Source organism: Mesorhizobium sp. M0815, assembly GCF_040319995.1.
GTDB lineage: Bacteria > Pseudomonadota > Alphaproteobacteria > Rhizobiales > Rhizobiaceae > Mesorhizobium.
The window spans coordinates 1-55,033 of sequence record NZ_JAMYOU010000022.1; the positions used below are offsets into that span (position 1 = coordinate 1).

Annotated in this window: 61 protein-coding genes; 29 read left to right on the top strand and 32 right to left on the bottom strand. The window is 61.4% G+C overall.

The features are described 5' to 3' along the window. Positions 1-257 precede the first annotated feature (257 nt). The 6 genes from NKI01_RS22210 to NKI01_RS22235 are packed head-to-tail and all read right to left on the bottom strand — an operon-like array spanning position 258 to position 4,369. The gene (locus tag NKI01_RS22210) at positions 258-731 is read right to left on the bottom strand and encodes a DUF2269 family protein (protein ID WP_352493899.1); all 474 of its coding nucleotides are present in this window, start codon (positions 729-731) and stop codon (positions 258-260) included. Further along, the gene (locus NKI01_RS22215) at positions 731-2,017 is read right to left on the bottom strand and encodes an SDR family oxidoreductase (RefSeq protein ID WP_352964617.1); all 1,287 of its coding nucleotides are present in this window, start codon (positions 2,015-2,017) and stop codon (positions 731-733) included. Before NKI01_RS22215 ends, NKI01_RS22210 begins: the two co-directional genes overlap by 1 nt. Before the next feature lie 36 nt (positions 2,018-2,053). After that, complete coding sequence (locus tag NKI01_RS22220) at positions 2,054-2,392, bottom strand: hypothetical protein (protein WP_352493897.1); 339 nt, start codon at positions 2,390-2,392, stop codon at positions 2,054-2,056. Next, on the bottom strand, positions 2,392-2,754 hold the full coding sequence (locus NKI01_RS22225) for a hypothetical protein (RefSeq protein WP_023716576.1): 363 nt from the start codon (positions 2,752-2,754) through the stop codon (positions 2,392-2,394). The genes NKI01_RS22220 and NKI01_RS22225 overlap by 1 nt, the downstream gene beginning before the upstream one ends. Further along, a complete protein-coding gene (locus NKI01_RS22230) occupies positions 2,754-3,974 on the bottom strand; it encodes an NRAMP family divalent metal transporter (RefSeq protein WP_352482851.1) in 1,221 nt (406 codons plus the stop codon). Before NKI01_RS22230 ends, NKI01_RS22225 begins: the two co-directional genes overlap by 1 nt. Beyond that, positions 3,971-4,369, bottom strand: coding sequence for a hypothetical protein (locus NKI01_RS22235; RefSeq protein ID WP_352482853.1), 399 nt, complete (start codon positions 4,367-4,369; stop codon positions 3,971-3,973). The genes NKI01_RS22230 and NKI01_RS22235 overlap by 4 nt, the downstream gene beginning before the upstream one ends. A 218-nt stretch (positions 4,370-4,587) precedes the next feature. Between NKI01_RS22235 and NKI01_RS22240 the strand changes: the two genes are divergently transcribed. From NKI01_RS22240 to NKI01_RS22250, 3 genes are read left to right on the top strand one after another with little or no spacing between them, the layout of a single operon-like run. Further along, positions 4,588-4,800, top strand: a complete 213-nt coding sequence (locus NKI01_RS22240) for a DUF2934 domain-containing protein (RefSeq protein ID WP_352590413.1) — start codon at positions 4,588-4,590, stop codon at positions 4,798-4,800. Between the two features lie 6 nt (positions 4,801-4,806). Next, complete coding sequence (locus NKI01_RS22245; protein ID WP_280940403.1) at positions 4,807-4,935, top strand: hypothetical protein; 129 nt, start codon at positions 4,807-4,809, stop codon at positions 4,933-4,935. Positions 4,936-4,943: 8 nt separating this feature from the next. Continuing rightward, positions 4,944-5,132, top strand: coding sequence for a hypothetical protein (locus tag NKI01_RS22250; protein ID WP_352590415.1), 189 nt, complete (start codon positions 4,944-4,946; stop codon positions 5,130-5,132). Between the two features lie 17 nt (positions 5,133-5,149). On the opposite strand, the gene NKI01_RS22255 is transcribed toward NKI01_RS22250, so the two are convergent. The 6 genes from NKI01_RS22255 to NKI01_RS22280 all read right to left on the bottom strand — a co-directional run bounded on the left by NKI01_RS22255 (position 5,150) and on the right by NKI01_RS22280 (position 10,919). Beyond that, entirely contained in the window at positions 5,150-5,935 is a 786-nt protein-coding gene (locus NKI01_RS22255) for a GntR family transcriptional regulator (RefSeq protein WP_352964619.1), read from the bottom strand. Positions 5,936-6,005: 70 nt separating this feature from the next. Then, on the bottom strand, positions 6,006-6,788 hold the full coding sequence (locus tag NKI01_RS22260; RefSeq protein WP_352493892.1) for an SDR family NAD(P)-dependent oxidoreductase: 783 nt from the start codon (positions 6,786-6,788) through the stop codon (positions 6,006-6,008). 98 nt (positions 6,789-6,886) lie between these two features. Then, complete coding sequence (locus tag NKI01_RS22265) at positions 6,887-7,801, bottom strand: PfkB family carbohydrate kinase (RefSeq protein WP_352493891.1); 915 nt, start codon at positions 7,799-7,801, stop codon at positions 6,887-6,889. Continuing rightward, entirely contained in the window at positions 7,798-8,997 is a 1,200-nt protein-coding gene (uxuA, locus tag NKI01_RS22270) for a mannonate dehydratase (protein WP_352515646.1), read from the bottom strand. Before uxuA ends, NKI01_RS22265 begins: the two co-directional genes overlap by 4 nt. Positions 8,998-9,150: 153 nt before the next feature. Then, positions 9,151-9,810 carry a ThuA domain-containing protein gene (locus NKI01_RS22275; protein WP_352493889.1) on the bottom strand — a complete coding sequence of 220 codons (660 nt, stop codon included), beginning with the start codon at positions 9,808-9,810 and terminating at the stop codon, positions 9,151-9,153. A gap of 11 nt (positions 9,811-9,821) precedes the next feature. Continuing rightward, the gene (locus tag NKI01_RS22280) at positions 9,822-10,919 is read right to left on the bottom strand and encodes a Gfo/Idh/MocA family protein (RefSeq protein ID WP_352493888.1); all 1,098 of its coding nucleotides are present in this window, start codon (positions 10,917-10,919) and stop codon (positions 9,822-9,824) included. A 265-nt stretch (positions 10,920-11,184) separates the two neighbouring features. On the opposite strand from NKI01_RS22280, the gene NKI01_RS22285 reads away from it, so the two are divergent. Next, positions 11,185-12,093 (top strand): dihydrodipicolinate synthase family protein, encoded by a 909-nt coding sequence (locus NKI01_RS22285; RefSeq protein ID WP_352845768.1) that lies wholly within the window; start codon positions 11,185-11,187, stop codon positions 12,091-12,093. Here the strand turns inward: NKI01_RS22285 and NKI01_RS22290 are convergent, their stop codons facing one another. The 6 genes from NKI01_RS22290 to NKI01_RS22315 all read right to left on the bottom strand — a co-directional run bounded on the left by NKI01_RS22290 (position 12,094) and on the right by NKI01_RS22315 (position 14,574). Continuing rightward, a complete protein-coding gene (locus NKI01_RS22290) occupies positions 12,094-12,492 on the bottom strand; it encodes a DUF1801 domain-containing protein (protein ID WP_352846017.1) in 399 nt (132 codons plus the stop codon). A gap of 92 nt (positions 12,493-12,584) precedes the next feature. Then, entirely contained in the window at positions 12,585-13,055 is a 471-nt protein-coding gene (locus NKI01_RS22295; protein WP_352845767.1) for a DUF1801 domain-containing protein, read from the bottom strand. A 4-nt stretch (positions 13,056-13,059) separates the two neighbouring features. Beyond that, entirely contained in the window at positions 13,060-13,290 is a 231-nt protein-coding gene (locus tag NKI01_RS22300) for a hypothetical protein (RefSeq protein WP_023716563.1), read from the bottom strand. Between the two features lie 86 nt (positions 13,291-13,376). Further along, positions 13,377-13,769: a VOC family protein gene (locus tag NKI01_RS22305; protein WP_352845765.1), complete on the bottom strand. Its 393-nt coding sequence runs from the start codon at positions 13,767-13,769 to the stop codon at positions 13,377-13,379. A gap of 74 nt (positions 13,770-13,843) precedes the next feature. Further along, positions 13,844-14,254, bottom strand: coding sequence for an SRPBCC family protein (locus NKI01_RS22310; protein ID WP_352590440.1), 411 nt, complete (start codon positions 14,252-14,254; stop codon positions 13,844-13,846). Next, positions 14,251-14,574, bottom strand: coding sequence for an ArsR/SmtB family transcription factor (locus tag NKI01_RS22315; protein ID WP_023716560.1), 324 nt, complete (start codon positions 14,572-14,574; stop codon positions 14,251-14,253). The genes NKI01_RS22310 and NKI01_RS22315 overlap by 4 nt, the downstream gene beginning before the upstream one ends. A 324-nt stretch (positions 14,575-14,898) precedes the next feature. Here NKI01_RS22315 and NKI01_RS22320 point away from each other — a divergent pair, with 324 nt between their 5' ends. The 4 genes from NKI01_RS22320 (at position 14,899) to NKI01_RS22335 (ending at position 16,293) form a co-directional block, all read left to right on the top strand. Next, positions 14,899-15,141 (top strand): type II toxin-antitoxin system Phd/YefM family antitoxin, encoded by a 243-nt coding sequence (locus NKI01_RS22320; RefSeq protein WP_352845763.1) that lies wholly within the window; start codon positions 14,899-14,901, stop codon positions 15,139-15,141. Further along, positions 15,141-15,566: a type II toxin-antitoxin system VapC family toxin gene (locus NKI01_RS22325; RefSeq protein WP_352846016.1), complete on the top strand. Its 426-nt coding sequence runs from the start codon at positions 15,141-15,143 to the stop codon at positions 15,564-15,566. The genes NKI01_RS22320 and NKI01_RS22325 overlap by 1 nt, the downstream gene beginning before the upstream one ends. Before the next feature lie 99 nt (positions 15,567-15,665). Continuing rightward, entirely contained in the window at positions 15,666-15,896 is a 231-nt protein-coding gene (locus NKI01_RS22330) for an AbrB/MazE/SpoVT family DNA-binding domain-containing protein (protein ID WP_023676182.1), read from the top strand. Beyond that, entirely contained in the window at positions 15,886-16,293 is a 408-nt protein-coding gene (locus NKI01_RS22335; protein WP_352482870.1) for a PIN domain-containing protein, read from the top strand. Before NKI01_RS22330 ends, NKI01_RS22335 begins: the two co-directional genes overlap by 11 nt. 64 nt (positions 16,294-16,357) lie before the next feature. Here NKI01_RS22335 and NKI01_RS22340 read toward each other — a convergent pair whose 3' ends face one another. From NKI01_RS22340 to NKI01_RS22380, 9 genes are all read right to left on the bottom strand, one after another. Further along, complete coding sequence (locus tag NKI01_RS22340; protein ID WP_352845761.1) at positions 16,358-17,614, bottom strand: RNA polymerase sigma factor; 1,257 nt, start codon at positions 17,612-17,614, stop codon at positions 16,358-16,360. A 118-nt stretch (positions 17,615-17,732) separates the two neighbouring features. After that, positions 17,733-18,101, bottom strand: coding sequence for a YciI family protein (locus NKI01_RS22345; RefSeq protein WP_352482873.1), 369 nt, complete (start codon positions 18,099-18,101; stop codon positions 17,733-17,735). A gap of 399 nt (positions 18,102-18,500) precedes the next feature. Next, entirely contained in the window at positions 18,501-19,283 is a 783-nt protein-coding gene (locus NKI01_RS22350) for an ABC transporter ATP-binding protein (protein ID WP_352964623.1), read from the bottom strand. A gap of 10 nt (positions 19,284-19,293) precedes the next feature. Then, positions 19,294-20,091 (bottom strand): ABC transporter permease, encoded by a 798-nt coding sequence (locus NKI01_RS22355; protein ID WP_245278504.1) that lies wholly within the window; start codon positions 20,089-20,091, stop codon positions 19,294-19,296. 97 nt (positions 20,092-20,188) lie between these two features. Next, positions 20,189-21,190, bottom strand: a complete 1,002-nt coding sequence (locus tag NKI01_RS22360) for an ABC transporter substrate-binding protein (protein WP_352547393.1) — start codon at positions 21,188-21,190, stop codon at positions 20,189-20,191. Between the two features lie 215 nt (positions 21,191-21,405). Further along, a complete protein-coding gene (hutC, locus tag NKI01_RS22365; RefSeq protein ID WP_023716549.1) occupies positions 21,406-22,137 on the bottom strand; it encodes a histidine utilization transcriptional repressor HutC in 732 nt (243 codons plus the stop codon). 31 nt (positions 22,138-22,168) lie between these two features. After that, entirely contained in the window at positions 22,169-23,191 is a 1,023-nt protein-coding gene (locus NKI01_RS22370) for a zinc-dependent alcohol dehydrogenase (protein WP_023716548.1), read from the bottom strand. Between the two features lie 15 nt (positions 23,192-23,206). Beyond that, on the bottom strand, positions 23,207-24,529 hold the full coding sequence (gene hisD / locus NKI01_RS22375) for a histidinol dehydrogenase (RefSeq protein WP_352482878.1): 1,323 nt from the start codon (positions 24,527-24,529) through the stop codon (positions 23,207-23,209). An 80-nt stretch (positions 24,530-24,609) separates the two neighbouring features. Continuing rightward, on the bottom strand, positions 24,610-25,383 hold the full coding sequence (locus NKI01_RS22380) for an SDR family NAD(P)-dependent oxidoreductase (protein WP_023716546.1): 774 nt from the start codon (positions 25,381-25,383) through the stop codon (positions 24,610-24,612). A 197-nt stretch (positions 25,384-25,580) separates the two neighbouring features. Between NKI01_RS22380 and NKI01_RS22385 the strand changes: the two genes are divergently transcribed. Continuing rightward, positions 25,581-27,641: a N,N-dimethylformamidase beta subunit family domain-containing protein gene (locus tag NKI01_RS22385; protein WP_352590449.1), complete on the top strand. Its 2,061-nt coding sequence runs from the start codon at positions 25,581-25,583 to the stop codon at positions 27,639-27,641. A 55-nt stretch (positions 27,642-27,696) separates the two neighbouring features. Here NKI01_RS22385 and NKI01_RS22390 read toward each other — a convergent pair whose 3' ends face one another. Next, complete coding sequence (locus tag NKI01_RS22390; RefSeq protein WP_352964624.1) at positions 27,697-28,551, bottom strand: SDR family oxidoreductase; 855 nt, start codon at positions 28,549-28,551, stop codon at positions 27,697-27,699. Between the two features lie 194 nt (positions 28,552-28,745). Here NKI01_RS22390 and NKI01_RS22395 point away from each other — a divergent pair, with 194 nt between their 5' ends. The 8 genes from NKI01_RS22395 (at position 28,746) to NKI01_RS22430 (ending at position 35,150) form a co-directional block, all read left to right on the top strand. Next, positions 28,746-29,033 carry a winged helix-turn-helix transcriptional regulator gene (locus NKI01_RS22395; RefSeq protein WP_352964626.1) on the top strand — a complete coding sequence of 96 codons (288 nt, stop codon included), beginning with the start codon at positions 28,746-28,748 and terminating at the stop codon, positions 29,031-29,033. Positions 29,034-29,313: 280 nt separating this feature from the next. Beyond that, positions 29,314-29,667 carry a hypothetical protein gene (locus tag NKI01_RS22400; protein ID WP_023716542.1) on the top strand — a complete coding sequence of 118 codons (354 nt, stop codon included), beginning with the start codon at positions 29,314-29,316 and terminating at the stop codon, positions 29,665-29,667. Between the two features lie 103 nt (positions 29,668-29,770). Beyond that, the gene (locus NKI01_RS22405) at positions 29,771-30,133 is read left to right on the top strand and encodes an ArsR/SmtB family transcription factor (protein ID WP_352715972.1); all 363 of its coding nucleotides are present in this window, start codon (positions 29,771-29,773) and stop codon (positions 30,131-30,133) included. Beyond that, on the top strand, positions 30,114-30,632 hold the full coding sequence (locus NKI01_RS22410; RefSeq protein ID WP_352715975.1) for an SRPBCC domain-containing protein: 519 nt from the start codon (positions 30,114-30,116) through the stop codon (positions 30,630-30,632). The genes NKI01_RS22405 and NKI01_RS22410 overlap by 20 nt, the downstream gene beginning before the upstream one ends. A gap of 344 nt (positions 30,633-30,976) precedes the next feature. Beyond that, entirely contained in the window at positions 30,977-31,393 is a 417-nt protein-coding gene (locus tag NKI01_RS22415) for a hypothetical protein (RefSeq protein ID WP_352493877.1), read from the top strand. 103 nt (positions 31,394-31,496) lie between these two features. Further along, complete coding sequence (locus NKI01_RS22420; protein WP_023716538.1) at positions 31,497-32,711, top strand: glycosyltransferase family protein; 1,215 nt, start codon at positions 31,497-31,499, stop codon at positions 32,709-32,711. A 1-nt stretch (position 32,712) separates the two neighbouring features. After that, complete coding sequence (locus tag NKI01_RS22425) at positions 32,713-33,957, top strand: glycosyltransferase (RefSeq protein ID WP_352482310.1); 1,245 nt, start codon at positions 32,713-32,715, stop codon at positions 33,955-33,957. After that, entirely contained in the window at positions 33,954-35,150 is a 1,197-nt protein-coding gene (locus tag NKI01_RS22430) for a glycosyltransferase family protein (protein WP_352964627.1), read from the top strand. Before NKI01_RS22425 ends, NKI01_RS22430 begins: the two co-directional genes overlap by 4 nt. A gap of 129 nt (positions 35,151-35,279) precedes the next feature. Here the strand turns inward: NKI01_RS22430 and NKI01_RS22435 are convergent, their stop codons facing one another. Beyond that, positions 35,280-35,951, bottom strand: a complete 672-nt coding sequence (locus NKI01_RS22435) for a class I SAM-dependent methyltransferase (protein ID WP_031193291.1) — start codon at positions 35,949-35,951, stop codon at positions 35,280-35,282. Here NKI01_RS22435 and NKI01_RS22440 point away from each other — a divergent pair. The 4 genes from NKI01_RS22440 to NKI01_RS22455 all read left to right on the top strand — a co-directional run bounded on the left by NKI01_RS22440 (position 35,937) and on the right by NKI01_RS22455 (position 40,717). Beyond that, positions 35,937-36,401 carry a hypothetical protein gene (locus NKI01_RS22440; RefSeq protein ID WP_352482312.1) on the top strand — a complete coding sequence of 155 codons (465 nt, stop codon included), beginning with the start codon at positions 35,937-35,939 and terminating at the stop codon, positions 36,399-36,401. The two genes, NKI01_RS22435 and NKI01_RS22440, sit on opposite strands and share 15 nt — an antisense overlap. Before the next feature lie 17 nt (positions 36,402-36,418). After that, on the top strand, positions 36,419-39,133 hold the full coding sequence (locus NKI01_RS22445; protein WP_352638886.1) for an ABC transporter transmembrane domain-containing protein: 2,715 nt from the start codon (positions 36,419-36,421) through the stop codon (positions 39,131-39,133). A gap of 157 nt (positions 39,134-39,290) precedes the next feature. Then, a complete protein-coding gene (locus NKI01_RS22450) occupies positions 39,291-39,740 on the top strand; it encodes a cyclic nucleotide-binding domain-containing protein (protein ID WP_254023581.1) in 450 nt (149 codons plus the stop codon). Between the two features lie 122 nt (positions 39,741-39,862). Then, on the top strand, positions 39,863-40,717 hold the full coding sequence (locus NKI01_RS22455; RefSeq protein ID WP_352715985.1) for an MBL fold metallo-hydrolase: 855 nt from the start codon (positions 39,863-39,865) through the stop codon (positions 40,715-40,717). A 90-nt stretch (positions 40,718-40,807) separates the two neighbouring features. On the opposite strand, the gene NKI01_RS22460 is transcribed toward NKI01_RS22455, so the two are convergent. Further along, positions 40,808-41,584, bottom strand: a complete 777-nt coding sequence (locus tag NKI01_RS22460; protein ID WP_352482316.1) for a polysaccharide deacetylase family protein — start codon at positions 41,582-41,584, stop codon at positions 40,808-40,810. Next, complete coding sequence (locus NKI01_RS22465; RefSeq protein WP_023716529.1) at positions 41,581-42,669, bottom strand: glycosyltransferase family 4 protein; 1,089 nt, start codon at positions 42,667-42,669, stop codon at positions 41,581-41,583. Before NKI01_RS22465 ends, NKI01_RS22460 begins: the two co-directional genes overlap by 4 nt. Positions 42,670-42,761: 92 nt before the next feature. Between NKI01_RS22465 and NKI01_RS22470 the strand changes: the two genes are divergently transcribed. The 8 genes from NKI01_RS22470 (at position 42,762) to NKI01_RS22505 (ending at position 53,580) form a co-directional block, all read left to right on the top strand. Further along, the gene (locus NKI01_RS22470; protein ID WP_352791329.1) at positions 42,762-43,922 is read left to right on the top strand and encodes a DUF3095 domain-containing protein; all 1,161 of its coding nucleotides are present in this window, start codon (positions 42,762-42,764) and stop codon (positions 43,920-43,922) included. A 106-nt stretch (positions 43,923-44,028) separates the two neighbouring features. After that, positions 44,029-45,372: a nucleotide sugar dehydrogenase gene (locus NKI01_RS22475; RefSeq protein WP_352964628.1), complete on the top strand. Its 1,344-nt coding sequence runs from the start codon at positions 44,029-44,031 to the stop codon at positions 45,370-45,372. 51 nt (positions 45,373-45,423) lie between these two features. Continuing rightward, the gene (locus tag NKI01_RS22480) at positions 45,424-46,764 is read left to right on the top strand and encodes an adenylate/guanylate cyclase domain-containing protein (RefSeq protein ID WP_023716526.1); all 1,341 of its coding nucleotides are present in this window, start codon (positions 45,424-45,426) and stop codon (positions 46,762-46,764) included. 164 nt (positions 46,765-46,928) lie between these two features. Next, entirely contained in the window at positions 46,929-48,824 is a 1,896-nt protein-coding gene (locus NKI01_RS22485; RefSeq protein WP_352547383.1) for an ABC transporter ATP-binding protein, read from the top strand. Continuing rightward, positions 48,821-50,719 (top strand): ABC transporter substrate-binding protein, encoded by a 1,899-nt coding sequence (locus NKI01_RS22490; RefSeq protein ID WP_352964630.1) that lies wholly within the window; start codon positions 48,821-48,823, stop codon positions 50,717-50,719. Before NKI01_RS22485 ends, NKI01_RS22490 begins: the two co-directional genes overlap by 4 nt. A 2-nt stretch (positions 50,720-50,721) precedes the next feature. Beyond that, a complete protein-coding gene (locus NKI01_RS22495; RefSeq protein WP_023716523.1) occupies positions 50,722-51,720 on the top strand; it encodes an ABC transporter permease in 999 nt (332 codons plus the stop codon). Next, positions 51,717-52,898: an ABC transporter permease gene (locus NKI01_RS22500; protein ID WP_352482321.1), complete on the top strand. Its 1,182-nt coding sequence runs from the start codon at positions 51,717-51,719 to the stop codon at positions 52,896-52,898. Before NKI01_RS22495 ends, NKI01_RS22500 begins: the two co-directional genes overlap by 4 nt. Positions 52,899-53,100: 202 nt before the next feature. Then, complete coding sequence (locus NKI01_RS22505; protein WP_352482322.1) at positions 53,101-53,580, top strand: class I SAM-dependent methyltransferase; 480 nt, start codon at positions 53,101-53,103, stop codon at positions 53,578-53,580. Between the two features lie 37 nt (positions 53,581-53,617). Here the strand turns inward: NKI01_RS22505 and NKI01_RS22510 are convergent, their stop codons facing one another. Next, positions 53,618-55,033, bottom strand: a complete 1,416-nt coding sequence (locus NKI01_RS22510; RefSeq protein ID WP_352482323.1) for an adenylate/guanylate cyclase domain-containing protein — start codon at positions 55,031-55,033, stop codon at positions 53,618-53,620.

Here is a 55,033-nt window from a genome sequence, read left to right on the forward strand (position 1 = left end):
TCACCACCGTGCCATGGCCGCTCGCCCTTCAGAGCAAGCGCCGTTCTCTCTCCAAAACTTTTTGCAGAACCTTCAGGACACTATCTTGTCCTGTGCCGATGGCGGTGAGCGCGGTTGGAAATGATACGAGACCGGAGTCCGGCGCGACTTACAGGTCGAGACGCAGGTCCGTTCCGGCAGATATTCGCGCTGCATGGGCCGGGAATTTTTCCGCAGTGCTTTGACTGGGCATTATCGCAGTGGGACCTGCCTGCGACCTACCACTCAATCGCAGGCCGCGCGATCATCAGCCAGAAAATTCCGAGTACGGCAGCGAAGGCGGGGAAGCCGAAGGCGAACCACAGCCAGAAGAGCCGATGATACCGTGGCGGCAACGGCGCGCCTGCAGCGGCGGCTTGCGAGGCCAGCTTGCGCATCTCCATCTGCATCCAGACGACCGGGAGCCAGAACATTCCGGTGAAGATATAGAGCGTGATCGAAAGCACGATCCAACCTTCCGACAGCGAGTAGCCTGCCTGCCAGGCGAGCGCGGCGCCCGTCAGCGGCTGCGCGACGACGGCCGTCGCTGTGAAAAGAAAGTCGGCTACGACGACCATGCGCGCCACCGCCGCAACCGTTGACGTATTGCCCGTCCTGTGGGCGAGCAGCATGAAGAAAGCGATGCCGGCGCCGGTGCCAAGCAGCACGGCTGCGCCGATGACATGCAGAAATTTCAGCAGGAAATAGAGCATCAACGCTCCTCCAGCACTGCCAACGCCACAAAGTGCAGCACCAGAATCGGCAACACTTTGAGGAACGGCCCAAGCGGTTCGTTCCACAGCTCCGGGCGCAGGAAACTTCCGACGGCCAAGTAGAGGAGCGAGAGCGCGATGCCGCCATAGAGGCCTTTTCGCGTCGTCGACCGCCAAGCTATGAGCGCGCCGATGGCGATGTCGGCCAGAGCGCCGACGATCACGGTAGGTGCCGACAAGATGCCAGCCCCAGTGCTTTGCATCAGATCGATGCCACCGTTATAGCCGGTGGTCAGCGACACAACACCCGTCACGATCCAGAAGAAGGGCAGGACGACGAAGATCGCAGGCTTGATGAAATACAGGCGGGCAAACCATTTTTCCTGCACCGTTGCCGGATTGAGCGCGAGGAAACCCGCCAGGGTTTGCGGCCGTATGCCGGTCAAGGCGGTCCAGTTGGAGGGATCTCCAACCGCCCCTCGGGCGATCTCCCTGGCCGCGTTGGTACGCATTGGTGGGCGCCAGCCGAACATCGCGGCAAGATCGCCGAGGCGGTAGAGAAGCCTTGCAACAGCCGCCGGCAAGACAAAGCTAACTGCCGGAGCCCAGCCGAGCCATCGGCGATAGCTGCCGACGACCTCGTCCATGCTCAGCGGTTCGGGACCGACAAGTTCCAGCACGACGCGAGACGGACTGGCGGGAGCGAGAAGGAAGACGACGGTTGAGACCACGTCGTCGAGTTGTACCACCTGGAGCCGGCCGGTGTCGGGCATGGACGGCAGCACCGGCAGCGAGGCGAGACCCCGAAACAATGCGCTGGCTCCAAACACCGGCCGCCCGAGCACCACGGACGGGCGCAGGATCAACCAGTCCAGATCAAGCGCCATAAGCGCTTGGTCGCCGGCCAGTTTCGTCGCCGAGAACGTCGAAGGCTGCGTCCGATCGACGCCTATCGCCGAGAAGTGGATCACCCGGGCAACCCCTGCCCGCGCACAGGCGAGGAAGAGTGCTGCCGCCGCATCGCGATGGACTTCCCGCGTCTTTTCACGGGGGCTGTCCTGCAGAACGCCGGCACAATTGACGACGGCGTCGATGCCCGTGAGATGCGGCAACCAGTCTTCGGGCTGCAGCGCGACCGCCATGTCCAGCACCAGCAACTGATAATTGCCGGCCCGGTTTGCGCCGGAGCTGCGGACCAAGCCGATCACCTCATGCCCTTCGGAAAGAAGGCGTGCGACGACCGAGGCACCGATCAGGCCGGTGGCGCCGGCAACCAGAACTTTCACACTGGACCCCATTCTCCGACGGCGGGGAAGTATCGTTCATTCCCGCTTATCGCCCTCGATACTCCCCTTCATAGCGGAAAGTTCTTCCTTCGTGCATAACAACCGCGGCCGCGCCGGGTCGGAGATGTCGAGCTTGTCCCAGGGAATGCGGTACATGCTGTCGCGACTGCGCATTCGAAAGACGTCGAGGACCGCTGTGCCGATGGCAGAAGCGGACAGGCGCTCGAATGCTGCGTAGATGCCGACATGGTACTCGGTAACCACGAGGTCATCGCCATCCGGTTCGGCGCGTATCTCCTCGATATGGCCGATGCTTTTGCCGCGCTGCGAAAGCACATTCCTGCCAGCCAATTGCTCAAGATTGACAGTGGCCATCATCCAGCTCCCGGGATACGCCCAATGACATGATCGCGCAGCCAGTCCTGCCAGTCGAAAATCGCCGTTTCGCGGACGTCGATATCGAACTCGATGTCGACGCCGATGTCGCGCACCTTGTTCCATGCGATGCGGTGCGGCTCGGCATGGCGCCTGCCGCCGAGCCTTGCCGCAAGCCGCGCCATCCAGCGCCCGGGCCGCTCGCCAAGCCGGCGCGCCAGCGTGATCGAACCGAGCTCGACCGCAATAATTTTTGGCGGCTTGCCTGGCCTGAGTTCGGCCACCAGCCCGTCCACCTTGCCGATCTTGACCTGCTCGCGGTCGACCACTTGCTTGTCCAGGATGTCGCGCAGCAAATCCATCAAGTGCCTCCGAATATCTGCAAAGGAATAGTCACGACTGCGAGCACGAAACCGAGCGCTATGATGAAGATGACCGCGGCATTCGCGATCAGGCCATTGCGGTGCTCGCCGACATAACGCTCGTCGTTCAGCAGGAAGAGGAACGGAACCACGGTCAGCGGCAGGCTGGCGGCCGTCAGAGCCATGGAAAAGATGGTGAGCTTCAGCGGATCGAGACCCAATGCGATCGGAATGGCGGCGAGAAACAACGAGATCGTATAGACGGTGCTGAAGCCGGGATCGTCGCGCGGTTTCAGGTCCTCGCCCCAGGTCCAGCCGAAACCCTGCGCCACAAGGTACGCTTGCTGCAGCCCGATTTCGAGCGCGGCACCGAAGCAAGCTATGCCTAGTGAAGCAACGAACAGGACGAACCCCCAGAAACCGAAGATCGGAATCAGCATCAGCGGCAGTTGGTGGTAGTCATCGATCTGCTCAATGCCGTGCGCTGCCAGCACCAGCGCTGCCACGATCAACACACCGATAGCGATTGTGCCGCCAAAACACATGCCCAAGCCGGCAATGGCCCGATTGGCTCCGAGATAGCTCTTGTCCCATTGGTCCTCGATCGCTCCCGACGAATAGAACATGAACAAATAGGGCGAGATCGACGCGCCAAGAATGCTGACCGCCATGAACCAGTAATTGGCCGCGTCGTGCTCGGGCAGAGTGGGCACGGCACCGGCCGCAACCTGCCCCCAATCGGGCTTCAGCATGACGGCGCCAACCACGAAGCACAGCGTGACCAGCCCGAGGACCGCGACGCCTTTTTCGATGAATCCGAACGTGCCTTTCCAAAGGAACAGCCATGCCAGAAAAGCGACCGGCAGCGCCCACCACTGAAAGCCGATGCCGGTGGCGAGCTCGAGCGCAATGGCAACACCGCCGATTTCGGCTGCCATGACCAGGAAGTTGACCAGCAAAGTCGCAAGCAACGGCCACAGAAAGGCGTTGAAGCCAAACCGTTCCCGGATCCCGTCGGCTATGGTGTGATGACTTACGGCGGCGAAGCGGCCGGCCATCTCGACCAGGAAGATGATGCAGATCACGCCCAGAACGACGGCCCAGATCAGCTGGAATTTGAACGCCGCGCCGGCCTGAGCGGCGGTCGCCATCGATCCGACCTCGAGAAAGCCGCCAACGCTGGTGACGACGCCAAGCGATATTTCGAGCAGCTTCTTCATGGTTTCGGCGCGAAATATCTGGCGTAGGACGCGCTCAGATCGGCGGCGGCGGCCCGAAGGTCTTGCTGCGCGTGTTCCACGTCCGAGCGGTTGCCGTCCTGCACTGCGGTCGCTGCGCGTGTCACCGCCGCCGAAAGCCGTCCGACCGCCGTCGTCAGACCGGCTTGCTCGCTGGGCTCAGGCGACTTGGCGGACTGGATTTGCGCACCGGCATCGGCGAGCGCCTTGCCGACCGATTGCAACGTGCGCGACGTGTATTTCGAAGGGGCTGCCCCAGCGACCCAAGCCTCCAGGACCAGCGATGCGGTCTGTGTGGCGGAAGCCGCGATTTTCGACTGCTGCTCGACCTGGTCGGAAGGCGTGCATGCCGTCAGTACAGATATTATCAGCAGCAAGCACAGGCGGTCTGGTCGAAGACCGACGGCTGTAACGGCATTTACAATACGTGCTTGTAGCGTTGCTGCCACACGATTGTTCTCCCCGCACCAAGCGACTTCGGCGTGAAGTTTGATCTAGAGCGCCCGGTAATCACGTCAACTGAACCGGATGAACGGCGCTGGCAGCGCGGAACAAACCAGCGATCGCCGGATTAGGTGACGAGGAGGCAAAGGCCATGGACAGGGAAGAGCGTATCAGGCAGCGAGCCCATGAGATCTGGGAGCGCGAAGGCCGTCCGCAAGGACGCGAGCGCGAGCATTGGGATCAGGCCGTGCAGGAGATCGAAGCTGAGGGTTCCGAGGCCGAACGCGGTCCGGTCGTGCCCGATCCAACGGTCGGGGCCGGCTCCAATCCAGAGGCGCGCGGCAGCAAGCGGCGGGGGAAGTGAGGTCCAATGCCTCGTCTCGTCGCCTGGATCGTGGTCGTACTGGTCGTGCTGTTCGCCGCCTGGCTGATGATCGGACGCGACAGAACCAGTGGCGGAGCTCAGCCCACGCCGCATGCAATAGATCAGAATGGATAGGAGCTGACATGGCGGGAACCGATACTCATCCTGAACAGGACCCTGCCGAAGGATCGCGATCGACAGTGGAAAAGCAGCTCCGCAAGGAGGAAGGCGGCGAGGGTCAAAATCGCAAAGCCGAGCCAGCTTCCGACAAATCCGGCAGCAAGACCAAGACGCCTTCGGAAGCGCGCAAGAAAGGCTCAGGCTTGGATTGAGCCGGCTGACAGCGGGCTCACACCGCTGGTTGACGTTCGACCGAACTGCCGCCATCTGCTTCGGTCCTCTTTCCCGCAGGGCCGTTTGCCTCGAAATAATGGGGATAGCGCTCCTGGACGATTTCGAGGACCTCGAAGATACGGCGAAGATGCGTTCGCATTGCTTCTTCTGCCGCAAGCGCGTCGGCCTGCTCGAGCGCATCGACAATCCGCCGATGCTGGCCGAGGACCACCGACATGCTGTCGAGGCGCGGAAAAGACAGGAAGCGGAACCGGTCCATGTGCAGCTTCGCCGCGCTGATGTCGGCCCAGATTCCGGGAAACCCGGCATGACTGGCGATATGCTGGTGGAACAGCTCGTCCGACTTGAAGAAGCGCCTGTCGTCCGCGATGGAGGCGAACGTCTCCTGGACCGCCAGTTCGCCTTTGAGCATGGCAAGCAGGTCGGCACGGTGCGGGCTCTCGACGGCGCGCTTGATCAGGCCGACTTCGAGCGATTCGCGCAGGAACTGCGACTTCTCGAGATTGGCAATACGGAGCGGCGCCACCATGCTGCCGCGCTGCGGATAGATGTCGATCAGGCCAAGACCGGCCAGCCGGGCGAGCGCCTCCCTGACCGGCGTGCGGCTCACCCCAAGGGCTTCCGACATCGCCTTTTCCGAGATCCCTTCATGCGGCTTCAGGCGGAAGGTCAGGATCTGGTCGAGCAGAACCTCGAACGTCCTCGCCGCGACCGACGCGCCGGGGCCGGATTCGCCCAACCGCCCCTCGGTGATGGTCCGCATTCCCAAAAGCCCTGCCATCGGCAATCCCCTTAAAGGCTCTGCAGTTTCAAGCCGTTCATGAAATGCCTGCGCAAGCAGCAGCCCGGCGTTACTCCGTGCGCGGAGAACCGCCGATGCGCGCCAGCAGCCCGCCATCGACGCGCACGACCTCGCCAGTGACGAAGGAGGCATCGTCGGACAGCAGGAAGGCAACGACTGCGGCAATCTCTTGCGGCTGGGCGGTACGGCCGAGCGGATGCATGTTGTCGAGGATGCGCAGTATCTCGTCGGGGTTGTCGTTGAGCTTGACCGCATCCCGCAGCATCGGCGTGTCGACGGCGCCCGGAGCGACGGCATTGACGCGCACGCCGAGGGGCGCGTAGTCGACGGCCATCGATTTGACGAGGCCGATCAGACCGTGCTTGGCCGTGCTGTAGGCCAGAACCCCTTCCTGGCTGGCCAGGCCCTGCACCGAGCTCATATGGACGATGGCACCGCGGCTTTGGCGCAGCAGCGGCATCGCCGCACGCGACAACAGGTAGGCAGCCTTGAGGTTGACGTTCATCACCTCGTCCCAAAGCGCCTCGTCCGTAGTCTCCACTGTTCCGTAACGCTGGATGCCGGCATTGTGGGAGAGCATGTCGAGCCCGCCGAACACGGACCGGGCAAGCTCGACGGCGCGGCCGCAGGCTTCTGTGTCGGCGGTTGAGCCAAGCACGGTGCGCACGGTCACGCCGCGCGCCGAAAGCTGCGCCGCGACCTCATCCAGCTGATCGCCCGCCCGGTCGAACAGGATAAGGTCGACGCCTTGCTCGGCCAGCCTTTCGGCGACAGCACGGCCGATGCCCATGGCTGCCCCGGTGACCAGTGCGCGTTTTCTGAATTCAGCCATTTATCCTCCAAGAACAGTTGCCGATCGATTACCATGGTAGTCGATCGGCGCAATTTGACGCGCTCTTTTCCGCGGAGCCGGCCCAAGCGTGTCCGGCATCATGCCGATCCTTGCATGAAAGCCAGCGTTTCCGCGCGCGTCGGTGCGCCAACACGTCCGCCAAAGCGCAGGCATTTCAGGGCGGCGGCGGCGCTGGCCACTGCTATGGCCCGCTCTTCGTCCCAACCTTCAGCCAGACCGAGGGCGAAGGTGCCGTGAAACACGTCGCCTGCCGCCAGGGTGTCGACGGCTTCGACCCGCGGCGACGGCAGGTGACGGACATCATTGCCACCCGGGTGCTGGAACGCGGTGCCGTTCGCCCCATCGGTGACGGCCACGAAGGCGCCGGTCCATTCGCCGAGGATAGCAACGGCAGAACCGGCGGATATCTCCGGACCGCAAAGGATGCGTGCCGCCGGCAGCGAAGCAACGACATGCGAGGCGATCGGCAGCAGCCGGTCGAGCACCGGTCGCGACGCGACATCTGCGTCAAGGACCGCCGGAATGCCGTATTCACGAGCTTTCGCCAGCGCCAGGGCGGCGGCTCCGGGCCAGCGGACATCGACCAGCACGGCGTCGAACTGGGAAAAATCCGCGGGTGGAAGGCGGTCCGGATCGGCTTGCGTGACGGCATCGTAGAAGGGCACGATCATACGTTCGCCGGCGGCGTCGACCAGGATCGTAGCAATGGCCGAGCGGCCGCCCTCGACCCTGCGCACCAGCGAACAGTCGACCCGCTCCGCCTCCATCTGGCCAATGACATCGCGGCCGACGGCATCGTCGCCGACGCTTGCCCATAGCCAGACCTGTCCGCCCTGGCGGCTGGCCGACGCGGCGGCGCTGGCCGCCATGCCGGCCGCGATCTGCACGGCCTCGCTTGGCAGGAACTTGCCGGCGCCGGAGGGCAGGACATCGAGGCGCAAGATCGTGTCGTAGGTGAGCGCGCCGACACAAAGCAGGCGGGGCGCCGTCATTGCAGCCGGTAGCCGCGCTGATGGGCAATCGCCGTCATCACGCCTCTCAGTTCGGCAAGGCCGCGAAGACGGCCGATCACGGGGTAGCCGGGATGGGTGTGCCGCGCGGCGTCATCGATCAGCTCGTGGCCATGATCCGGGCGAAACGGCAGCAGCGCCGCCGGTTCGCCGGCGTCGCGGCGGCGTTGCTGCTCGTCGAGCAAGATCGAGACCACCGAGACCATGTCGACATCGCCGCTCAGATGCTCCGATTCCATGAACGAGCCGTCCGGGTCCTTGCTGACATTGCGCAGATGCACGAACTTGACCCTATGCGCAAAGCGCCTGGCGATGGCAGGCAGGTCATTGGCCGGATTGGCGCCCAGCGACCCTGTGCACAAAGTAAGGCCGCTATGGGCCGATGGCACGGCATCCAGGATAAAGGCAATGTCGTCGGCGTTCTTGACGATCCGGCACAGGCCGACGAGATCGCGCGGCGGGTCGTCCGGGTGGATCGCCAGCGTGACGCCCGCCTCTTCGGCGGCCGGCAACACGTTTTCGAGAAAACGGACGAGGTTCTCGCGCAGCCGGTCGTGCGACAGGCTCGACTGCTCGGCAACCACTTCGCGCAATTCCGCTATGTCGTAGCGCTTGAAGGCGCCCGGCAGGCCGGCCATGATGTTGGCGAGCAGACGCTCTTTTGCCGTGTCCGGCGTCGTCTCGAACCATTCGCTTGCCCGCTGGAGAACATCGGACGCATAGTCGCGCTCCGATCCCTTGCGCTGCAGCATGTAGCAATCGAATGCGGCAAGCTCGTGCATGTTCATGCGGAGCGCCCGTCCGCCGCCCGGCAGCGGCGCAGCCAGGTCTGTGCGGGTCCAGTCGAGGATCAGCATGAAGTTGTAGCAGACCGTGCGCACGCCGCAGGCGCCGAGATTGCGCAAGGTCTGCCTGAAATTGTCGTAGAGCCGGTCGAGATCGCCGCGGCCGAGCTTGATGTCCTCGTGCACGGGGACGCTCTCGACGACGCTCCATTTGAGCCCCATCGCCGGATCCGCCTCTATCAGCGCCTGGCGCTGCCTGATGGCGTCGATCGGCCAGACTTCGCCGTAAGGGATGTCGTGCAGTGCCGTCACGATGCCGGTCGCGCCGGCCTGCCTGGCATGGGCAAGCGTTGCCGCGTCGCTCGGACCAAACCATCGCCACGTCTGCTCCATTCGACCTCCAACTGCGGAATTCCACGATCAGACCACAGGTGGTATTGAATACTACCATGGCAGTCAATTGCCTGCAGTCCTGTGCCTGGGTCGGCGTTTCGGGCGGCCGCCCTTTGAAAAATTACAACGATACGTGGCGTTCAGATTGAACGGCTACGCAAGGTCCGAGTTTCGGCTGGCCCAAATCGCGCCGCGTTCGAACATCGTGCGCATTTGCGGCACGGCGAACTCATCGGCGGTGTGGCCGAGCGCGCTATAGAAGACGCGGCCCTTGCCGTAGCGGCGCTTCCAGACGACCGGCATGACGACGCCGGCGATGAAGTCGAGATGCTCGCCGGTAAACGTCGTTGTCGCCAGCACCGCGTTGGTCGGATCGACATGCATGTAATACTGCTCAGAACGGTAGGCGAAACTATCGATGCCTTGCACAATCGGATCGTCTGGCCTGGTGATATCGACGTGATAGTCGATGATGTTGCCGGGATGGGCGACCCACTGGCCGCCGGTCATGAACTGGTATTCCGGCTCGTTGCGGAAGCTGTCGCACATCGTGCCGTGAAAGCCCGCAAGGCCGGTGCCGGCCCCGACGGCGCTGGTCAGGTTTTGCAGCTCCGGCTTTTCGATCGTCGACATGGTGATCACCGGGACAATGAGATCGAGCTTGCCCAGTTGCGGATCGGCGAGTGCCGAGGTCCCCTGCTCCAGCCGCACGTCGAAGCCGTTGCCGGTCAGCATCTCCTTGACGATTTCGGCGCTTCGGGCCGGGGTGTGACCTTCCCAGCCGCCCCAGAAAATCAGTGCCGTCTTGCTCATCGCATTATTCCCTATTCCAGAATTCCGAAAGGCAGATCGGCGTGCATCGGCGCCGGCCGGGCGCAGCCATATCTCAGGTCGATACGCTGGCCTATCTCTGCTGAAGAGATGATCGATTCCATGATTTCCAGGACATGGAGGGAAAGATCGAGGCTGGCGCGCTGTTGCCTGCCGGAGACGATCGCCTGCGCCATGTCGGCGAGGCCGAGGCCCCGGTAATTGCCGTCGCCATAGGAATGGATCTGATCGGCCACCGTCCAGTCGCCCTTGCGCTGGCTCGTCCTGACGTCGCCCTGGAACTGGTTGGGGTCGGAGACGATCATCGAGCCGGTGGTGCCGTAGAGCTCAATGTGATTGTGATCGTGCTTCCAGACGTCGAAGCTGGTGGTGATCGACACCGCCGCGCCATTCTCGAATGCGAGCAGACCGGAAATATGGGTCGGCACCTCGACCTGGATGGTTTCGCCCTGGCGCGGTCCAGAACCGATGGTACGAGTGGCATAGGATGACTTCGCCTGCCCGGTCACCGACTTTACCGGGCCTAGGAGATTGACCAGGCAGGTCAGATAGTAAGGTCCCATGTCGAGCATCGGCCCACCGCCGGGCTGATAGTAGAAATCTGGATTGGGATGCCAGAGCTCGTGGCCGGGCACCTGCATGAAGGCAGAGCCGGCGACAATGCTTCCAACGGTGTCCTCATCGACCAGCCGCCGCGCCGTCTGGTGGGAGCCGCCAAGAAAGGTGTCGGGGGCGCAGCCGATACGCACGCCCTTTTCGCGTGCGGCCGCGACGAGCCGCTCCGCGTCGCTGAGCGTCGTTGCTAGCGGCTTCTCGGAGTAGACGTGCTTGCCTTGCCCGACAGCCTGCAAACCGACCGGCACGTGATGCTGCGGCGTGGTCAGGTTGAGCACGATCTCGACGCGGGGATCGGCTAACAGCGCCTCGATCGGCATGGCAGCCAGGCCGTAGGCCGCTGCCTTGGCCTCAGCTGCCGTCCGGTTGATGTCGGTGACGCCGACAATGTCGAGCACCGGGAATTGTGGCGACGCCTTCAGATAGGCGTCTGAAATGTTGCCGCAGCCAATGATGCCGACACCGATCCTCCGCATGGGCTTCTCCTCAAAAGGCGGCATTGATGAAACAGCAGAACTCGTTTGTCACCCCCTTTTCGGCCAGGCGATGTTGTCCCGTGAAAAGGATTTACCTCGAGAGCCTCAGAACCGCGGCCCGATCACAATCGCGCGCCTATGCGCGAGCCGCTTGCTTTCGAGGTCGAACGCCCGGTACTCAGCAACACTGCTTCATGTAGCTTGCTCGACATTCTTGATGCCGGCGTTGAGCACTGCACCGATTTTCACCGGTAGAAGGACGCACATGATCCGCCCACAAGGAACCATCGCACCGATCCTGACGCCGTTCGAAAACGACGGCCGCATTGCCCGCGACCTCTGGATATCACACGCCAAGTGGGTGCTGGATCAGGGAGCGCATTTCCTGTCGCCGTTCGGTACCACGGGCGAGGCGTTGTCCGTCTCGTTGCGCGAGCGCATGCAAGCGCTGGAGTGGCTGGTCGAGGCCGGCATTTCGCCAAGCCATCTGATGCCCGGCACCGGTGTCACAGCACTTGCCGAAACCGTCGAGCTGACGGCGCATGCGGTCGGTCTCGGCTGTGCCGGGGTGATGGTATTGCCGTCGTTCTTCTATACGGCTGCCGGCGACAACGGCCAGGCCCGCTACTACGGCGAGCTGATCGAACGGGTGGCGAACCCGGCGATGAGGATGATCCTCTACCACATCCCGCAGAATTCCGGCGTACCGGTGAGCCCGGCGCTGACCGCCCGGTTGAGCGAAGCGTTTCCCGATGTCGTGGTGGCTTACAAGGACAGTGCCGGTGACTGGAACAACACCGCGGCGGTCATCGCGGCGGCGCCAAGGGTCGCGGTGTTCCCAAGTTCGGAAGCACAGCTGACCAAAGGCCTTGCCAATGGTGCTGCCGGCTGCATCTCGGCGACGGTCAATTTGAATGCCGGGGCGATCCGGGCCCTCTATGACGCAGCGCTGGCGGGAGAGGACACTACCGACGCGGAGGCCGGCATCAAGGCGTTCCGCAAAATCATCCAGGATGCCGGCCTCATCGCTGCGATGAAGGCGGTCCTGTCAGTACGATCGGGCGACAGGCGCTGGCTGAACCTGCGCGCGCCGCACGAGAATGCAACGCAGACCAGCGGCGAAGCTTTGCTCGCCGCTCTCGGCCCGCTAGCCGACCATATCGGCCGGAGCTGACTATCGGGCAGCGTTCAGGGCGGCAGCAGCGCGTATCAGCGCCTTGAACGCATTCTCATCTATAGCCTCGCCCTCACGGATATCGATGGCGCGCCTGGTGTTGCCTTCGAGGCTGGAGTTGAACAGGCCTGAAGGGTCCTGCAGCGAGGCGCCCTTGGCGAAGGTCACTTTCACGACGTTCTTGTAGGTCTCGCCAGTGCAGATTATCCCGGCGTGCGACCACACCGGAACGCCTCGCCACTTCCACTCCTCGACCACTTCCGGGTCGGCCTGCTTGACGAGAGCGCGGACATGCGAAAGCGTCTGGCCTCGCCAATCGCCCAGCGCGCTGATCCTCGCATCTATCAGCTGAGAGGGAGAGTTGCCTGCATTTCCTTCCATCGAGCCACTCTTCATCATCATTGTCGCTTTCCCTAGGGTTGTTGCCGCTCGCCCGTCACATGAATACCGCTAGTCGGCACCTGGTTTGCGGGGATGACTGGCATTCCCACTCACATTCGCTCGCCCGGCAATTGGCTGGCTTGCTTCACCCAGGCGGCCAGTTGAGTTTCGTCCAGCTGGTCGTCCTGGCGGATATGGAGGTAGCGCACGTCCTTGTGCTTGGACTCGCCTGGAGGGACAGGATGCAGCGACGCGCCGCGGAAGAAAGCCAGCTTGATGTACTTTGTGAAGCAATGGAAGTTGAGGAACCAGCCTTGACCCTCTACGCCATAGAAGGGCGAGTTCCATTTGACGGCCTTGTGCACGTTGGGCACGCTGCGCACGATGAGCGCGTCGAGGCGGCGCCCGACGTCGCGTTTCCAGCCCGGCATGGCCGCGATGTAGGCTTGCACAGGGGCGTCGCCATCGGCCTTCGCTATCTGCGGGTTGCCGCCTGCGAGGAGGACCGGCTTGGCAGCGGCAGGGTTGGCGGCGGGCTTCTTCGCGACCGCCAATGACCTGATGGACGTCTTGTTGGCCATGCGTTCACTCCAATGCGCCGGTGCCCCCTGCGTTGCGCCACTTGGGAGCGTAAGGCAGCACGAACATGTACAGACCGGTAAGCAGGAGCAAGCCGAGCGGAAACAGCGGCAAAAGGTATACCCAGTAGGCGGGTTCCTTGCCTGCTCCCAGGCTGATGAAGATAGCGGCGACGACCGCCGCAAAGATAATCGACAGCCAGCGGTGGATCTGCCGAACCCATTTGTTCCAATCCATTGAGACCTCCTCTGAAGACGAACCGAAGCGGATCGGCGGCCCGTTTGGCGACTCCCGCCGGGCAGCCACGCCACTGAACGCGTGCCTTACCAGCGCGCCAGCTGGGTGATTTGAACGACATTACCGCAGCCGTCGTTCAGCTGGGCGATGGTCGAGCCGGTTACTTCGGTCGGCGGCATGGTGAATTCGGCGCCGCGCGCTTTGATACGCTCGTAGTCGCCCTTGATGTTGTCGCTGAAGAACATGACCGCGGGCTGGCCCTGCTGGAACATGGCTTTCTGGTAGGTCTTTGCGGCCGGGTTGTCATTGAGCGCGAGTTGCAGCTCGGCACCGTCCGGCTCGTCGGGTGATGCGACGGTCAGCCAGCGAAACGGCCCATTGCTGAAATCGGCCTTCTTCGTAAAGCCGAGCGTTTCGGTGTAAAAGCCCAGAGCCTTTTCCTGGTCATCCACGTATACTTTGGTCAACTTGATCTTCATTGGCTTGCCTCCATTATCGCCCCGCCATCTGCCGCTCTGTAACAGAGCCCGTGCTTGAATAGCGCCCGCGGACCTCAGTCCGTCCGCGCCAGAACCTGCTCCAGATCGTCAAAGAACCTCGGCCAGCCGACCTTGGCACCCCGGAAGTAAGGCTGCTGATCCGGCCGGAAGCCCGACTGCTCCATGCGCAAGCGGACCCCGGTACTCGTGGGGGTGAGGGTCCAGGAGACGACACTCTTGAGATCCTTGGTATCCCACGTGTAAGTCAGCGTTCTGTTCGGCTCGACCGTCTGGACCTGACATTCGACGGAGCCCCAGGCTGCGTGAAGATTAAAACGGTGGTCCGCGACAGGCTTGAAGTCGTTTTTCATGAGCCACTCCTCGATCAAGTGTGGTTGCGTGAGCGCGCGCCAGATCTTCTCGGGCGGATAAGCGATCTCCCGTTCGACAACGACGGAGAGTGTTTCGGTCGACGTTCGGTTCACTGGTCCATCCTTTTGAGCAGGTCTTCGAGGTCGTCGAACCGGCTCTGCCAGAACCCGGTCATCTGGCTTGTCCAGTCGATCAGGGGGGCAAGCGCAGCAAGCTGCGCGCTATAGTGGGTCTGTCGTCCTGCATGGCGGTCGCGCACCAGCCCCGCCTGCCTCAAAACCCCGAGATGCTTCGACACGGCCGGTTGCGAGATCCCGGCCTGAGCCGTCAGAGCCCCGACCGTCTGCTCTCCTTCGCGACACAGTCGCTCAAAAATAGCGCGCCGAGTCGGATCGGCAAGCGTTCTGAAGAGTACATCGTGAGCGTTTGGCATTGGGATCGATAACCCTTCGGCTATTGATCGATGTATAACCACCGGGATATGTATGAGTCAAGCGGAAAGCGGCATAATTCTCGTTGCAGGAGCGATCACCTGCTTCGCTCACGCAGCCAGTTGCTCATTCGCCTTCGCACGTTAGTGCAAGGATGCCGAGCGACACGATCAGGAAGGCGATCGCCCGTTTCAAGAAGTGGAATGAGAAAATGGTCGCGCCGCGACAGTCGCAGACCTGAGGGTCGGCCTTGTGCCAAAGTACTCTGCGCTGGAATTGTCAAGCGTGATGCGCTATATGACCATCTACATAGTCAGGAGCGTGACATGGACGCGGTCAATCTGGCGGACGCCAAGGCACATCTGAGCGAACTCGTTGACCGTGTCGAGGCTGGAGATTCGATCGACATCACCCGGCGTGGCAAGCCGGTCGCCCGACTCACAGCCGTGGCCCGCCCCCGCAGGCGGATCGACGCCGTCCTGCTCCAATCCCTGACCGCAACCATGCCTCTGCAGGCTCAGGCGGCCGCCGATCTGGTGCGATCGATGCGAGATGGCGATCGCTATTGATGCTCTATCTCGACACCTCGCTGATCGTAGCAGCGCTATCCAACGAAGCCATGACCGCGCGCGTTCAAGGCTGGCTGGCGGAGCAGGACCCAGCGCAACTTGTGATCAGCGACTGGACCATCACCGAGATGTCCTCCGCCATGGCGATCAAGCTTCGGACCGGACAGATGGACCTGGAGCAGCGCGCAGCAGCGCTCGCGATGTTCAACAAGCTGGTCGCCGAGAGCTTCACCGTGCTGCCGGTGACGGGCGGGCATTTTCGGGTCGCCGTGAAATTCGCCGATCAGCATACGCTCGGGCTTCGTGCTGGCGACGCCCTGCACCTCGCGACGGCATCCGAGCATGGCGCCACGGTGCGAACCCTCGACCAGCGGCTCGCCGAGGCAGGACCGATACTCGGCGTGCCGACGCAGTTGCTGGCATAATCAAGGCTCCTTCTTCAAATGCATATGTCCCGAGTTGCCTTGATCTCGACCACTTCTGGATATACATTTCTCTAGCGTATATCTAGGAGAGGAAGTGGCATGCAGGTCGCCAAATGGGGAAACAGTCTTGCGGTCCGCCTTCCCGCCGCTGTGGTCGAAGCGCTTGAACTCAGGGAAGGCGATGAGATCGAAATCCATGTCGCTGACGCCCGCCAGCTTGGCGTCGCGCGGAAGCCCGGGCGCGAGGAGTTGCTGAAGCGTCTCCGCGCCTTCCGTGGTCGGCTCCCCGCTGACTTCAAATTCGATCGGGACGAGGCGAATGCCCGTTAGTTTTTTTGATACCAATGTCCTTCTTTATATCGCGTCAAGCGATACGGCGAAGGCTGATCGGGCCGAGGCGGCCATCGCTGCTGGCGGGGCGATCAGCGTGCAGGTTCTCAACGAACTCGCCAACGTCGCGCGTCGGAAGATGCAAATGTCATGGACCGACACGCATGCGCTGCTGACCACGCTGCGCGGCCTGTTGACGGTTCATCCGCTCACGCTCGAGACCCACGAAACAGGATTGAGGCTCGCCGAGCGGTACAGCCTTTCTACCTATGACGCGATGATCGCGTCCGCGGCGATTCACGCTGGCTGCGATACACTTTTGTCAGAGGATATGCAGCACGGAATGGCGCTCGGCGATGGCTTGCGCATCGTTAATCCCTTTCGCGTTGCGGGTTGATCTCGCTCATTGAAGGCGGCTTTCGGCCTTGCCGAGCGGCGTTTCAGGCACCGAGGGCGATGCTTCAACCACAAGCGTCGGCGCGGGCGAGGAGAAAGGCCGCTTCCCGCGCGTTGCGGGTGAGCTTGGCCGCCGCCTCGAATTCGGCGCGGGCCTCGGCCAGCCGGCCGGCCCGAAACAGAAAGTCGCCCCTCGCTGCCGGCAATGGCGCATAGTTGCGCAGGGCGGCGGCGCCGGCAATCTCGTCTACCAGCCGCAGGCCCGCCTCAGGCCCGAAGGCCATGCTGTGGGCGACCGCTCGATTGAGATCGACCACCGGCGAGGGCATCACTGCTCGCAGCCGGTCGTAGAGCGCTGCGATGCGGGGCCAATCGGTATCGGCCGGACTGCGCGCCCGCGCATGGCAGGCTGCAAGCGCGGCTTGTAACGCATAGGGGCCATCGCCCCCGAGAGCTTCGGCGCGGGCCAGCGCGTCAAGGCCTCGGCGGATCAGCAGTTGGTCCCAGCGTGCGCGGTTTTGCTCGGTCAGGGTCAAGAGGGCGCCGTCCGGCCCGATGCGTGCGGGCAGGCGCGATGCCTGGATTTCCATCAGAGCCAGCAGGCCGAACACTTCGGCATCCTCGGGCATCAGCCCGGCCAGCATACGGCCCAGCCGTTGTGCCTCCAGGCACAGGCCCGGCCGGACAAGGTCGTCGCCGGCCGTGGCAGCATAGCCTTCATTGAAGATGAGATAGATGACCTCCAGCACCGAGGACAGACGCGCCGCACGCTCGGCACCGCGCGGCACCTCAAAGCTGAGCCCGGCCTTTCCGATCGTCTTCTTTGCGCGGACGATGCGCTGGGCGATGGTCACCTCGCTCGACAGGAAAGCACGGGCGATCTCGTCCGTCGTCAGACCGCCGATGACACGCAGCGTGAGCGCCGCGCGGGCGTCGGCCGAAAGTACAGGGTGGCAGGCTGTGAAGATGAGGCCCAGCAGCTCGTCGCCAAGATCGTCGTTGATAGCCATTTCGATCACCTCGGCCGCGCCGTTGCACTCGCCGTCAAGCTCCCGCGCGATCTCCTCATGCTTGCGCCCGCGCATCTTGTCGCGACGGATCGCGTCGATGGCGCGGCGTTTGGCGGCCGTCATCAGCCAAGCGCCGGGATTGGCCGGCACGCCGGCCTTGGACCATTCGGACAGGGCTATGACCAGGGCGTCTTGCACCAGTTCCTCTGCAAGGTCGACATTGCGCACGAGGCGGACCAGACCCGCGATGAGTCGGGCCCGTTCAATGCGAAAAATCGCTTCGATCGCCTGGTGCGTCTCGCCTGCAGTCATGCTGCCTTGTCGGCCAAAGCCATAACGGAGGCAAGCAGATTGCGGCCGACAGTCTCGGTTGCCGCTGAGCTTCTCGCGCGTTCGGTCATGGATTTCCGTGACCTCCGGCATCAGATTTTCATTGCCAATCAGCCATCTCGTACAGCGGCCGGATTTCGATCTCGCTCGGTCCCGGCATGGGATTGGGGCAGCGCTTCACCCAGGCGACCGCCTCGTCCATATCCTTGACTTCCCAAAGCCAAAAGCCGGCGACCAGCTCGCGGGTCTCGGCGAAAGGCCCGTCGATGACGGTGCGGCGGGAACCATCAAACGCAACGCGCTTGCCCTGCGAGGAGGGCTTGAGGCCGTCGGCGTCGAGCAAGATGCCGGCATTGCGCAGCTCATCATTAAATCTGCCCATCGCCTCCATCGCCTCCTTAGCCTCGGGCGTGGGGAGAAAGCCCTTTTCGCTGTCCTCGGTAGCCTTCACGAGCACCATCACACGCATCGTCTGTCTCCTTGTTTGAGCCGGCCTCATAGGCCGGCATCGGAACGACGAACGGAGTTTAGGAAATCGACATTGTCCTGCAAATTTTTTTCGACGGTTGAGGCGCGGGACGCCAATGGCCGCTTCCGGGTCAGGAATCGCGACGGTGCGATATTGAGATTGGGCGCTTGACGGGCGCCCGAGTCACAAGCTCGAACACGAGTTTCATGAACGCCTTGATCGGGCGAAGCTCCTGCTACCCTTCAGACGGCCGCGAATGAACCTGTGAACCGGCTTGTGATCGGCAATCCGTAGCGGCATCAGGCGTCATCCGGCTGAAACTCCGTCTTCCGAGACGATCCCCGCGCCCAGCCGCGTTCGTTGCGCTGCTCTTGGACCTGACACGCATGAGTGACCCGCCTAAACCATTTCGGGACGTTTTGAAGCCTCGCGGATCGCCTTGTGCACGCTGCGCTGCAAATCCATGAAAGCCGGGGTTTCCATGACCTCTTCCCGGCGCGGGCGCTCGATGTCGACATTGAAGGTCTGCATGATGCGTCCCGGGCCGATCCCCATCACAACGATGCGGTCCGACAGGTAGACCGCCTCTTCCACATCATGGGTGACGAAGAGCACGGTGAGCCTGTGCTCCTCCCAGATCTGCATCAGGAGTTCCTGCATCTGATGCCTGGTCAAGGCATCGAGCGCGCCAAAGGGCTCGTCCATCAGAAGCATTTTGGGTCGATAGGAAAGAGCACGCGCTATGGCCACACGTTGCTTCATGCCGCCCGAAAGCTCAGACGGATAGCGATTGGCGCTGTGCGGGAGCTTGACCAGATCGAGATGCTCGCGCGCTATCCTGCGACATGTCGCGCGATCATGACCCGCGGCCTTGAGGGCGAACTCGATGTTCTGCTGCGCCGTCAGCCAGGGAAGCAGGGTGTAGGACTGGAAAACGACGCCGCGGTCGAGGCCCGGCTGCAGGATCGGCGCGCCATCGATGGCAAGATCTCCCGCGTCAAAATCCTGCAGTCCGGCAACGATCGACAGCAGCGTGCTCTTGCCGCAACCCGACGTGCCCACCAGCGAGACGAACTCGTTGTCGGCAAGATCGAGATTGATATCGCGCAGCACCTCCGTGCGCCGCGCGCCCGTGCCGAAGCTCTTGTGGAGACCTTTGATCCGCAGCTTGGGCAAATTCATCGGCCCGGCCTCATTGCACGTGGCCTTCCTGCCGAAACAGCACTTTTCCCAGTGCCTTCATGACCTGGTCGGTGATGAGACCAAGCACGCCCAGCAGCAGGATGTAGCCGATGATGGTGTTTGTCTGGAAATAACGCTGGGACACGGTGATGCGGTAGCCGAGGCCCGATGTCGCCGCGACAAGTTCCGCCAACACCAGCCAGGTCCAGGCCCAGCCGAGACTGATGCGCAACGTATCCCAGATGCCTGGCAAGGCGCTGGGAACCACGATGCGCGTCAGGATCTTGCGATCCGGCAGCCCGAGCGTCCTGCCAAGACCAATGAAATCAGCGGGAACCCGCTTCACATTGTCCATGATCATCAGCACTTGCTGAAAGAAGGTGCCGATGAAGATGATCAGGAACTTCTGGGCATCGCCCGTCCCTGACCACAGGATGGAGAGGGGCACGAAAGCGACCACCGGCATGTAACGGATGAAATCCACAAGCGGCTCGATGGCGGCTTCCCAGGTCCTGAAACTGCCGATCAGCACGCCAATCGGAATCGCCAATGCCGAGGCGATGAGGAAGCCAATGGAAATACGGTATATCGAGGTCCTGAGATCCAGCCACAGCGTGCCGTCACCCGCGAGCTTGCCGAGTTGGGTCACCACGCTTCCCGGCGAGGGCAGGAAAATCGGCTTTACCAGCCCCAGCCCCGTTGCCGCCCACCAGGCGAGGCCGAGGCCGGCAAAGACGGCCACCGCTATCATCAGGAAGCGCGAGCGTGCGATAGGCGCGCCGATCCCGGAGGATCGGCGACGGCGCATCGGCTGTTTGGTCACCGGCCCCGGTGCTGCGTGAGACGGGCTTGGCTTGGTCGCACGCTGCTCGGACATTTGCGTCACCACCGCGAGCCGGCCCTCGTCATTTCGCGGCCTTGACGAATGACGGGTCGATCATCTGCTCCGGCGTCACGTCCGCCTGAAGCAGCCCGGCGTTCTTGGCGGCCGCCTCGACATCGGCGAATGTCTTGGTGGAAAATTCGCCCGTCAGCGCATCCTTGTTTTCGGCGAGAGTATAGTAACGCACGCCATCAAAGGCGGTGTTGAGGTCTTCGACGCTCGAACCGACCGCCTTGGAGATGATCGCCCGGCCGTCGGGCGTGTCGGCGTTGTAGGCCTTCAGGGCCGCATCCCAGGTCTTGATCATGGCAAGCACCTGGCCGGGACGCGACTCGATCACCTCATCGCGCACCACGAACACGTCGCTGATCAGGCCGGGATCTTCGCCCGCGGTGAAGAGCAGCTTGACATCCTTGTTCTGCGCCCTGGCCGCGGTGAGATAGGGCTCATAGGTAACCGCGACCGGCACCTGGCCAGCGATCAACGCACTGCCGGCATCCGCCGCCGGCATCGGAACCGGCTGGACATCGGCGATGGACATGCCGTTCTTGGCCAGCGCGTATTTGAGCAGGATGTCGCTCGTCGTGCCTTCCTCGAAAGCGACCTGCTTTCCCTTGAGGTCTGCGACGGACGCGATGTCCTTGCCGGCGATCATGGCGTCCGCCGTCATGCTGACGTCGAGCAGAAGCACGATCTTCACCGGCAGGCCGGCCGCAACCATGCCCATGGCCGTGTGGGTCGCGATATTGGCGGCATCGAGCTGGCCGCTGGCCAAGGCGGCGTTGATGTCCTTGTCCTCGGCGAAGTTCACGATCTGTACGTCGGACAGCCCGTTTGCCTTGAACAGACCCTTGGCTTCGGCGACGTGCCACTGGCCGTAGCCAAGCCATGGCTCGATGCCGATCTTGAATGTTCCTGCCTCAGGCGTCGCCGGAATGGTTGTATCGGCCGCGTAGGCCGCCGGGGCGAACCCGACGGCAGCAACCATAACGAGTGCCCGAAATTGTCCTGCTAGGTTACGCATCGTCTTGTTCCCCTTGATGATCAGGCCGCTTTTTTTGAACCAAACATCCGGCCTGGTGAGAATGCGGGCTTCTGCTCTTGCGGCACCGTGCCTCGGCATCTTAGCGTCAGTTCAACCGAAGTGCGACGACACTTCAACGTCAGCAACAGCGGATGTCAAGGCTAAATACATACATGCATATACAAGTCAGACCTCTCTGAATCGCTTCACTGCGATCAGGTTTTTTTGGACGGAGAATACCGACTGCCAAGCGAGTAGCGGCTTCCAACGTAAGTCAGCTTGCTGATCGTGGCAACGACGGCGCCCGTCCATGTCCGGCGATGCAGAAGCAGGCAGCAGCTGCCGGCATCGATGCCCAGATGCCGCGCCGTTTCGGCATCGGCAGGGGTCGCCGAAATGATATGCTCGACCTCCGTCACCGGGGTTTTCTGCATGAGATAGTCGTAGGTTGCTGTCCTGGAAAAATCCTGCTTGTCATAGTCGGGTATCAGGCCCGGGTTGACGAAGCGCTCTTCCAGTTGCACAGGCAGGTCGTTCTCGAAGTTGACGACAATGGAATGATAGATCGACGCGCGCTTTGCGAACTCGAACGAAAGCGCGAGTTCCTTTGTCGGCATGATCTCTTCGAGGACGATAACCGCGGAGCGATGCCTGTTTCCCCGCGCGACAATTTCCGCTGCGATGTTGTTGATTTCGATCAGTGCGGATTGCGGTCGAGGTGGCGCGATGAATGTGCCGACGCCCTGGAGCCGGATCAGAAAACCCGCAGAGGTCAACTCCCGCAAGGCACGATGGACCGTCATCCGAGACACGCCGAGTGTCGCCACGAATTCATTTTCGGACGGCAGCTTCCGATCCTTGCTCCATCGCCCCGTTCCGATGTTCGTCAGGATGTAGTCCTTGACCTTCTCGTAAAGAGGGCTGGCGGTGTCGGGCAAAGAGATCATTTCAAAAATCCTTTCCGGCAATGTTCGGAAATCACACGCGCCCGGCAGACCGCATCCGGATGATTGTTTTCAAGCCATCGCCCTGCCCCGCCAACAGCCGCTCATAGGCTGCGGGAACATCATCCAGACCGATCTCGCGGTCGATCAGTTCGACCATGGGCTCGGTCAATTCGCCAAGCATCCGGATGGCGTCGGGAAGCTCATCTGCAAAGGCGTGGCATCCCAGCAATGTGATTTCGCGTTCAACCAGGATGTTGGGATCGATATCGAGGCGCCCATGGAATATGCCGACCATCGCAACGATGCCGCCGGCATCGAGAACGCCGAGCAGCTGGCTGAGTGCTGCGATGCTGCCGGTCGCTTCGACGGCAGCGAGCAAGGGGGCATCCGCGGTCGCCGCGGCAATGGCGTCCCGGTTCAAGTCGACGATGCTGGCGTCTGTCACCCGCGCCACCCGGGCGCATCGGCCAGGGTTGCGATCGGCGACGAGCACGGTACCTGCGAAGGTTCGAGAGAGCAGCAGCGCGGCAAGACCGCCAATGGTGCCGCAGCCGACGACAAGAACGGAGCCGACCGTTTTCGGCAGACGCCGCACTGCATGCAACGCTACAGCCAGCGGCTCGGCCATCGCCGCGACCCGTTCGTCAAGCGCGGTATCGACGACGTGCAGCAGGCGTGCGGGCAGGACCGCTTGTTCGGCAAATCCGCCGTCGCATATTTCGCCAACAAAGCCCAGCGACGTGCAAAGATGCCGCCTGCCTGCATGGCATTGCGCGCACTCTCCGCACCAGAAGCGGGAATCGGCGACCACTCGGTCGCCAACAGCGACGGTGTCCACGCCCTCGCCGATGGCGATCACCGTGCCTGTCAGTTCATGGCCTGCCGTCGAAGGCGACCGGCTTATCCACTGGCCCGTGCGGAAGTTGTGGAGATCGGAACCGCAGATGCCTGCGGCATCGACCCTCAGCTTCACCCAGCCCACCTCGGGAGCGCCTGGCGCGGCGATATTCTCGACGCGCAAGTCGCCGGGTCCATGGAGTCGTGCCGCCCTCATCATCATCGTTTCCGCTCAGCCGGCGAGATAGCGATCGCGGATCTCCGAAACCGCGTTCTCGTGCGAGCTGAACCCTTCGTAACGGGCGAGCCTGCGGGCATGCAGTGCGAGTTCCGGATAGGCGGCCGAGGTCACATAGCCGACTGATGATCTCTTGACGAAATCCGTCACAGAAAGCGGTCCGAAGGTTCGCGCCCACCGGCTGGTCGGCAGCACCGCATTGGGCCCGAGGACGAAGTTGGCGAGGGTCACCGGGGTATGCGGCCCCATGAGGATCTCGGCGGCTTCTGTGATACGTCCGAGATGCGCAAATGGCTCCGTTGACAGAATCTCGAGATGCTCCGGCGCATAGTCGTTGATGAAGCGGTAGCTGTCCTCCAGCGATTCGGTCAGCACAATACCGCCGCGTTTTCCGGTGAGCACGGCGCGCGAGAACTCCACGCGCTGTTCGGTCATCCGGGACCAGTGTTCCGGTATCGCAATCAACGCGGCTTCGGCGACCTTGCGGCTGTGCGTCACCAGATAGGCGGACGAATCCGGCCCGTGCTCGGCCTCGATCAACAGGTCAAGAGCGGCCAGGCCGCCGTCGATGCTGTCATCGGCAAAGATGATCGCTTCGGACGGACCGGCGGGGAGACCCGTGTTGACGATCGGGGACAACACGCTCTTTGCCGCCACTACCCACGGGCTCCCCGGTCCGACGATCTTGACGGCGGGCTTCACAGTCTCGGTTCCATAGGCGACAGCGGCAACCGCATGGGCGCCGCCGCACTTGTACACGGTCTCCACGCCGGCGAGGCGGGCGGCAACCAGCGTCGCGGCATCGACGGAACCATCCGAAGTCGCAGGCGTCACGATCGCGATCTGCGGAACCCCGGCAATCACCGCCGGAACCGAGGTCATCATCGTCACCGAGGGGAAGGCGCCTTTGCCGCGCGGAACATAAAGCGCAACCGAAGCGATCGGTGTGTATCGGTCACCCGCATAGGCGCCAGGCCGAACTTCCTTGAGCCACATCGTCTCCGGGCGCTGCTCCTCGTGGAAATGCCTTATGTTCTCGATGCCAAACCGGATACTCTCCACGACATCCTTGTCGACCTTGTCGAATGCCGCATCGAACTCCGCTTCCGAAGCTTTCAGTCCACCGTCGGCAACATCGGCTTTGTCGAGCTCGCGCGCAAACCGGAGCAAGGCCGCGTCACCTTCATTCTTGACGGCCTGGATGATTGGACGGACCTTTTCGATGAAGGAAGACAGATCTCCTTCGGCGCGTTTAAGTAAATTGGCGCGCTGATCGACACTAAGGGATGACAGGCGGTGGAAGCTGACGTCAGACATGGCGGCTCCTTTTCTTAGTACGCAATCACGGTTAGCGCTTGTCGATCACTTCTGGGACACGTCTTCAGTCCCTGAAGCCTTCAAATCGATGCGAGAAAGCCTCCATCCACGGGAATGGACTGGCCCGTTATGTAGGCTGCCGCATCCGAAGCGAGGAACACCGCGATTCCGTGCAGGTCCGAGAGATCACCAAAACGGCGCTGCGGAATCTTGGCGAGCATCGATTGCTGCCATGCCTCGTTGCTGTAGAACACGTCTGTCATCGCTGTCCTGAAATAGCCAGGCGCGATGGCGTTGACCCGGATCCCGAGATCGGCCCACTCCGCCGCAAGCGCCCGCGTCATGCCGAGGAGGCCTGATTTCGACGAGCCGTAAGGCACCGCCGTGGGAATCCCGACCTCGGAGGTCAACGAGCAGAGATTGATAATGACGCCGGGCCGTCCGGCGTCTCTCATCTGCCGCGCGGCGGCTTGGGCGCAGAAGAAGGCGCCTTTGAGATTCGTATCGACAATCCTGTCCCACAAGGCCTCGTCGACATCGAGCGAGGGCCGGACCTCTTCCACACCCGCATTGTTGACGAGAATATCGAGACCTCCGAGCAGGCTGCCGGCCTCGGCTGTCGCCGCCCGGCATTGGTCGACATCGGTGACGTCCAGGGCGATGGCATGCGCGGCCCCGCCGGCAGTGCGGATGGCGGCCACCGTCTCCTCGAGCGAGGCCACGCTGCGCGCCGTGATCGCGACGTCGGCGCCGGCTGCGCTGAGCGCCTCGGCGATGCTGCGCCCGATGCCACGGCTTGCGCCGGTTACAAGCGCCTTCCTGCCTGACAGGTCGAAGAGAGATGCGTTGCGCATGTCATCCTCCTTGGTAATGTCGCGCTTGGACCGATCGCGTCGAGACTATCCGAATGCAGCTTATCTATACAAGCATGTACATCATGGCGGTAGTGCGCCATGCGGAACTTTGCTTGTCAGAGCGGCAGCGTATTGGCCGGCATCGGACGGGTCTGCGCGGTTCGCCGCAGCCCATCTGGAGTTCATCGGGAGGATAGATGAAGCGCGCAGTAGACCACGACGCGATGAGCGTGGTTGGTTATACCACCCCCTGGAGTGCCAAAGCAGGCCAGCAGATCAACCTCAGCCTGTCATGCGATCGGCCGATAAAGGCCACACGAATTTGCCGACTCGACAAGCCGGCTCCGGAATTTCTGGCCTGGCCCATCGAAGCGGTGGGTGAACCACGGCATCGGCATTTCGACCAAGGGTCGTTCCTGTTCGTGCGAGCCGGCGAACTGGCCAAAGTACAAGCCGTCCACGGCATTCGTTTTGAGCTGTTCCTCACGCGCAACGGAGGTGCGCGTACGATCCTGGAAGCAGGCGCCCTCAAGCTGCGCCTCCGCGACGGCGCATTTGCCCTGGAAATCGGCGGCGAAACCTTTGTCGAGAGGAAGGCGCCAACTGGTGTGTGGCTCACTGTCGAGTTGGATCTGCGGCAGGAGCAGCCGCGTCTGCGGATCAAATCGCATGATCTCCTCGCGCCTTACGAACTTCGTGAAGGTTTTGGCAGCCCTGCGCGGAACCTTCAAGCGCACGGCATCCATTTCGGCGCAAGTGCTACTCACCACGAACCTACCCTCAACGCGAAATTTGCCGCGATCCGGCTCGAGACACCGCAGGGGACCATTGCCTGGGATTTCCCGACGCTGTTACCAACGCAGCCGATCCTGTCGTCGGGCAGAGCAGATCCGCTGCTCCTCGATGTGATCAATCAGCCAGCCTTCTGCATGACTTCGGCACGCTGGGACGGATCGAGCTTCGAACCTCGCTTCGTGCCGTCGCACTACGACGCTATCCATTGCCACGACGACGACATCGGCCCGCTTGAGTGGCCGGCATCGCACTGCGTGACAATCCCTGAAAACGCACGCCCAGGCGTCTACGCGTTCCAGATCGAATGGGAGGATAGCTACGAACGCGTGGTGTTCTTCGTCACCTCATCACAGGTTTCGTCGCCGCTGTTGTATCTCGTGCCGACGGCCACCTATCTCGCTTATGCGGACGAATATCTCCCAGATCATCTTTATGAATGGAAAAGCGACGACCGGGGACATCGCTTCGCGGTCGCCAACAATCTGAAGTCTCTTTACGACTACCACTCCGACCTTAGCGGCGTTTCTATCTGCTCCTACAAAAAGCCGAAAGTGACGCTCAGGGACGATTACGATTATCCCCTCTGCGGCTGCCCACACAATTTGCCGGTCGATCTGCACTTCCTCCGATTCTGCCACGACAATGGAATCGTGTTTGACGTCATGACCGATCATGATTTGCACGAATGCGGTATAGACGGTCTGCGTGGACACCAAGCGGTCGTCACCGGCAGTCATCCCGAATATATGTCGATCGAGATGGAGCAGGCGCTGCGGCAGTTTGTGGCCGAAGGCGGCAGCATCGCCTATCTCGGCGGAAACGGCTTCGCCGCCACTGTGGCTTTCAAGGACGATCTGATGGAGCTGCGGCGCTCGCCGCTGGAGGCCGGCCGCACGTGGGACGGCCCGGTCGCCGAACAAGCGCTGTCGATCACCAACGAACCAGGCGGCTATCTCCGCTCCCGTGGCCGCGGCGAATTCTCGCTGATCGGTGGCGCGATCTCACTGATGGGATTCGAAGGCGCACGCCCCTTCACGCGCACTGACGAAAGCCATGAAGCAGGATGCGCATGGCTGTTCGAAGGCGTTGAAAATGCGACCTTCGGTTCGGACGGCATCGTGCTGGGCGGTGCCGCGGGCTACGAAGTGGATGCGACGGATCCAGCCCTCGGCACATCCGCGGACACCGTCGTGATCGCGCGTGCGACGGGATTTCCCGACAGCTTCTTCCAGGATCCGACGCGCTGGTGCGAGGGCGGGGATACGCAACGCATCGCCCGCCGCTGCGCCGAAATGACCCTGCGAAAGCTCGCAGCAGGCGGCTTGATCTTTTCGGCAAGCTCGGTTGCCTGGTGCGGCGCGCTGCCAGCCGCAGGCGCCATGAACGATGTCGGCAGGATCACGTTTAATCTGCTTAACCGCCTCGGCGCGACGAAAGGAGAACCCGGCCGAGAAAATCGATAAGCTGATTGGTCTCATTACGAGAAAGACCGCATCCTCAAGTCGCTGAGCCCAGCCTTCAACCGCGCAATGCGGCCGCGACGAGGCTTTGCATCGAAGTGGTCGGACGACCGATCAGCCGCCCGAGGGCGCCTCCGTCATCGAACAACGCTCCGCGTGAGGCTGCGGCGTCGGTATCGGCCAGAAGCGCAGCGAGGTCGGCCGGCAGCCCGGCCCCCGCCAACACATCCTGATAGGCGGCTTGGGAAAAATCGTTGTAGGCGATAGCCTTGCCCGACTGCCGCGAGACCTCCGCCGCAAGCTCGGCGAGCGTAAAGGCTTGGTCTGCGGCGAGCTCGTACGTCTTTCCCGCATGGTCGTCGGTCGTCAGCACCACGGCTGCGGCCTCGGCATAGTCCCGCCGCGCTGCGGACGAGAAACGCCCGTCTTTCGCGGCGCCGACGAAGGCGCCGTGCTCCAGAGCCGCCGGAAGCGCCAGCAGATGGTTCTCGGTGTACCAGCCATTGCGCAGGATGACGGCGGGAACGCCCGAGTCCGCGATGACCTCCTCCGTCTGCCGGTGCTGGATTGCGAGCGTTGCGGAAGACGTGTCGGCATGCAGCATGCTGGTGTAAGCGATCAGCGAAACTCCGGCGCGTTGGGTTGCCTCGATCACCGCCCGATGCTGCGGCAGGCGGCCGCTGACCTCGGTCGACGAAATCAGTAGCAGTTTCTGGACGCCGGCGAAGGCCGGGGCGAGCGTGTCGGGACGGTCGTAGTCCGCCTCCCTTACGATCACACCGAGCTCCGCCAGATCGCTGGCCTTTGCCGGATTGCGAACCGCCGCGACGATCCGGTCGGCGGGAATGGTCTTCAGCAGTGCCGCGATCACGAGACGGCCAAGCTGTCCTGTTGCTCCAGTTATTGCATACATCGTTCAGTCCATTTCGTGGTTGTGTGATTGGAGAGCCTTCGAATAGCGGCCATCGTTACCATTGGAAACCACGTATCTTGCGGTTACCGCCATTTTCCGGTAACCAACTGGAAACTCCTCGAGAAGGGTGTGCGATGGTTCTCAAGGCGCGAAAGAAGGTGAAGGCTCCCCCCGGCTGCCCCATGTCGAGATGCATGGCGCTGCTTGGCGGCTGCTGGACACCCGAGGTGCTCTGGTCCCTGAGCGAAGGCCCGCGTCGGTTCTCGGAACTCCGCCGCGATATCCCAGCCGTTTCGGCGAAGGTACTGACCAGCAGACTGCGGGATCTCGAGGAGCGCGGCGTCCTCGGTCGCAACGTGATGGCGACCTCGCCGCCGACGGTGGAATATGAGCTGACCTCGTTGGGGCAGGAGCTGCTGCCGGCTATCAGGTCTATCGTGGAGGTCGGGTCGCGCCTGCTGCACGGTGATTCTGTTCTTTAGAGAATCGCGAGCACATCAGAGAATCGCGAGTTTGTGGCGTCGACACTACTTTCGGCCTGCGCTTAACAGCGAGGATGACGCTTGATGTGCGTGTTGATCTGGTGGTGGAGCAGTTCCGCCCGCCCAGGTCAGCGTTCAAAATAGATGGCCAACCTTAGCCTCGGGTCATCATTTCGGACTGAAAGATACGGAGCGCCAAAGGGTGGTAATGCGCAGTGACTTGGGCCCTCCAGGAGTCTAAGCTAGCATGCTTCTGCCACCACGAAGAAAAAACCGCCGCATGCCCCGCTTTCTTGCCGTCTACACCATGAAGCCCGAAGACCTCGCCCGCTTTCGCAGCCTGCCTAAGCCCGAGCAGGATACGATTGATGCCGTCGGCTTACAGCTGTGGGCGGACTGGGAGGAGAGAAATGCCGCATTTTTCCCCGATCGCGGCGGCATGGTCGGTAAGACGAGGCGCGTTACCAGGGACGGCATCGCCGACGCCGTGAACCCTTTCTGCGGCTATATTGTCGTCGAGGCCGATACCATCGATGCCGCCGCCCGCCTGTTCGAGAACCACCCGCATTTCACCGTCTTCCCAGGAGACGGCGTGGACATCATGCCCTTCCTCACCGACCCTGCTCCGACTTGAACATCCGCTAATCGCTTGCGATTTCCAGAAGGGGCGGCCGGCAACGCAGCCCACTCGGCCTCCGCTTGCACGCCGCCAGCCCGTCTGTTAAATACTGAACCATATGGTTCAGTATTTAATGCCCCACCTCGATGCCTCATTCGCCGCGCTCTCGGACGCCACCCGGCGCGGCGTTTTGGAGCAACTCGGACGAGCAGACGCCTCGATCACGGACCTTGCCGAAAAGTTCCACATGACCCTCACGGGCATGAAGAAGCACGTCGGCATCTTGGAGAAGGCGGGGCTCGTCACCACGGAGAAGGTTGGGCGCGTGCGGACCTGCAAGCTTGGCCTACGCGCACTGGAGGAAGAGGCGGCATGGATCGAGAGGCACCGCCAGCTCTGGGACGCACGCTTCAACGAGTTGGACAAGGTTGTCGAGGAATTGAAACGGAAGGAGAAAGTCGATGGACGAAACAAGAGCTAGTGAGCCCACCCCCATGCAGAACCGCACGATGGTGGAACGGAAGTCCGACCGGGAGCTGGTCGTTACGCGAACCTTTGACGCGCCGGCACGCACCATGTTCGAGGCTTGGACCAAGCCCGAGCTGTTCATGCGGTGGTGGGCACCGAAGTCGATGGGCATGTTCCTGCGTTCCTGCGAGATGGATGTTCGTGTCGGGGGCAGGTACCGTTTGGTATTCGGCCACGATGCCTCAAACCCTGACGAGTTCTTCGGTAGGTATATCGAAGTGACACCGCACTCGCGCCTCGTCTGGACCAATGACGAAGGTGGTGACGGTGGACCCATCACCACGGTGACCTTCGAGGAAAAAGGTGGCAAGACGCTGCTGGTCATGCACGAGCTCTATCCCTCAAAGGAAGCTCTCGACGCTGCCGGCACCGGGGCGGCGGATGCGATGGGCGAGACGTTCGAGCAACTGGACGAGCTTCTCGTCACGCTAGGCGCGAGCGTGCGACGGTGATGAAGTCGTCGATCTCCCGGTCGGCAGCCTGGATCTTCAACTAGGCGGAAGAGAACCCCGACGAGATCGTCGCCGCCCTCTGTGAACCTACGAGGCCAATCATCAAACTCATTGAGGTTTCGCCAACTATCGGGACCAATCGAGTGATTTTCGCACCTCGCGACGTTCGGCGACGCGCTCAGGTCGTCTCAAAAAGGACCGTCACCGCCCCAGCTAAGGCATTAGCCAGAGGCCATAGCGATCGACAAGTAACCGGTGTTGCACACACTCTGCCGCAGGCGGTGTGTTGTGAGCGCTGGCGTCCACTCGATTCCTGCCGAAATTCCGGCTAGCTTGGGCGATAGATGGCTCAGTTCTGGTCGGTGAATCATAATCAGACCGCCCGTCAAGAGATTGATGGGCAGCACTTTTGGTCCCCCAAGACCGAGAGCAATGGCGCGCGAAATGAGTTCTACAACAACATGCGCCGTGCGACGCCCGGTGACCCTGTCCTTTCGTATACCGATCAAGCAATTGACTATATGCGCAGGATAGCGGAATTCGCTTTCACCGCTCGGAAACCAATCAAGTTCGGAGAGGCCTTATTGGAATCAAGAGCGATGACTTCTGCCGATCTTTTGGACACCGCTTTCCCCTTCGATCCATCCCAAAACAACAACAGGGAGTCTCGACCCGCTCCCGCCGAGGCGATATTCGCCAATCCATCTAGTTTCGGACTCAGGCAATCAGAAAGTTATCTGACAGGCATTCCACAGAAGTAATACAAATTGAAAATCGCGGCCTCATGTTTCAAAACCAGGATGGTTTCGAAGCCGGCGGGTCGCTCACGGTCCTCAAAGCGAGAATTCTAAGAGACGTTCAACAATGACCCAGCACGCAGAAAACGCTCGAATTCTCATGTACAGCCACGACACGTTCGGGCTCGGCCATTTGCAGCGCTGCCGGACTATCGCGCATTCGCTGGTCGAGGATTTCCGCGGACTTCAGGTGCTTATCATTTCGGGTGCGACTATCGCTGGCGCCTTCGACTACCGCGCCCGTGTCGACTTCGTGAAGATCCCCAGCGTCATCAAGCTGCGCAACGGCGAATACACCTCGCTGGAAAAGGACATCGATCTGCATGAGACGCTAAGGATGCGCCAGTCGATCATCCGCCATACAGCTGAGACCTTCCGGCCGGATATCTTCATCGTCGACAAGGAACCGCTCGGCCTGCGCGGTGAGATCGAGGACACGCTGTCCTACCTCAAGACGCGGGGCACCACTCTCGTGCTTGGCCTGCGCGAGGTAATGGATGCGCCGCATCTGCTCGAAGCAGAGTGGGCACGCAGGGATGTGATGCGCAAGATAGGCCTGTTCTACGACAAGGTCTGGGCCTATGGCCCGCCGGATTTCTACGATCCGTTGACCGGCTTGGATGTGCCGCCGGCTGTCAGGGCAAAGATGAGGTTCGTCGGTTTCCTGCAACGGAGCCTGCAGCGGAACGAGTTGCCCGGCCACCGGCCCGAGGGCGACTATATCCTCGTTACTACCGGTGGCGGCGGTGACGGCGCCGAACTGATCCACGACGTCATCGATGCCTATCAGCAGGATCCGCAATTGCAGCATAGGGCCCTGATCGTGCTTGGGCCTTACATGCCGGCGCGCAAGCGCAACAAGCTGCTCAAGAAGGGGTCCAAGATCCCCTACATCAAGATCATCGAGTTCGACAACCGCATGGAAGACCTGATTGCCGGCGCCAAGGCGGTAGTGGCGATGGGCGGTTACAACACCTATTGCGAGATACTGTCTTTCGACAAGCCGGCGCTGATCGTGCCGCGCGTCGAGCCCCGCCAGGAACAACTGATCCGCGCTCGGCGCGCAGCCGAACTTGGCCTCATCGAGATGCTTTTGCCGGAGGAAGCCAAGGATTCCCAGCGGTTTGCCGATGCACTGGTGGCGCTGCCGGACCGGCCCCACCCATCACAGAGCAATCCGCATCTGACGCTGGAAGGGCTGCCTCATATTTCCGAAATCGTCGCGGAACTGCTCGACCGGCGGGCCGGCCATCACCTTTCGGTCATTGAAGGAATGACCTGAGTTGCAACATCGCAAGATCGTCGTGGTTCTGAAGGGCTATCCGCGGCTGTCCGAAACCTTCATCGCGCAGGAATTGCTCGGTCTGGAGCGTGCAGGGTTCGACCTGATACTCGTCGCGCTCAGGCGGCCGACCGACGAAAAACGCCACCCCGTGCATGACGAGATCAAAGCGCCGGTCCATTATCTGCCGGAATATCTGCATGAAGAGCCGCTGCGCGTGCTTCGCTCGCTGTTTGCCTATCTGCTGCGGCCGTGCTTCTGGCGCACGCTCGGATCGCTGGCTGCCGATCTCCCCCACGACTTTACGCGCAATCGCGCGCGCCGCTTCGGGCAAGCGCTCGTGCTGGCGGCCGAATGGCCGGAAGACGCGGGCTGGCTGCATGCACATTTCGCGCACACACCGGCATCGGTGACCCGCTATGCCAGCCAGCTTCGTGGCCTGCCCTGGACCTGCTCGGCCCATGCCAAGGACATCTGGACTTCGGCGGACTGGGATCTGGCCGGCAAGCTTTCCTCGGCGCGCTGGACGGTCACCTGCACGAAAACCGGCTTCGACCGTCTGAAAAAACTCGCTAACGGCAACTCGTCTATACATCTGAGCTATCATGGGCTCGACCTTGATCGCTTCGGCAGTTTCGGCGAGGCGCGAAAGCAGCATGACGGCTCGGCGCCGGACGAACCGGTTGTCGTTCTGAGTGTCGGGCGCGCCGTTGAAAAGAAAGGTTACGATACGTTGCTGCAGGCCCTTGCGCTGTTGCCCGGTGATTTGGCGTGGCGTTTCGAGCATATCGGCGGCGGCGAGGAACTGGAGCGGTTCAAGGCGCTGGCGCAAAAGCTCGGACTGGATGGTCGCGTCTCTTGGAAAGGCGCGCTTGCGCAGGAGGAAGTGCTTGAGCACTACCGCCGCGCCGACATCTTCGCCCTGGCCTGCAGGATCACCGCAAATGGCGATCGTGACGGTCTGCCGAATGTTCTGGTGGAGGCGGCCAGCCAGCGGCTTGCCTGCGTGTCGACCGATATTTCCGGCGTGCCGGAGCTTTTATCGCCGGATGAAACCGGGCTGCTGGTTCCGACGGAAAACCCAATTGCCCTGGCACAGGCGCTGGAGCGCCTGATCCGTGATCCCGTACTGCGCGCCCGCCTCGGCGACGCCGCAGAGCGGCGCGTGCGCGGCAATTTCGATCATATGGCAAGCATTGGACAGCTCAAGGAACTGTTCGAGCGGGAGTGGCGGGCCGCCGAATGAAGCGGCTGCGCGCTTTCTTCTATGTCCAGCATCTGCTCGGCATCGGCCATCTTGCGCGCGCCAGCCGCATTGCGGCGGCTCTGGTCGATGACGGGTTTGACGTGACCGTCGTGACCGGCGGAGCGCCGATCGCCGGGTTTCCGGGACTCGGTGTAAAATCTGTAATCCTGCCACCTGTCACCTCCGGTGATGAAGGATTTTCCGGACTTGTCGACCTGGAGGGCAACCCGATCGACGATGATTTCAAGAAATGGCGTTCAGAGATGCTGCTGCAGGCATTCCGGGATTGCAGGCCTGATATCGTCATTCTCGAGGCGTTTCCATTTGGACGCCGACAGATGCGTTTCGAACTCTTGCCGCTGATCGAGGCCATCGACGCGACGTCGCCCAGACCGCTGCTGGCGACGTCCGTCCGTGATATCCTTCAGGAGCGCGTCAAGCCGGGCCGAAACGAGGAAACGGTCGATCTCATCAACAGGCATTTCGACCTTGTTATGGTCCACGGCGATCCGGCTTTCGCAACCATCGACAAGACATTTCCGCTGGCTGGGACGATCGGGGCCGAGGTCACCTACACAGGGCTCGTTGCCGCGCCGCCCTCGCCCGCGGCCTCCGAGCGCTTCGACGTTCTGGTGTCGGTTGGCGGCGGGGCTGCCGGAAAGAGCCTTGTCAGCTCCACCATCGCAGCGGCGCGGAATGCCAACAACGCTCGGAAATGGTGTTTGATCACCGGCCCAAACCTGCCGAAAGACGAATTTGACGCGATCGCACGCGATGCCACGCCGGGCCTGTCCATCTTCCGGTTCCGCGAGGATTTCGCCAGCCTGCTGACAGGCGCCCGCCTGTCAGTCTCGCAGGCGGGTTACAACACGGTCTGCGATGTCCTGCGCGCGGGTTGTCGCTCCCTGCTCGTTCCATTTGCAGCCGGCGGGGAAACCGAACAGACGGTTCGCGCCCTGATGCTCGAAGAACTCGGTCTTGCAACGGTGCTGATGGAAAAGGACCTAACGCCTGAAGGTTTGGCGCAAGCGATCGAACAGGCGCTTGTGAGACCGACGCCATCCGCGCATCGTCTCGATCTGGAAGGCGCGCGTCGCTCCGCGCAAATCCTGCACGAGCGGTATCGAACATGGTCCCTAAAAGTGGAGCCCGGTTTCGGAAAAGCTCATGATCAAACAGACGATAGATCCTAGTCCTACTGCGTTACTGACTCAGTAGGACTCACGCACGTCGCGTCTGGTGAGTTTCGTGCGACGCGCTTCAAGTCCTGTTTTATGCATGTCGTTGTCCGAAAACCGCTACGCACTTTTGGGCGAAATACATTAAACAGTTCCAATCAGCATGAAGCGCGTATAATTTTTTGTCGGCAGTTCGCCGGAGAACCGCACCTCCCGTAGCGCCGCCATTGCTTCGAAGGTTGCAAGTGAAGCCACGCAGTTGATGTGCGTCGGCTCGCTGAAATAATCGTTCGATTGCAGCAGTACATTCGTGCCCCGCGGAAGCAGAGCAAGCCAGGCGCGCAGATCGGCTATGTGTTCGCAGCTCGTATTGACTATCAGGTCGGGCCGGACGGCCGCATAGTCGAGTGCGTACATATCTGCCGTTAGCGCCCGGAACCGGTCGCCGGCTTCCCGGTTGAGGGTCCGGGCGACCGGCGCGACTTCGGGATCGATGTCGATGCTATCGACCGCCGCGATGTCGAAGCGGGCGTCGTTGAAAAGCATTGCCGGCAATACGCCGTACCATCCACCCAGAACCCATATGCGCCCGAACCGGCCGCCGCAGCTTTCGAACAGCCTGTCGAGCGCCCACATCTTGCAGGCGACCTGCTTGTGGTTGAAGGCGTTGGCGATATCGGCCTTCGGATGCTTGGTGACGACGCGCGCCAGCCCTGCCACGAGAGGGCAGTTGACATAAGCAGCAATTCCCCGCGTGAGGTCCAAGGCTTGCTCGTGCCAGTCCATACCGGCATTGCGTGGTTGCGTGACATCCATCATATTTGTCTTGTATGTTGGGATTTCGGGCGACACAACGCAATCTTGCCTCCCGCAAGACTGTTTGATTCCGCGGACGTGATTATGCTGCAAGCCGCTTGGCTATTGCCCGGTGCCGGAGAGAGCCTGTTGCATCTGTCCGGATCATCGGCGTCCATCCGCCAGCACCAGCCGCCCAGCTGCGGCCTCGTGCTGCTCGGCTATTCGCCAACGCCCTGCGGAAGCCGCGAACCGTCTGGCCAGCTGCCTTCTTCGCTGATCAACAATGCCCATGTCGTTGTCATCGACCATGCGCCGGAACTGGATCGCGCCGCCTCGCAGGTTCCTTGCATCGTTGAGCGCAGGACAATGTCCGTGCACTGCAGCTTCGACTTTGTCGTTGGCGACGAAGAAATTGCCGATACGCCATTCGCCAGCAGGTGCGTTTACATCCTGCATCCTTTCAACTGAAGGGTCCGCAGTCGCATATGGAACCCAGCCTAGCCCGCTATATCTGGACGCACACCAAGAAGCAGCAGCTCTGGATATTGATGATCGTCGTGCTTTCGATGGTCCCGTATTTCATGTCCTTCGACCTACCGAAGCTGATCGTCAACGGCCCGATCCAAGGTAGGGGCTTCGAGCAACCGGGCGCGACCCAGCCATTCATGAGGCTACACTATAACCTGCCGTTCATTGGAGAGGTCCAGTTCTTCTCCGGTTTTCAGCTCGACCGCAAGGAGACCCTGTTTGCCCTGAGCCTTGTGTTCCTCTTGCTAGTCGTCATCAACGGCCTGTTCAAATTCTACATCAACACCTACAAGGGCCGCCTCGGCGAACGCATGCTGCGACGTATCCGCTTCGATCTGGTGGACCGTGTGCTGCGTTTTCCGCCGGTCTACTTCAAGCGGGTGAAATCCGCCGAAGTGGCGACCATGGTGAAGGACGAGGTAGAGCCGCTGGGCGGCTTCATCGGCGACGCCTTCCTGCAGCCGGTACTGCTCGGCGGCCAGGCGCTGACGGCCATGCTGTTCATCATGATCCAGAACGTCTGGCTCGGAATGATAGCGGTCGTGATCGTGGTGATCCAGATCGTACTCATCCCGCGAATGCGGCGGCGGCTGATCGTGCTCGGGCGCCAACGGCAGTTGACGGCGCGCGCGCTTTCGGGCCGGGTTGGCGAAATCGTCGACGGCATCGGCGCGGTTCACGTCCACGATACATCAAACTACGAGCGCGCCGACATAGCTGCCCGGCTCGGGCTCATCTTCAAGATCCGCTTCGATCTTTACCAATGGAAATTCATGGTGAAGTTCCTCAACAATTTTCTCGCGCAGCTCACGCCCTTTCTGTTCTATATGATCGGCGGGTATCTGGTCATCCAGGGGAGGCTGGACGTCGGCCAGCTCGTGGCCGTGATCGGCGCCTACAAGGACCTGCCCGGACCGATGAAGGAACTGATCGACTGGGATCAGGATCGGCAGGATGTCCAGGTCAAATATCAACAGGTCGTTGAACAGTTCACCGTCGAGGGTCTCATCGCGCCGAAAATCGGGGCATTGACGATCGACGATCCTGATCCGATGACCAATCCCCTATCGGCGATCAATCTGTCTATAGCAGACGATGGCGGTGCAATGCTCCTCAACCGTATCTCCCTCCAGGTCAAGCCGGGTGAGACGGTGGCGCTGGTCAGTACCGCAACAGGTGGAGCGGAGGCGCTTGCAGAAGCCTTCGCGCGGCTGAACTGGCCGGACAGCGGAAGGGTCGCTTCGGGCACCGACGACCTGCTTGAACTTCCCGAGGCAGTGACCGGCCGGCGCATGTCCTATGCCTCGTCGGATGTTTTCCTGTTCCAGGCAAGCCTCCGCGACAACCTGCTCTACGGGTTGAAGCATGCGCCGCTGACATCGGTGCCTTATGACGGTGCCGCGGCAGACCAGCACCGCTGGAATATCCACGAGGCGCGCCGGTCGGGCAATCCGGATCTCGATATCCACAGCGACTGGATCAACTATGCTTCCGCCGGGGCTACCGGCCCGCACGACCTCTTTGAAGCCGTGCGCCGGGTGCTCGACGCGGTTGTTCTGTCGCGCGACATTCTGGATCTCGGCTTGCGCTCTTCGGCCGACCTCACGCGTCACACGGAGCTTGCCAGGCGGATCGTTGAACTGCGTGCGGCGCTGCGAACCCGGCTGGAACAAGAGGGGCTGAGCGGACTGGTGGTTCCTTTCGAACCGGGCGCCTACAACAAGGAAGCAACGATCGGCCAAAACCTGCTCTTCGGCGCTGCCGCCGGCCCCGAACTGGCCGACAGGGCCCTGGCGGCCAATCCCTATTTTGCTTCTGTGCTGAGGCAAGCCGGCCTCGACCGCACGCTCTACGAAATGGGCTTGGAGATCGCCAAACAGGCGATCGAGCTGTTTGCCGACCTGCCGCCCGATCACCAGTTCTTCCAGCAGCTCGCCTTCATGAGCGCCGAGGAGATACCCGCCTACGAAACCTTGCTACAACGGCTCAAGAACCGTCCTCACGAGGCGGTTTCAGAGAACGATCGCGCCATGATCGTCACCTTGAGCTTTGCCTACATCGAGCCCCGGCATCGCTTCGGCCTGCTGAGCGACGAGCTGATGAGCAAGATCGTCGCTGCACGCAGCCGGTTCTATGAAAACCTGCCGCCCGAACTGCAAAATGCGGTCGAACGGTATGACCCTGCCAAATACATTGCCGCGGCCACCGTCATGGATAACGTCCTGTTCGGGCGTGTGGGCAACAACCATCCCGACGCACCGGACCGCATACGCTCCATCGTCTATGACATTCTTGACGAACTGGGGCTTTATGCCGAACTTCTGGATGTCGGCCTGGACTTCAACGTCGGCTCCGGCGGCAGGCGGCTGACCGGTGGACAGCGACAGAAGCTCGATGTTGCCCGGGCCCTGCTCAAGCGTCCCGATTTTCTCATTCTCAACCGGCCACTTTCGGCGCTCGACCAGCGCATGCAGGATAAGGTGCTGCGAAACGTGCTCGAGGAAGCCAGGCGCGACGGCCATTCGCCGGCAATTGTGTGGGTCGTGACGAATCCGGCAATGGCGATGATGTTCGATCGCGTTATCGTCTTCGACTCGGGTCAATTGGCGGAAGACGGAACACACGAGACACTTTTGGCAGGGAACGGTATCTTCAAGGAACTGTTGTCATAGAGCAACGGACATTCAGATGGGATCATTCTGCCGGTGCACGACATCGGGCTCGCCACCTTTCGCGTGGTTTGTCTCGCCGTCTCGAAAAGAGAATTGATTCCATCTGGGCGTCCGTTGCTCTAGTCTGGCAAACGCGAATTTTGGAAGGTTTGCGACAATGCTGCTCAAGGATGAAGTTGGAATGCTGCAACGCGTTCCCTTGTTCTCTGCCATCGAGCCGACAAAGCTCAAGCTGCTTGCGTTCACATCCGATCGTGTGAGCTACAGCGCCGGCCAGATCCTTTTCCGGCAGGGCGACGAGGGAGACGCCGCCTATGTCATCCTTTCAGGCAGGGCGGATATTCTTGTCGATTCCGACAGCGGACCGATAAAAGTTGCCGAACTGGAGCCAAATTCGATCGTTGGCGAGATCGCCATATTGTGCAACAGCTCCCGCACTGCCACCGTCAGAGCGGCAAGTCCGCTGGAAGTCCTGAGAATCCGCAAGGATCATTTCCTGAGGCTTATGAGGGAGTTCCCGGAAATGACCATCGAGATATTGCGGGTTCTTGCCGATCGCCTAAGCCATACGACCGCGGATCTGATCGACGCACGAAGCGCCAAATAACGAAGGACGTGCGCTCGATCCTCGCCGTCGTGACGGCACTGTCCTCTCGCTGAGAAGATCACCCGGAGAAAGCCTGTCTCGCCTAGCAGCAGTTGTTTGGATATGATGGGCGAAGGGGTAGCATGGACGACAACGTTTTCCTGGTCAGGTTTTGGGGTGTCCGCGGCAGCATTTCGGTATCAGGGCCAGAATTCTCTCGCTATGGCGGCAACTCAATCTGCGTCGAGATGCGATGCGGTAAGCATACGCTTCTGTTCGACGCAGGCTCTGGCCTACGGCCTGCCGGCGCGGCGCTTCAGGCGTTGGGCGTGACCGATTTCGACCTGCTTTTCACCCATTGCCATTACGATCACATCATCGGGCTGCCGTCTTTTGCGCCGATCTATGACCGGGGCGCCAAGGTTACGCTTTGGTCCGGGCATCTTGCAGGACACATGACGACCCGGCAGATGGTCGATGAGTTCATGCGGCCGCCGTGGTTTCCGGTGAAACTGGAGATCAGCAAGGCAAGCCTCGACTATCGCGATTTCGTATCCGGAGACGTGCTTCGCCCGCGCGAAGGGGTGGTGGTCCGAACCGGCAGTCTTATCCATCCGGGCGGCTGCATAGGCTACCGGGTCGAATGGGGCGGCCGCGTCGTGGCGGTGATCACAGACACTGAGCACGAGCCGGACAAACTCGATCAGACGGTGCTCGGCCTGATCGAAGATGCCGACCTCGTCATTTACGATTGCACCTACACCGAGGAGGAAATGGAACGCCGCCGCGGTTACGGGCACTCGACATGGCAACAGGGCGTCAAGCTCTGTGAGGCGGCCGGTGCGCGGGGGCTTGCGCTGTTTCACCACGATCCGACACGCACCGACAAGGAACTGGACAAGATCGAGAAACTGGCCAAGGACAGGTTTACCGGCGCTTTTGCCGCGCGGGATGGCCAGACGCTCAAACTTCCAGTCTCATTGCGCAAAAAGCGCTGAGCTATTTTCCTCTAGAGCGCTTCACCGTTTCACAAAAACGGCGAAGCGCTCTATCTCTTTGTTTTGACGCAATTCCAGACGGAAAATCGTTCACACTTTTCCTGGAATTGCTCTACCGGCGCTGCGCCCGATCAATGTCCTGATCGGAAGCCATGCGCAGGCTTCAGTCCGTGCGGTGACGGCGAACAGCCGTTCGAGGAAAAGCCAGGCCGATTCATCGTGTACGAGATGGTGGGTGAGCAGACCGACCGGTTCGCCGCCATCGAATGCATGCTGCAATTGCGCGATGATAGCCTGAACCAATAGGCCGTGATCGCGGCAGCCGCGCGTGCCATGCCAATCCATGATGTCGACATTGCTGTTGATGACCGCCAGTGAAGCGCGCCTCGGCGGCCCATAGACCGACAATGCCGCAAATCCTATCGATCCAAGGTCGGATACCAAGCCGGCGTCAATCCTGTTCCAGGGTGGCACCAGCATCGGAACGGTACGTGCGCCGTGCAGGCCGGTTACGTGCGACAGCCCGCGAGCCAGATCATTGAGCACCGCCTCGCGTGGCCGATGCGCGCCGAGCTCCTGCTTTTTCTGGTCCTCGGGCGCATGATTTCGGTGCGCCCAGCCATGGATGGCGACCGTGGCATGCGGCGCCTCGTCAAGCCGGACGGCAAGCTTCTCATCAGTCAGGGCCGGAATGACGGCCAGAGTCACCGGAACCGCGAATTCACCGGTGAGGTCGAGCAGCCGATCAAGCGCAGGCGTCGGACCCACGGCGTCATCGTCGCGCAGCCAGAACTCTGCCTTGCGGTCTGCCCGTTGCCGGCACGCCAGTTCTTCCACCAAGGGCTGCCAGATCTGATCGGGTGTCATGAAACCGGGATCTTCGCAAGGAGTTCGGCCAGCCGCGCCACTGCAGCACCGAGGGAACGTTCTTCGAGGATGAAACGTCTGGCTTCCGCGGCCATGATGGTTCTTTCGTCGTTACGGGCCAGAAGCCTTTCAATGGCAGAAGCGAACGCCGCAACATCGCCCGGCGGGGTGAGAAACCCGGTCTGGCCATCCCGCACGACCTCCGGCACGCCGGCGATGTCCTGAGCCACCACCGGAAGGCCGGCGGCCTGTGCTTCAAGATAGGCAATGCCATAGGCCTCGCCGCAACCCGGCCAGACGTAAATTCCCCCACTGTAGAGGACATCCGGCACGGCGGCTGGCTCAATCGCGCCAAGCCATTCGATACGGGCGGCGGGCAAGCCGGCGAATTGCGCTTTGACCTCGTCACGGGCAGGCCCATCCCCGACGACCAACATGGTCCAGGGCAGGTGGCCGATCGGACCGAGCGCTTGCGCCAGCATGCGATAGCTTTCGACTTTGTCGCCCGGGCGCATCATGGCGACGGTAACGAGGCGCGTCGGACAACTCCGTGCCGGCGTTTCCCGGAATACCGATGTGTCGATGAAGGGCGAAAGCATGCCGAAAGCGGCGTCGGGAATCGCATCTGCCAGTCCCTGACGATCCCTTTGCGTGAAGCAGATGTTCAGCGCTGCCTGTTCGACGGCTCGCGCCACCAACGCTTGTATATCGGCCCACAAGCCGGTGTTGCGCCGCCTCGAATAGGAGGCTTCCGCTGTCACATAGGGGACACCAAAGGCCAACGCCAGCTCGGGCCCGATCAGGTCGGGCGCCTTGTAATAGGGATGATAGGTGAACCACAGATCGGGCTTGCCGTCACGATCCCAAAGCCTTGCCAGCCGCGCGGCTTCCTCCCGGGCCTCGATCTTGAGCGCGTCGAAACTTTTCGAATCCGGTTCGCGTAGATAGAAGCGTAATTCGGATGCTAGTTCGACGCTATGCCCTCCATGCTCCAGCGCCTTGACCAGCATCCGTGCCATCTGGCGGTCGCCGGAGGCAACGGGATGATTGGGCGACTTCAGCGGCGCGTAGAAGGCAATTCGCATCGCCGGACCCTATCATCGGAAAGCCTGCGCAAGTCAATTTCGAAGCATGATCGACTTCACCTTCAAGCAGTGGAATGTGCTATCTGATGCTCATGGAAACAGCTGCCGCGTCCGATCCGTTTGTCGCTTCCCTGCCGGTCTTCGCAAAGTTCGAAAGCGTTGCCGATATCGATAACTATCGGCCTCTCCCCGATGGCTGGGCGCTGGCCACCGCCGACATCGTCGGCTCGACCAAGGCGATCGGGGCTGGGCGCTATAAAACCGTCAATATGGCCGGTGCCAGCGTCATTTCGGCGCTGCTCAATGCGCTGGGTCGGCAAGATCTTCCCTTTGTCTTCGGCGGCGACGGCGCGCTCGTGGCATTTCCCGGCTCGGCGCTGGAGATCACCCGCAACGCGCTGGCGGCTGTCCAGAGATGGGTGGCGGACGAACTCGACCTGACCTTGCGTGCCGCAATCGTGCCGATAAAGGATATCAGAGCGCAAGGCCTCGACGTTCGCGTGGCGAGGTTCCAGGCCTCCGAAGCGGTCTTCTATGCCATGTTCGCCGGCGGTGGCGGCAGTTGGGCGGAAGCCGAGATGAAAGCGGGGCGCTACCGCATCGATCCTGCGCCGGCCGGCGCGCGGCCGGATCTGACCGGCCTCTCGTGCCGCTGGAACCCGATCGAAGCCCGGCATGGCGAAATCGTCTCGATCATAGCCATACCGGGGGCGTCGCGCGACGTGCGCGATTTTCAGTTTCTGGTTTCCGACATCATCGCCCTTGCCGGCAGGCAGGAACGCGATGGCCACCCGGTGCCGGTGAACGGACCGGACTACAGTTTGCTGCCCGCCGGCCTCGATATCGAGGCGCGCGCCACGGCGCCGGCAGGACGGCGATGGCTGTCGAAGCTGTGGATAGTGTTCCTGATGACGCTTACGGCTGTTACCGATAGATATGGCTGGACGATCGGCAAATTCGATCCGAAGATCTACAAACGCGACGTGGCCAGCAATTCGGATTTCCGGAAGTTCGACGACGGCTTGAAGATGACCATCGACGTTGACGCGGATGTGCTGCAACGGATCGAGAACCGGCTGAAACAGGCGGAAGAGGCGGGCATCTGCAACTATGGCCTGCACCGCCAGAAATCGGCCTTGATGACATGCCTCGTCGCCTCGCCGCTGCAGCGCGATCACGTTCATTTCATCGATGGCGCCGCCGGCGGCTATGCGATGGCTGCAGCAAGCCTGAAGGCGAAGGTGCCGGTCTGACAGCTTGCGGACATCGATTTTCCGCAATATGCCTCGGGGTTCTTGGGACCAAGTGAGCCTCGCCATGGAAGCGGACGGTCTGTCCGAATTAAGGGAAAGCAGATTTTTGGGCGCCTCACGATCGACATATGACCGTCTTCTGAACCGGATTTCGACGCGCGCCGCGCAAGTCGGCGTGATCGGACTGGGGTATGTCGGGCTGCCGCTGGCGGTTGCGATCGCACGCGCCGGCTTCCCGGTTTCCGGCTTCGACGTCGAAGCCCAGAAGGTCGAGAGCCTGAACAACGGCCAATCCTATATCGAGGCGGTGACCTCGACAGCCCTTGCCGGCCAGGTGGCGAGCGGACGGTTCCGCGCCACTGCGGATTTTGCTGAACTGGCCGTCTGCGATGTCATCATCATCTGCGTTCCGACACCGCTGACGAAAAACCGTGAGCCGGACCTCTCCTTTGTCAGGAACACGGCAGGCACCATCGCGAAGCATCTGCGTCTCGGCCAGCTGATCGTGCTGGAATCGACCACCTATCCCGGCACCACCGACGACGTGATCAAGCCCATACTGGAAGAAACCGGCTTGCGGTCGAAGATAGATTTCTTCCTCGGCTTCTCGCCCGAACGCGAGGATCCCGGCAACCGAAGCTTTGAAGTCGCGACGATCCCCAAGATCGTGGCAGGCGACGGCATTGAAGCGGCGACACTCGTTCAGGCTTTCTACCAGGGCGTGGTCAAGACCGTTGTTCCGGTTTCCACCACGGCGACCGCCGAGGCGGTCAAGCTGACGGAAAACATCTTCCGCTCGGTCAACATAGCCCTGGTCAACGAGTTGAAGGTCGTGCTCGGTGCGATGGGCATAGACATCTGGGAGGTGATCGAGGCGGCAAAGAGCAAGCCCTTCGGCTACATGCCTTTCTATCCCGGCCCCGGACTTGGCGGCCACTGCGTTCCGATCGATCCCTTCTACCTGACGTGGAAGGCGCGCGAATATGAACTGCCGACCCGCTTCATCGAGCTGGCGGCAGAGATCAACACGGCTATGCCGCGTCATGTGGTCGATGAACTGGCGAAGGCGCTGGACCGGCGCTGCGGCAAGGCGCTCAGCCGCTCGCGCATTCTCATCATCGGGCTCGCCTATAAGAAGAATGTGCCCGACATCCGCGAAAGCCCCTCATTGCGGCTCATTGAACTCATCGAGGAATGGGGCGGCAAGGCGGAATTCCACGATCCGCATGTTACGGAGATCCCGACCACACGGGAGCATATGGCGATCAAGGGGCGTTGCTCGGTCGAATTGACCGAGGCGGCCTTGAAGGATTTCGATGCTGTCGTCGTTGCAACCGACCACGACGCGATTGACTATCAGGCGATCGCGGATCACGCTCTTCTGATCGTCGACACACGCAATGTTTTTGGCCGCCTCGGGCTAACCCGAGAGACGGTGGTGAAGGCCTGACGGCGTCCGAGCCGGCGAATTTGTGGCGGATCAAGGAGATTTCGAGATAGCATGAGCACAGCGCAAGCAGAAATTTCTGCCATTCTCATGGATAAGGTTGCTGATTGGCTGACCCAATCGGCGCTGGCGGGCGACGACCTGGAAACATTGGTAAAGGGCTTTTGTGAACGGCTGGCTGCTGCCGGCCTGCCGTTGAGGCGGGTGCATTTGAGCTTTTCGATGCTTCATCCGCTTTATGACGCGCTTGGCTTCACCTGGCTCCGCGGCCAGGGCTTGGAAGTAGAAGGCTTCCGTCATGACGACGGCGTTCCTTCCGACAGATTCCTGACCAGCCCATACTACCATCTGCTCAGCCACAAACTCGACCATCTGCGGCGCCGGCTCGACCCGTCGGTGCCGTCTGAATTTCCTGTTTTCGATGACCTCAAGCTTATGGGCGTCACCGATTACATGGCTTTCGTCCATCCCTTCAGCGGCAACACCAGTCAGGGCATGATCGGGTCTTGGTCCACCGACAGTGCTGCAGGCTTCAGTGACAACATGATTTCGGCGCTGCTGCGGATCCAGAACCATCTCGCTATCGCAACCAAGATGGCGGTGCTCACCAAGCTCGCCGACAACATGATGACCACTTATCTCGGCGGCGACGCCGGCAGGCGGGTGCTGGACGGCCAGATCAAGCGCGGCGAGGGCGACACAATCCGGGCTGCACTGGTCATGGCCGATATGCGCGGGTCGACAAGGCTTGCCGAAACCTCCGGCCGCGAAATCTATATCGATACGCTGAACCAGTTTTTCGATGCCATTGCTGCACCTTTCAATCGCAGAGGCGGGCAGATCATGAGTTTCCTGGGGGATGGCTTCATTGCTGTCTACCCTTGCGAAAGGCACCGTGCGCAGTCCGAGATCGCCTGCCGGGCTGCCCTTGCGGCAGCGCACAAGGCCACCGCGCGCATGATGGATCTCAATCTGCGCAGAAAGGAGCAGCGGTTGGGCGACATTAAATTCGGCATCGGCCTGCATGTCGGCAATGTGATGTTCGGCAATGTCGGGCTTTCCGACCGGCTCACATTCTCTGTCTTCGGCTCGGCTGTAAACGAGGTCCAGCGCCTTCAGACCCTGACCAAGAAATATTCGCACAGCGTTCTCGCCAGCGAAGATTTCGCCGGCTATTGCAGCGCCAACAACTGGCTGACGCTCGGCAAGGAGGAACTGGCGGGCATCAAGCAGAAGCTGACGGTGCTTTCACCCGATTTGTCGGGTGCTCTTGCACTCGATGAAGACGGTGCGCTGGAGCCGATTTACGACCGAATATCGGACGCCGAGCAGGTCATGCTGCTTCATCGCGATGCCGCGCGGTTGTCGGCGGGCGACCCGAGGAAGCTCCAGTAACCGTCACGATCTGATCCGAACGCCTTTGGTATGCAGTCCGGTCGCCGGTTCCGCCGGGGAACTGGCGACCGTTTCGAATCCAAGTTGCTCTAGGCTGGCAATGCGCTAGTCTCGCTTTCTGGGCCTGCCGACCGGCAGGCCGCCAGAGTGGGGCTGGTGTGAGAATGAATTCGAGCGTTGATCTGCTGCGGATCGAGGATGTTGGCATCTCTTTTGCCATTATAGGGGGACCGTTGCATGCCGTCAGGCGTGCAAATCTTCGCGTCCTGCCCGGCAAGGTTACCGCGCTTGTGGGCGAGTCCGGTTCCGGAAAATCGGTTCTCAGCCAGGCAGTGATGGGCATTTTGCCGAACACAGCCCATGTTCGCGGCCGTATCCTGTTTTCTGATCCTGAAAAGCCCGGCACGACGCAGGATATCCTGCAAATGCCGCGTGACGGACCCGAAATCCGGGCGTTGAGAGGCAGCCGCATCGGCAAGATATTTCAGGAGCCGATGACATCGCTGTCGCCGCTGCACACGATTGGCAATCAGGTCAGCGAATCCCTGCAGATTCATACGCCCATGGCTCGGGTGGAGCGCAAGGCGCTGGCGAAGGAAATGCTCGGCCTTGTCGGCTTTCCCAACCCCAAGCGCGCCTATGACATGTATCCCTTTGAACTTTCGGGAGGATTGCGTCAACGCGCAATGATCGCCATGGCGCTTATCTGCCGGCCCGCCCTGTTGATCGCCGACGAGCCGACGACGGCGTTGGACGTCACCATCCAGGCGCAAATCCTGCAATTGCTGCGCGAGCTTCAGACGAAGCTGAACATGGCGATGCTGCTGATCACGCACGACCTTGGCGTGGTCGCCAATGTCGCCGACGAGGTGGTGGTCATGTACCATGGCGAGATCATGGAAGCGGGACCTGTGGAGGCGATATTCCGCCGGCCAGGTCACCCTTACCTGAAGGGCCTGATGGCAGCCGTTCCGCATTTCGACCTGAAGCCTGGCGAAAGGCTAAAGGCGCTCCGCGAGGTGCCGGTGAATGTCGGGAACCTGCTCGGCAAGCAGACGGCGCTGGCATCGAAGGGGCCGGACGACATCCTGCTGTCGGTCAGGGATTTGACAAAGACCTTCACGATCCGCAAGTCCGGATGGTTCGGCGGAGATCATCAAACCCCTGTTCGCGCCGTGGACGGCGTGAGCTTCGATATCAGGCGGGGTGAGTGCCTGGGTCTTGTCGGCGAAAGCGGCTCCGGCAAAACTACCGTCAGCAAGATCCTCATGCGGGCTGTCACCCCTAGCGGCGGCTCTGTGATCTTTAACGGCCGCGATGGTCCGATCGACGTCTTGGAAGCCGAGGGAGACGCGCTGCGCCTGTTGCGCGCGAAAATCCAGATGGTCTTTCAGGACCCGGTTTCGTCGCTTTCACCTCGCATGACGGTGGAGAACATCTTGAGCGAGCCGCTGGAAATCCATCAACGTGGCAATGCCGCGTCCCGACTCGCCACGGTCAAGAGCCTGATGCAGGCAATCGGGCTCGATCCGCGCTTCATAAAGCGTTATCCGCACAGTTTCTCCGGCGGGCAGCGTCAGCGTATCGGCATCGCGCGCGCGTTGGCGCTGGGACCTGAACTCCTGATCTGCGACGAGCCGGTTTCGGCACTCGATGTCTCTGTCCAGGCGCAGATTCTGAACCTTCTGAAGGACCTGCAGAAGGAACTGGGCCTGACCTACCTGTTCATATCCCACAACCTGGCGGTGGTGGACTACATGGCAGACCGCATCGCGGTGATGTGCGGCGGGCGTATCGTCGAGCTCGCGCCGCGCGAAATTCTGCTTAGGAAACCTATCCACCCCTACACGCGCTCACTGGTCGCCGCAGTACCTTTCCCCGATCTCGACAGGCCGATGGATTTCAAGACGCTGAAGCTCAGCGGCGCTTCCGACACCAGCGCATGGGGACCGCAATTCCGCGACGAGGGCGACGAGGATATGCTGTTGCCGCTCGATCTTGGCGGCGGCCACCTCGTGCTGGCCCGACGTTCGGCCGATGTCAGCGAGCTACGCCATTGATCAGCCGGCGCACCGTCCTTGGGCTCATGGCTTCGGCATTTCTGCCGGGCACGTTGCGCGCCGGCGATCTGGAGCCGGAATTTCTTCAGCCGCAGCTGAAGGCCAGGGCGCTGCCGGCACTCGCCGAACGCCTGCCCAAGCGCCCGCGCGCATTGAATCTCGCTGCGATGGGTCGGCAGCCCGGCCAGTATGGCGGCACGCTGCGCACGATCATCGGCAGCCAGAAAGATATCCGGATGATGACGATCTACGGGTACGCTCGCCTGGTCGGCTATGACGAAAAGCTTAACTTGCAAGCCGACATTCTCGAAAGTTTCGATGTAGCGGATGATCGTGTCTTCACTTTCAAGATACGGGAAGGACATAAATGGTCTGACGGTAGCCTGCTGACGCCGGAGGATTTTCGCTATTGCTGGGAAGATGTCTGGCTGAACGATGAGCTTTCGCAAGGCGGGCTCGCCCCGGCCCTGCTGGCGGATGGCAAGCCGCCACGCTTCGAGATCGTCGATCCGTCGACGGTCCGCTATAGTTGGGATGCGCCCAATCCCGACTTCCTGCCCAAGCTCGCCGCTGCTTCGCCGATATCGCTTGTTCTGCCAGCCGGCTATCTCAAGCAGTTCCACAAGAAATACCAGGATCCATTCCGGCTCGCCGGCCTAATGAAGGAGAACCGGGCCCAGAAATGGACGCTCCTGCATATCCGCATGTCGCGGCAGTATCGCCCGGAGAACCCGGAACTGCCGACGCTCGATCCCTGGCAGAACCGGACCAAGCCGCCGGCCGAGCAATTCGTCTTCGAGCGCAACCCGTTCTTTCATCGAATAGACGAGAATGGCCGGCAACTGCCCTATGTTGACCGGATCGTCATGAATGTCAGCTCGTCGGCGATCATCTCCGCCAAGACCGGTGCGGGCGAGAGCGACCTGCAATGTATGGGAATTGACTTCAGCGATTACTCCTTCCTGAAAGACGCGGAGAAGCGCTACCCTGTGAAGATGCATCTCTGGAAACGCACACAGGGTTCGCGGCTGGCGCTGCTGCCCAATCTGAATTGTGCCGACCAGGTGTGGCGTGGCCTTTTTCGTGACGTGCGAGTGCGCCGCGCACTTTCGCTCGCTGTGGACAGGCGCGAGATCAATTTGGCTGTGTTCTACGGATTGGCGCAGGAAAGTGCCGATACGGTCCTGCCGGAGAGCCCGCTCTACCGGCCGGAATTCGCGAAAGCCTGGGTCGCCCATGATCCCGACCAGGCCAATGCCCTGCTCGACGAGGTCGGGCTTCAGGCGCGTGACGATGACGGCCTGCGGATACTTCCCGACGGACGCCCGGCGCAGCTCGTAGTGGAAACGGCCGGCGAAAGCACGCTGGAAACCGACGCGCTCGAGCTCATCACCGATCACTGGCGCAAGATCGGCATCGCCCTGTTCATCCGGACTTCGCAGCGCGACATCTTCCGCAGCCGCGCGCTTGGTGGCCAGATCGTGATGTCGATGTGGTCGGGCATCGACAATGGCGTACCGACCGCCGACATGAACCCGTACCAACTGGCCCCCACCGTCGACGACCAGCTGCAATGGCCGCTCTGGGGTGCTCACTACTTGTCTCATGGCAAGGTCGGTGAAGCGCCCGATCTTCCGCCTGTGGTCGAGTTGATGGCTTTACTCAAGCGCTGGAACGCATCGACCGAAGCCACGGAGCGCGCCGAAATCTGGAATTCAATGCTGTCGATCTATACCGATCAGGTGTTTTCGATCGGCACGGTGAACGGAACGCATCAGCCGATTCTGGCGTCCTCGCGGCTGCGCAATCTGCCTGACAAGGCGCTCTACGGCTACGACCCGACCGCCTATTTCGGTGTCTACATGCCGGATACATTCTGGCTTGGAGAGTCCTGAGCGTGCTTCGATATTTTGTCTGGCGCATCGCCGTGATGGTTCCAACGCTGCTGGTCATATCGGCACTGGTGTTCACGATCATCGAACTTCCACCAGGCGACTATTTCGACAGCTATGTTGCCGAGCTTCGGGCTCAGGGCGAAGCGGTGGATTCCGATCGCATCGAGATGATGCGCAAGGAATATGGTTTCGACCAGCCACCGGTCATTCGCTACTTCTACTGGGTCGGCGGGATGCTGCACGGCGATTTCGGCTATTCCTTCGAATATGAGCTGCCGGTTCGCGACGTCGTCGGGGACCGAATGTGGCTGACCGTGCTGGTTTCCTTCGTCACGATCATCTTTACCTGGCTCATAGCCTTTCCGATCGGCATGTACTCCGCCACGCATCAATACAGCTGGGGCGACTACGGCCTGACTTTGTTCGGCCTTCTCGGCCTAGCCATTCCGAACTTCATGCTGGCGCTGATCCTGATGTATTTCGCCAACATCTGGTTCGGGACGTCCATCGGCCATCTCATGGACCAGCAATATCTCGGCGAGCCGATGAGCTGGGCCAAGGCGAAGTCGATCCTCGCCCATCTCTGGATCCCGGTCTTGATCATCGGCACCGGGGGCACGGCAAGTATGATCCGGCGGCTGCGCGCCAATCTGCTCGATGAGCTACATAAGCAATATGTCGTGACCGCGCGCGCCAAAGGCCTTCATCCCTTCAGGGCGCTGGTCAAATATCCGCTGCGCATGGCGCTCAATTTCTTCATTTCAGACATCGGCTCTATCCTGCCGGCCATCATCTCCGGCGCCGAAATCACGGCGATCGTGCTGTCTTTGGAAACGACCGGGCCGATGCTGATCAAGGCGCTCCAAAGCCAGGACATGTATCTGGCAGGGTCGTTCCTGATGTTCCTCGCCTTCCTGACGGTCATCGGCGTCCTGATTTCCGACCTGGCGCTGGCGCTACTTGATCCGCGAATTCGTTTGCAAGGCGGCAGCACCAAATGAACACGCAATCGCCGCTGCCCGCTCCGGGTGCCCCACTGCAACACTACGTTTCCATCGCGCCCTTTGACCTGCAGTCGGTCGAGGTGATGACGCCGGAGCAGTCGAAGGTCTTTCAGGCGTCGCAGTTGCGGCTGATGTGGTGGAAATTCCGGAAGCACCGGCTTGCCGTCATATCCGGCATATTCCTGGCGGCGCTTTATTTCGGGATACTGATCTGCGAGTTCCTGGCGCCCTACAATCTGCACACGCGCAACATGGACTACATCTATTCACCGCCGCAGCGGGTGCACCTGTTCCACAACGGCCAGCTCGTCGGGCCGTTCGTCTATGGCCGTCAGATGACGCTGGATATGGACACGCTCAAGCGGAACTACATCGAGAAACAGGATGATGTTCAGCGGATCCGTTTCTTCTGCAAGGGCGACAGTTACCGGTTCTGGGGCCTGATCGAAGGTGACAGGCATTTTGTCTGTCCTGCCGAAAACGGCCAGCTCTTTCTGGCGGGCACTGACAGGCTGGGGCGCGATGTGCTCTCGCGCATCATCTATGGTGCACGCATTTCACTGACAATCGGCCTCGTCGGCATCAGTTTCAGCTTCCTGCTCGGCATTGTCATCGGCGGACTGGCCGGCTATCACGGCGGTATCTTCGACCTGATCGTTCAACGGATAATCGAAGTTCTGCAATCGATCCCCAGCATTCCGCTATGGCTGGCACTGGCGGCGATCATGCCGATAACCTGGAGTCCGATCCTGATCTATTTCGGCATCACCGTCATCCTCGGGCTGCTCGACTGGACCGGACTGGCGCGGGCCGTGCGTTCAAAGCTTCTAGCCTTGCGCGAGGAGGATTACGTTCTGGCCGCGCAATTGATGGGCGCCAGAAGCAGCCGCATCATCGGGCGGCATCTCATTCCCGGCTTCATGTCGCATCTGATCGCGACGGCGACGATCTCCATACCCGGCATGATCCTGGGCGAGACGGCGCTGAGCTTCCTCGGGCTCGGCCTGAGGGCGCCGATAACCAGCTGGGGCATCCTGCTCACCGAGGCGCGCAGCGTCAGCGTCATCGCGTTCTATCCATGGCTGCTTTTGCCGATGCTCCCCGTCATTCTCGTCATCTTGGCGTTCAACTTCCTCGGCGACGGCTTGCGGGACGCCGCAGACCCCTACAAGTGAGATCGCTATTCCGCCGCGCGCCGTGCCGCCGACTCGACCCGGTATGGTCCTTGTCAGCGGCCTGTTCGCTTGTTGCAATGTTCATCGTTCGCCTCGGCAAGACTCGATCTGGGTTTAACACGTCGGCGTCGGGTTTCAGCCGCGAAACGCTCTGGTCGGGGGCAGTTGATTTCGTGGACTGGTTCAGGACATACAATCGCACATGAGTCGCCTCGACAGTTTCATCCGGAGGATGACCGCACAGCGCGACATACTCGATCATGTCTGCGCCGAGGTGGCGAAAATGGAGGGGCCTGTGCTCGAGCTCGGCCTCGGCAATGGCCGGACGTTCCACCATCTGCGCGAGCGCCTGCCCGGACGCCGGATCGTAGCGTTCGACCGCGCACTTGCCGCACACGCCAGCTCAATTCCCGAAGCGGGAAATCTCGTGCTCGGCGAAATACGCGAGACCGCGAGCAGGTTCATTGGCATCGACGCCGCTCTTGTTCATGCCGACATCGGCACTGGCTATGAAGATCGCGATGCAGTGACCCTTACCTGGCTTCCCGATCTGACCGCGCGCCTGCTTCGCGTCGGCGGCATCGCGGTCAGCGGCATGCCGTTAGATCATCCGCAGTTGCAACGCCTCCCGCCGCCGCCTTCGGTGCCCGCCGATCGTTATTTTATCTGTAGGCGCGTGTGAGGGGCCGAGACGATCCAAATCTTCAGGGGCCAAGCCTTCAGGGGATCGTATATACTGCTATCTCCCGCTCAATGCCGCGCAGCGAGACCTCGTGGGGCACGGGCGTCAGCGCCTTCCTGTGCAACAGATCGGCGGTGAGATTGTCGTCGACCACCGCCCGAGTGGCGAAGATCGCCTGTGCGTTGGCAAGGTTCTGGACCCGCGAAGCAATGTTGACCGTCTGGCCGAAATAGTCCTGTCGGTCGTTCATAGACACAGCAATGCAGGGGCCGGCGTGGACTCCGATCTTGAGCACCAGATCCTCGCGCCCGCTCTTGTCGTTGAGCGTACGCATGGCATCGCGCATCCTGAGGGCGGCAGCAATCGCACGATCAGGCGTCGCGAAGGTCGCCATCACCGCATCACCGATCGTCTTCACCACCGCGCCTGCCTCCGCTGCGACGATCTCGTGCAGAACCTGGAAATGCACGCGCACGAGATCGAAGGCTGAAAGGTCGCCCACCCGCTCGTAAAGCTCGGTCGATCCGCGCAGGTCGGTGAACAGGAACGTCAGGCTGGTGATCTTCAGGCGCTGGTTAATGTCGAGTGTATCCGTGCGATAGAGATCGCGGAATGTCTGGTTGGTGAGCAGGCGCTTGGCGGTCAGGAAGGGCCGGCGTTTTCCCAGGAAATCATGCAATGCCTGGCCGGCTATGAAGACCGTCGGCAGCACGCGGGTGTCGGTCCTGTTTTCCAGCGAAATGCGCAACGGGCCGGGTTGCATCTCCAGCGTCTGGTTCTGGACATGGTCGCGGTCGAAGGCCAAAGAGAGGCTCCGGCGCTCCTTTGTTGGTTCGCCCTTCCCGTCGATGAACTGCGCTGAATGGGTGACCGGCTCGAAGACGATGATGAATTCGGACGGAAGCTGTATGGGCAGAACCGCCTTTTCACCGGGCGCAAGCTCGATATCCTCCAGCGAGAACGCTTCCATCTTTTCCGCGAAATCCTCTTCCGGCAGATCGACGCCGGACGCCCAGTAGATCTGGCGGAAATATTCCGCCACCGGCAATTCGTGTGGATTGTGGGCGGCAATCCTGCGCACGCGGGGACTGACGGTGAATGTCACCTCGACCATCTCGTCGAGGGTGGGCGAATAGCCCTCGGAGCACAGCGCGCAGGTGTATTCGTCCTTCTGCAGGGTTTTCAGCGTGGCGTTGGTGTCGAGCACGCCGCCACAGCCGGGGCACAGAACATTCCAGGAAATGTCGAAGATGCCCACCCGCGCCGCATGGAGAAAGGCGCTTATGGCGCGCTCCTCGTCGAGGCCATGCTTGCTGGCGAAGGCTGGCGCATTGATGCGGCAAAGTTCGCGGTCCTCGCCCTCCGCGATGGTTCGCTTGATCGCGTCGATCGCCTGTGGATCGACATCGGCCGATTGTCGCAGAAGCGAGAACAGATCCTGAGCTTCGTTCAT

Coding starts and splice junctions, on each gene's coding strand:
- NKI01_RS22210 (WP_352493899.1), bottom strand. CDS start 731: ATGCTCTATTTCCTGCTGAAATTTCTGCATGTCATCGGCGCAGCCGTG.
- NKI01_RS22220 (WP_352493897.1), bottom strand. CDS start 2,392: ATGGCCACTGTCAATCTTGAGCAATTGGCTGGCAGGAATGTGCTTTCG.
- NKI01_RS22225 (WP_023716576.1), bottom strand. CDS start 2,754: ATGGATTTGCTGCGCGACATCCTGGACAAGCAAGTGGTCGACCGCGAG.
- NKI01_RS22230 (WP_352482851.1), bottom strand. CDS start 3,974: ATGAAGAAGCTGCTCGAAATATCGCTTGGCGTCGTCACCAGCGTTGGC.
- NKI01_RS22240 (WP_352590413.1), top strand. CDS start 4,588: ATGGACAGGGAAGAGCGTATCAGGCAGCGAGCCCATGAGATCTGGGAG.
- NKI01_RS22245 (WP_280940403.1), top strand. CDS start 4,807: ATGCCTCGTCTCGTCGCCTGGATCGTGGTCGTACTGGTCGTGCTGTTC.
- NKI01_RS22250 (WP_352590415.1), top strand. CDS start 4,944: ATGGCGGGAACCGATACTCATCCTGAACAGGACCCTGCCGAAGGATCG.
- NKI01_RS22255 (WP_352964619.1), bottom strand. CDS start 5,935: ATGGCAGGGCTTTTGGGAATGCGGACCATCACCGAGGGGCGGTTGGGC.
- NKI01_RS22260 (WP_352493892.1), bottom strand. CDS start 6,788: ATGGCTGAATTCAGAAAACGCGCACTGGTCACCGGGGCAGCCATGGGC.
- NKI01_RS22265 (WP_352493891.1), bottom strand. CDS start 7,801: ATGACGGCGCCCCGCCTGCTTTGTGTCGGCGCGCTCACCTACGACACG.
- uxuA (WP_352515646.1), bottom strand. CDS start 8,997: ATGGAGCAGACGTGGCGATGGTTTGGTCCGAGCGACGCGGCAACGCTT.
- NKI01_RS22275 (WP_352493889.1), bottom strand. CDS start 9,810: ATGAGCAAGACGGCACTGATTTTCTGGGGCGGCTGGGAAGGTCACACC.
- NKI01_RS22280 (WP_352493888.1), bottom strand. CDS start 10,919: ATGCGGAGGATCGGTGTCGGCATCATTGGCTGCGGCAACATTTCAGAC.
- NKI01_RS22285 (WP_352845768.1), top strand. CDS start 11,185: ATGATCCGCCCACAAGGAACCATCGCACCGATCCTGACGCCGTTCGAA.
- NKI01_RS22290 (WP_352846017.1), bottom strand. CDS start 12,492: ATGATGAAGAGTGGCTCGATGGAAGGAAATGCAGGCAACTCTCCCTCT.
- NKI01_RS22295 (WP_352845767.1), bottom strand. CDS start 13,055: ATGGCCAACAAGACGTCCATCAGGTCATTGGCGGTCGCGAAGAAGCCC.
- NKI01_RS22300 (WP_023716563.1), bottom strand. CDS start 13,290: ATGGATTGGAACAAATGGGTTCGGCAGATCCACCGCTGGCTGTCGATT.
- NKI01_RS22305 (WP_352845765.1), bottom strand. CDS start 13,769: ATGAAGATCAAGTTGACCAAAGTATACGTGGATGACCAGGAAAAGGCT.
- NKI01_RS22315 (WP_023716560.1), bottom strand. CDS start 14,574: ATGCCAAACGCTCACGATGTACTCTTCAGAACGCTTGCCGATCCGACT.
- NKI01_RS22320 (WP_352845763.1), top strand. CDS start 14,899: ATGGACGCGGTCAATCTGGCGGACGCCAAGGCACATCTGAGCGAACTC.
- NKI01_RS22325 (WP_352846016.1), top strand. CDS start 15,141: ATGCTCTATCTCGACACCTCGCTGATCGTAGCAGCGCTATCCAACGAA.
- NKI01_RS22330 (WP_023676182.1), top strand. CDS start 15,666: ATGCAGGTCGCCAAATGGGGAAACAGTCTTGCGGTCCGCCTTCCCGCC.
- NKI01_RS22335 (WP_352482870.1), top strand. CDS start 15,886: ATGCCCGTTAGTTTTTTTGATACCAATGTCCTTCTTTATATCGCGTCA.
- NKI01_RS22340 (WP_352845761.1), bottom strand. CDS start 17,614: ATGACTGCAGGCGAGACGCACCAGGCGATCGAAGCGATTTTTCGCATT.
- NKI01_RS22345 (WP_352482873.1), bottom strand. CDS start 18,101: ATGCGTGTGATGGTGCTCGTGAAGGCTACCGAGGACAGCGAAAAGGGC.
- NKI01_RS22350 (WP_352964623.1), bottom strand. CDS start 19,283: ATGAATTTGCCCAAGCTGCGGATCAAAGGTCTCCACAAGAGCTTCGGC.
- NKI01_RS22355 (WP_245278504.1), bottom strand. CDS start 20,091: ATGCGCCGTCGCCGATCCTCCGGGATCGGCGCGCCTATCGCACGCTCG.
- NKI01_RS22360 (WP_352547393.1), bottom strand. CDS start 21,190: ATGCGTAACCTAGCAGGACAATTTCGGGCACTCGTTATGGTTGCTGCC.
- hutC (WP_023716549.1), bottom strand. CDS start 22,137: ATGATCTCTTTGCCCGACACCGCCAGCCCTCTTTACGAGAAGGTCAAG.
- NKI01_RS22370 (WP_023716548.1), bottom strand. CDS start 23,191: ATGAGGGCGGCACGACTCCATGGACCCGGCGACTTGCGCGTCGAGAAT.
- hisD (WP_352482878.1), bottom strand. CDS start 24,529: ATGTCTGACGTCAGCTTCCACCGCCTGTCATCCCTTAGTGTCGATCAG.
- NKI01_RS22380 (WP_023716546.1), bottom strand. CDS start 25,383: ATGCGCAACGCATCTCTCTTCGACCTGTCAGGCAGGAAGGCGCTTGTA.
- NKI01_RS22385 (WP_352590449.1), top strand. CDS start 25,581: ATGAAGCGCGCAGTAGACCACGACGCGATGAGCGTGGTTGGTTATACC.
- NKI01_RS22390 (WP_352964624.1), bottom strand. CDS start 28,551: ATGTATGCAATAACTGGAGCAACAGGACAGCTTGGCCGTCTCGTGATC.
- NKI01_RS22395 (WP_352964626.1), top strand. CDS start 28,746: ATGGCGCTGCTTGGCGGCTGCTGGACACCCGAGGTGCTCTGGTCCCTG.
- NKI01_RS22400 (WP_023716542.1), top strand. CDS start 29,314: ATGCCCCGCTTTCTTGCCGTCTACACCATGAAGCCCGAAGACCTCGCC.
- NKI01_RS22405 (WP_352715972.1), top strand. CDS start 29,771: ATGGTTCAGTATTTAATGCCCCACCTCGATGCCTCATTCGCCGCGCTC.
- NKI01_RS22410 (WP_352715975.1), top strand. CDS start 30,114: ATGGACGAAACAAGAGCTAGTGAGCCCACCCCCATGCAGAACCGCACG.
- NKI01_RS22415 (WP_352493877.1), top strand. CDS start 30,977: ATGGCTCAGTTCTGGTCGGTGAATCATAATCAGACCGCCCGTCAAGAG.
- NKI01_RS22420 (WP_023716538.1), top strand. CDS start 31,497: ATGACCCAGCACGCAGAAAACGCTCGAATTCTCATGTACAGCCACGAC.
- NKI01_RS22430 (WP_352964627.1), top strand. CDS start 33,954: ATGAAGCGGCTGCGCGCTTTCTTCTATGTCCAGCATCTGCTCGGCATC.
- NKI01_RS22435 (WP_031193291.1), bottom strand. CDS start 35,951: ATGGATGTCACGCAACCACGCAATGCCGGTATGGACTGGCACGAGCAA.
- NKI01_RS22445 (WP_352638886.1), top strand. CDS start 36,419: ATGGAACCCAGCCTAGCCCGCTATATCTGGACGCACACCAAGAAGCAG.
- NKI01_RS22450 (WP_254023581.1), top strand. CDS start 39,291: ATGCTGCTCAAGGATGAAGTTGGAATGCTGCAACGCGTTCCCTTGTTC.
- NKI01_RS22455 (WP_352715985.1), top strand. CDS start 39,863: ATGGACGACAACGTTTTCCTGGTCAGGTTTTGGGGTGTCCGCGGCAGC.
- NKI01_RS22460 (WP_352482316.1), bottom strand. CDS start 41,584: ATGACACCCGATCAGATCTGGCAGCCCTTGGTGGAAGAACTGGCGTGC.
- NKI01_RS22465 (WP_023716529.1), bottom strand. CDS start 42,669: ATGCGAATTGCCTTCTACGCGCCGCTGAAGTCGCCCAATCATCCCGTT.
- NKI01_RS22470 (WP_352791329.1), top strand. CDS start 42,762: ATGGAAACAGCTGCCGCGTCCGATCCGTTTGTCGCTTCCCTGCCGGTC.
- NKI01_RS22480 (WP_023716526.1), top strand. CDS start 45,424: ATGAGCACAGCGCAAGCAGAAATTTCTGCCATTCTCATGGATAAGGTT.
- NKI01_RS22485 (WP_352547383.1), top strand. CDS start 46,929: ATGAATTCGAGCGTTGATCTGCTGCGGATCGAGGATGTTGGCATCTCT.
- NKI01_RS22500 (WP_352482321.1), top strand. CDS start 51,717: ATGAACACGCAATCGCCGCTGCCCGCTCCGGGTGCCCCACTGCAACAC.
- NKI01_RS22505 (WP_352482322.1), top strand. CDS start 53,101: ATGAGTCGCCTCGACAGTTTCATCCGGAGGATGACCGCACAGCGCGAC.
- NKI01_RS22510 (WP_352482323.1), bottom strand. CDS start 55,033: ATGAACGAAGCTCAGGATCTGTTCTCGCTTCTGCGACAATCGGCCGAT.